A 57,671-nucleotide genomic window follows, 5' to 3' on the forward strand; every position below is an offset into this window, starting at 1 on the left:
AAACTGATTATAGACAGCAGTGTAACGCAATTGGTGGATTTATCCAAAATCCCTAAAAAAGGGGTGAACTACATTGGCTCAAAGGCACAAAACATGGCTTACTTAATTGCTGCTTCAAAAGAATTTTCGTTTAAAACACCCGAAGACGCACATGCAATTCCATTTTATTTCTACAGAAAACACATTCAAAAGAAAAATATTGCACCTCTGATAAAAGAACTTTTAGCGTATCCGCATAAAGATTCTGTACAATGGATTAATCTCCAGTTAAAAAAGATAAGAGATGCTGTTAAAAAAGAACCAATCGATCCAAATTTGATTGCGAAGCTAAATACAGCCTTTCAAAATGCGGCTTTCAAAAATTTCAGGTTTCGGTCTTCTACTAATGCAGAAGATCTCGATGATTTTAACGGTGCCGGTTTATACGATTCGAAAACCGGTATTTTGGGTGACAGTATCAAAACATTCGAAAAAGCCATTAAACAGGTTTGGGCAAGTGTATGGAATGAAGCCTCCTATAACGAAAGAGAGCTTTTTGGCATTGACCAGCAAAACATTGCAATGGGCGTTTTGTTGCATAGGTCTTTTCCTGATGAATTGGCTAATGGCGTTGTGATAACAAAAAATATATTCAGAACCAATTTCTCCGGAATTACGGTTAACGTGCAAAAAGGAGAAAATTCGGTTGTTAAACCTGAAAAAGGAGAAGTTTGCGAACAGTTTGTTATTTATCATTTTAATACCGGAACTAAGGATACAGATTTTGATGTAGATTATACTTCTAATTCAAATCTCAATAACAATGAACCCATATTGAATAGAAAAGAAATCAATAATCTTTTTGTAGTCAGTAAAAAAATTGAAGAAAAAATGTATCGCTACTGGAGAAAAAACCAATACCATCCTGTCGATATTGAATTCAAAATTGTTGGCAAAAACAGAGAGTTATACATCAAACAAGTCAGACCTTTTAATGAATAATCAGTAAAAAACTAAAACATCAATTTCGTTTACAACTGTATTAATATTGATGATTTTAAAGTCTAAATCTTTGATATTCATTTTGTCCTGAATAGCTTTCCTGATAGTTTCATTATTTAAAGAAAAGTTAGGGGCTAATGCAATTTTAACATTGACAGTATTCAAATATCTGGATGCTTTTCTGTTCACTATTATGGAAGCAGCAATATAAAAACCTATTATAATGAATTGAAAAAACAGCAGAATTTCTATTTTCTCATATGGATACATGATGTCTAAAATAGAAAGTGTGATGGTGGCAAAAAGAAAAATGATGGCGTTTACTGTAAAAGATTGTGTACGAAATCTTAAAATTGAAAAAATAGCAAACAAGCCAAATCCGATCCCTACTCCAATCTCAATTTTTGTAAACAAATAACAAAGCGAAAAAGTACAAAGTCCTACAATGACCATCAGTGGATTTATGGTTTCGTTATCTTTTCGGTTGGAAAAAAAATACAAAACCAAAATTGAAAAGAACAACAAAAAAAATCTTCCGGTAAGTTCGTTTAAATCCATTTAGTCAAAAAGTATTAGCAAAGCAAATTTAACTCAATTATCCTTTTAAAATATTGCGTCAGAATGATTACTTTCACGGAATATTTATTATTTTTTCCAATTATATCCCGTAGACCATGTATAAAATTTCTCAAGTTCTGCCTGATTTTGTTTAAGCCATTTAGAAACATCTTCCTTTCCGGAACTTGCAAATGCTATGTAAGCAAAAGGTTCAATCAATTTTTTCTCTTTCATTTCGATAAAATAAGGTGCTAAGTTTTGCCAATAAAAACCTGAATTTCCTTTTTTTGTTTCGTCAAGTGAGGCACAGATTGTTTCAAATTTTCCTATAAATTTTTCAACATCTGTCTTGGCTGTATTCTTTTTATCAAAATCTAAGCCCGCCGCCATTGATAAGATCAAATCTGTCTGAGAGAAATCATTTTCTTTCTTTTTGCCTTTTGGATCAGCCAACATATCCGAATTAATACTTATCGTAATTTTTTCGTCCGACTGCTTCACTCCCTGCATCAGCAAATTTTGTAAACTCTCAAGATTCTTTTTAGCTCTGGACGTTTGTGGTTCTACTATTAAAAATCTTGAAAAAGCTAAAATAGCAGGAATTCTGTTGCTGCTCATTTCCATGATTCCAATCGCATTTAATGAACCTGCATGATTAGGGTTTACCAAAAGTGCTTTTTGCAAGCAATCTACAGCTTCGCCATATTTATTTGAGTTAGCATAGCATACTCCTTTATTAAAATACAACTGATGATAATCCGGAAATTTTTTAATTCCTTCATCATATATCTTCAGTGCTTCATCAAGTTTGTGAAGATGATCTAATGAGTTTGCATAACTTACATAAACGGTACTAAGATCTTCTTTAGGGTGGGTAGAAATCGTGTGTTTAGCAACCTGTATGGACTCATCATATTTACCGGACGTATTTAAAGACATTGCTTTTTCTGTCAATGCCAATAAGTTGTCTTTATCGATTTCTAAAGCCTTACTATACTTGGCAATTGCACCGTCGTAATCTCCTTTGTCATGAAGTTCTATCCCTTCATCAACAAGTTTTTCAGCTTCGGCTTTGTTTTGTGCATACGTCGCTGAGAAAAACAAAAATAATAGTAGCGTTTTAACTTTCATAGATTATCGATTTAGGCAGTAAACTTACTATTATTTTAAATTAAAACAGCCTTTTATAACGAAAAAACCTATTCCATTTTAGGTTTTGAATCTGCACGATAGTTGCTTTTAGGATCGCTCATATTGACTTCTTTTGTCAATTTCCCTTTCAAATAAAATTGCCACTTCCCAACTTTTTTTCCGTTTAAAAATTTACCTTTTGAGGCTACTACTCCATCTGAATCATAAAAAATTGCATCACCATTATATTGGTTATTAGCATATGTAGTTTGCTCTAAAATGATACCGTTTTGCCCAAATTTTTTATAAATGCCTTCTTTCAGACCATTTTTATACGTTATTTCTTCAGCCACTTTTTCGTTTGGATAATAAACGGTTCTTTTACCTTCCAGCTTACCATTTTTATAGTTTTCAAGCGTCATGATTATTTTTGAAGACTTGTGATAATATTTCCATTCGCCTTCATAATTTTTTCCAATCACTTTTCCTTCACTTACCTTGTTATTTTTCTGGTCATAAAAAATAGTATAGGCGCTTCCGTCATTAGCTGTAAAATCACGGGTTGCTATTACATCTCCTTTTTTAGTATCATCAAAAAACTTAAAGACTCCAACTTCTTTTCCATGGCTGAAAGTACCCTCATAACGAGGTCTTTTTGACACTTCATAAGTACCTTTCCAAACACCGTCTTTTTTACCGTTGGTATCCAGTTTATTAAAATCCTGCGCAAAACCTATAGCGCTTATTAAAAACAAAATCCAAAAATTTTTCATATAACTTTTTCTATATAACAACAAATATTGCTTTTTAGTATTGCAAATGTATAACCATTTAGACAGAAACATATTTATTTTTCGATAAAAAAATCGTTGAAAGTTAAAGACAAAAACACTTCTGATTCTTTTATTCCAGTAAATAAAAACTCAGCAAAATCCTACATTAGGGAGGTTTAGGGGCTATAACACATGAACTTTTAAAGTTTTTTTTAAAGAAAATAAAATTTTAAAAAAGCTTTTTACAATTAATTGAATAACTTTTCCAATTTAAACTATATTCGCAAAAAAAATATCGCAAAAAAAAATACGAATAAAAAACTAAATCCCAATCCTGATGAAATCCTTAAAACTACTCTTTCTTGCCCTTTTTATAGGTATATCACAATTACATTCGCAAGCTAAAGTTACCTCTATTACCTACAAATTTCACGAACATTTTATGACTACAGACATAGGTCAGCCTGTTGCCGGTATTTATTTAATTGAAGGAAAACAAAAACCCATTATCCAGATTAATGCTGATGGTACAGGTATTTTTCAATTAGAAAATCTGTCTAAAAAAGAGATGGTATGGGGAATAAAATGCAGTGATGAAGGAATTCCTATCTACAAAGAAGGATTCGACAGTTCTTCCTATACATTTTGGTACAAAATAAAAGGAAGTGGTGAATGGCTATACACGCAATTTTTGATTATTCCAGGCAAGAAAAAAATGTATCTTATGGGAGATCGTGTAAAATATTATGGTGATAACACCGAGGTAAAGGATACGGAATCTAATTAACGTTTGTTTTTTATTGGAAGTTACAGCAAAAAATAAAAACGTTTGCTGGATTTACAAACCCATTTAAAAATTTCGGCTTTTATTTTATAAAATTAAAAATCATACCTTATTTTTATTTAATTTGCAATAAAATTCAATATATCATATAAATGGTTACAATCACACGCCTTTTTGATTTTCCTTATTACCAACAAGAAACTTACAATCTTGAAGTTGCATTAGCTACCAAAAAAAACGGGGCTTGGGAAAAAACATCCAGCAATGACTATATTGCTAAAGCCAATACTGTTTCAAGGGCATTATTGCGACTAGGTGTTCAAAAAGATGATAAAATTGCCTTAATCACTTCTAACAATCGCACAGAGTGGAATATCATGGATATTGGTATCCTGCAGACAGGAGCCCAAAACGTTCCTGTTTATCCAACTATTGCGGAAGAAGATTATGAATATATCTTAAACCACAGTGGCAGTATTTATTGTTTTGTTTCTGATGAAGAAGTACTTCAGAAGGTCAATGCGATAAAAGCAAATGTTCCTACTTTAAAAGAGGTTTATTCGTTTAACGAAATTGCTGGCTGCAAACACTGGTCAGAATTATTGACTTTGGGTGCTGATGAAAGTAATCAGACAGAAGTTGAAGCAAGAAAGAACAGTATAAACACAGAAGATTTAGCTACTATAATTTATACTTCGGGAACTACCGGAAGACCAAAAGGCGTTATGCTTTCCCATAAAAACATTGTTTCAAATGTTTTGGACAGTGCGCCGAGAATTCCATTTGACGCAGGAAAAAGTACAGCATTAAGTTTTCTTCCTATCTGCCATATTTTCGAAAGAATGATTTTGTATATCTATCAATATTATGGCGTTTCGGTTTACTTTGGAGAGTCTATTGAAAAAATCAGCGACAATCTAAAAGAAGTTTCTCCTACTGTAATCACTGCCGTACCAAGGCTTTTAGAAAAAGTTTACGATAAAATTTACGCAAAAGGATCTGAATTAACCGGCATTAAGAAAAAACTGTTTTTCTGGGCGATTGATTTAGGTCTGAAATATGAACCCTACGGTGCCAATGGTTTCTGGTATGAATTTCAGTTGAAAATTGCCAGAAAATTGATTTTCAGTAAATGGAAAGAAGGTTTAGGAGGTAAACTGGATTTAATGGTTTCGGGAAGTGCCGCATTACAGCCACGCTTATCAAGAGTTTTTGCTGCTGCACAAATTCCGGTTATGGAAGGTTACGGTTTATCTGAAACTTCTCCTGTAATTGCCGTAAACGATCAAAGAAACAAAGGTTTTAAAATTGGAACTGTTGGGAAAGTGATTCGCAACGTCGAAGTAAAAATTGCCGGAGACGGTGAAATTCTTTGCAAAGGACCAAACGTAATGTTGGGCTACTACAAAGATCCTGAAAAAACAGCAGAAGCTTTACAGGATGGATATTTCCACACAGGAGATATTGGCGAAATTGACAGCGAAGGTTTCCTGAAAATTACAGATCGTAAAAAAGAAATGTTCAAGACTTCCGGCGGAAAATACATTGCTCCCCAATTGATTGAAAATGCCATGAAGCAATCCCGTTTTATTGAGCAAATCATGGTAATTGGAGATGGAGAGAAAATGCCGGCAGCTTTTATTCAGCCAAATTTTGAATTTGTAAAAGAATGGGCAAAAATCCATAAAATCAATTTAGGAAATTCTAGTGCTGAAATTTCTTCAAACCCTGATGTGATTAAACGAATAGATGAAGAAATTGAAGGCATCAACAAAAAATTCGGACACTGGGAACAAATCAAGCGCTTTGAACTTACTCCTGATGTTTGGTCTATCGATGGCGGACAGCTTACTCCAACCTTAAAATTAAAACGTAAAGTGATAAGAGAAATCTACAAAGATCTTTATGATAAAATATACGGTCCCAATTAAATCAAAATAATATAACCAAACGAAAACGGCTGTTCTAAAAGACAGCCGTTTTATTTTTCACAAAAGAATTTGTCTTGAAATATCAAAATTCATTTGTAAAAGCATCCGTTACAGATGCTTAAAAAAAAGAAAAATCTTATTTCAATTTTAGGGGTATTCAATTAAAAGTTTTTTATTATGTTTGTCTTGAGTTTAAGAAATACCTTGCTTTTCTTGTATAAAGAAAATGATGATGTTTCGTCATCGGTGTAAGATTATTTAACATTCAGCACTACTTCTATCTTATGGATGAGAAAAGGTACTATGCGTACAGTTTCGGTTCCACCTCCTCGAGATTAACTGTACGCATAGTACCTTTTCTCGGGAGTTGATAGCCATAGTCCTTAGAAAATACGAAGGTTTTAAACTTTAAGCCCTATTCACTGCAATAGGGCTTTTTAATGTAAAATAGCGAATTTATATATATGTCTGAACAGCTTAGTAAACAACAAATTTATGATAGAATAAGAGCTACCTCAAAAGATAGCTATATATTAGAAGAAATGCAGCGTTTGGGTTTTTGGCAGTCCGGAACCGAACCTACACTTTCTGAAATTCTGATTAATCAGGAAGCTAAGATTGAACAGGAATTAAATGAGCTTTTGGCCAGGGACAGAAAGTTTAGCAACAGAGAAGTAATGGTTCTCGAAATGCGTAAAGCCCGAATGAAAGCTGCTAAAGAAAAAAGGGCCGAAACCAAATTAAACCAGGAAAAAAAACGCCTGGAAAAAGCCGAAAACTGGAAGCAATTACAAGAAAAGCAAATTTTATATTTAGGAGAAACAGTATCTAAAGGATTAAATTCTAAAGAAACTGATTCTAAAATTTTAGAAAAATACAATCTTCCGGTTTTTGAAGATCTATTAGCATTGGCAAAAAGTATGCAGCTAGAGATCAAAGCTTTACAATATCTGGCTTACAACAGAAAGGTTTCTAAAATTAGTCATTACCATACTTTTGAGGTTGAAAAAAAATCAGGCGGCAAACGAAAAATATCTGCTCCAAAATCTAAATTAAAAGAAATCCAAACCTGGATTCTAGAAAATATACTTCACAAAATACCCCATACAATCGAAGCGCATGGTTTTATCAAAGAGCGGTCTATTGTAACCAATGCACAGCCTCACATCAATAAAGACATTGTAATTAATATCGATTTAAAGGATTTCTTTCCTACTGTAACTTACAAAAGGGTTAAAGGATTATTTCATAAAATAGGTTATTCTGAACAAATCGCTACTGTTTTAGCTTTATTGTGTACCTACTCTGAGGTAAATGAAACTTCGTTAGACGGAATTACCTATTATGTACAGTCCGGTGAACGCAAATTACCGCAAGGCTCTCCTGCAAGTCCCGCCATAAGCAACATGATTGTTTATAAACTAGACAAGAAAATCAATGGGCTGGCTAAAAAATTAAATTTCAGTTATACGCGTTATGCAGACGATATGACTTTTTCTGCCAATGAAGAAAACAGTAAAAATGTTTCCCGCTTATTATATTTCACTAAAAAAATTATCGAATCAGAAGGTTTTGTAATCCATCCCGATAAGATACACATTATGCGAAAAGGGATGCAGCAAAAAGTTACCGGAGTGGTTGTGAATAAGAAACTCAATATTGACCGCAATGAGTTACGAAAATTCCGCGCCCTGCTTCATAACATTGAAAAAAACGGATGGCAGGATCAAAAATGGGGAAAAGCGATTCATGTAATCAATGCTATAGAAGGCTATATCAATTATGTATATATGGTGAATCCTGAAAAAGGAACTACTCTGAAACAAAATTTGAAAAACATCATAACAAAGCATGGTCAGCCCACCATAACCAAACTAAGTATTCCTGAACAGACAGTTCCGATACCTGCTTCTGTTCCTGAGAAAAAAAAGGAAACGATTGTACCTGATGAAAAGCCAGGAAACTGGTGGAATATTTTTTAACTAATACCCTTTTTCAATTATGAAATTAATTAAACAGATTAAACTTTTCTATAAAGAAGGGAATTCAGACAAAGTATACGAAATAGATTTATGCGCTATTGACGCAGATAATTATGTTGTAAATTTTAGATACGGAAGAAGAGGATCGGTTTTAAAAGAAGGGACCAAAACTTCTGAATATGTTTCGGCTGAAAAAGCGCAAATCATCTTTGATAAACTTGAAAATGAAAAGAAAGTTAAAGGATATGCATCAGAAATAGAAACACTTATTGATCTTCCTTCATTAGAAAGTGTTCAACCCGATTCTGTAAACGGTGTAATTTTGCAGCGTTTAGAAGATGCCGTGACAGGCAGACAAACTTTTAATACCGAATGGAAAACCAGCCGCGTCATCTGGAAAGCAGGTTTACTAAACATTCAGGAAGCCATTCCGTACATCATTAAGTTAGCTTCAAAAGGAGACGAATTACAAACTTATTCTGCAATCTGGGCTTTAATAAAACTAAAATCTGCTACAGCAGAAGAAGTTTTTAAATCATACGCTTTACAGGCAAAACAAAAAGAATACATTAGAAATCTGGCTCATGAAGGATTATTAGAAATCTTAAAAGAGACCGAATTACAAAAACATATTGCATCAATTCTGGAGACCATACCTCAGGAAGCAAGATATTACATTGACAAAAAAGATTATGATTCGTTAGTCATTTTTCTAAAAGAAGAATTAGAAAACAATGCTATTAAATATCTGACCGCTTTATATCTGGTTGCAAAATTTGATATCAAATTACACGAAATTGTCGTTTTTTTACTGGAAGCCGTTCCCTTCAGGCCTCCTTATTTCAAACATGTCAGAGCTATTTATAAACTGGCAAATTTGAGAAACGATGCTGATGCAATGGCTGTTCTTGCCTATCGTTTTGAAAATGAATCTCCAATGTTCAACAGAACTGTTCCATTAGAAAGCGAATACGACAATTCTCAGTTTATTGTCACTATAAACGAAAGAGTTAACATTGGAAAAGAACTTAGAGGAAAAGACAGTAAAATTGCATTCTCTAATTTTACCAAACTCTATTTTCAAAAAAATAGTCTTCGATTTCTGAAAGAACTGAATTCTGAAATGGAGGCCAAAAAATACCTAAAATTTGCGGTATCTATTTTATTAAAATATACCGAAGATAATTATACCAAGGCTGAGAAACGTCCCTATGATACTTATGGACAATACAATTACACAGACAAAAAATATTATTTTACAGTAATAGACTACCCTGAATGTTCTGATTTATTATTGCTCTCAACCATTTTATTTGGTAATGACAAAAACCGAATTTTGACTTCAAAAATGAAATTCATTTTAGGTCAGGAAATTTTCTCAAGTTCAAATTATTATTTCAATCCCAGCCAGGTAACCAAAGTTCAGGATAAAACAGCTGGGAGAAAAAACAATTCAGATACTGCAACGGGTCAAAGTTCAACCTCTGTGCTGGATGCTGCCAAAAAAGTATTCTCCACTTTTTTTGGTAAAAAAGAAACAGAAAAAAAACCTCAGAGTCTTATCGTTCAGGAAGAAGAAAAAATTGTTGTAGATAATACCTTATCAAATCGTTTAGAATTATTTCCAGAACATTGGGACGCTTTTCCCCAAGCTTATATTCAGCTTTTGATGGAGGCTCAAATGAATGTAATCCATGAATTTGCTTATCGAAATCTAAAAGCAAGAAATGATTTTAATACATTCCTTAATCGTTTTGACGAGGCAAACATTTTAAATTTACTAAATAGTGATTTCAATATCCCAAACAATTTAGGGTTTGAAACAATACTGCTAAAAAATGCAACACTTTCTTCTCAGGTTAGTTTTATTACGGATGTACTGAACTCCAAAACTGAATCTGCACGAAATTGGTCAAAAAACCACATTGCATCAAACACAGCATTATTTCTTAATGATATTGAAAGTGTTGTAAAACTGATCTTTAATGACGTTCCTGATTTAAAAAACTGGATCACAAATACTTTGGAAAGCTTTGCATTTACTGAAGATAAAGCTAAAGTAATTACAGGAAAAATCATTCTCGAACTTCTTTCATTTGAAGAATCTGAAGCAAATAATACTTTAGCCATTTTAGCTATAGACCGACTAAAAAAGATTGCTTCATCGCAGCTGGAGCAATTAAGCTGGGATATTATTGCACGCTTAATTTCTTCCGATTTAAAAACAAACAACCTTCTCGCCAGCAGTGTTTTAATTTTAAAATCTAAAAAAGTAGCATCAAAAGAAATTCCGTTCTCACTAATCGCCTTGTTTTTGCAAGATGAAAGTTTTGAGATTAGAAAAAATGGTATTCAGCTATTAAATAACTATCAGGAAGATTATTTACTGACCAATCGTGAATCTTTATTAGATTTATTAAACACTGAATATCAGGATGTCCTGGAATCTGTTATCGAACGCATCAAACAATTGGGCAAATCAAATGCTGACCTTTTTCCAATTGCGCTTCGCAACACGGTTTATGCCATGATTCGAAAAGAAAAATTTGAAGGAGCACATCAAATATTCAAAAGATTTATACTTGAAGAAACAACAGAGTATTGGAATACAGCATTAGAACCCCGGGATGTTATCAAATTAACTCATGCGCACTACAGAGAAAGCCAGCTGACCGGGTATGAAATCTTAAAAAAATACATCCGTAAAGATGATTTTACAATCCGTCAGATTATCTCATTAGGAAACCATGAAATCCTTGCCATAAGACAATGGTGCTGGAATTATTTTATGGATAAAAAAGAGCGCATCCGTGCGGAAAGAAATAATGCGCTGGGCATCTTAGACACTTCCTGGGATGACACAAGAGCCTTTGCATTTTATTTTTTTAAAACTGAATTTGATGAAACCGACTGGGATTTAGAGTGTCTCATCAGCATAGTCGATTCTGTATTGCCTGCCGTTGAACAATTTGGAAAAGAAATGATTACCCGCTATTTCAATCCTGATGATGGTGTAACTTATTTAACAAAATTAAGCCAGCATCCAAGTGCCAATATTCAGTTTTTTGTCACGAATTATCTCAGCACCTATGCAACAGATAATTTATCCAAAATCAAAGAACTTGATTTTTATTTCCGATCTGTGTTAACACGTGTGCATAAATCCCGAATTGCAAAACAGCGCATTTTTCAATTCCTGGATCAGGAAGGAAAGAAAAATGAAGAAGCAGCTATTTTTGTAACCGAAATTATTGATTCTGTTTCTGCTACGGCATCCATACAGGACAAAGCGGCTTGTATCGAAATTTTGACCGATTTAAAAACACTTTTCCCGCAATTGCATACCCATTTAATCCTTAAAAACTAAGTTATGTTATTTGACTATAAATACAGCGGCAGCACCATTGTAAATAACACCTCAACGAGTACAGGCATGAGTTTTTCTCCTGATACTTTACGGGAACCTACTTTTTTTGTTGGAAAACTAAACCAGAAAATAGCTTTTAGAGAAGCTATCTCTGCACTACATGATGTTGTGATTTCGGATCTGCGTTTTTTTCCAAAGGATAAAGAACAGTATAAATTATGGGCTGCTGAACAGGAAAAATTATGGCTTAGCGAATATATGGCCGATTTTCAGATTGAAACTGTCCGCGCACGCATTCAGGAATTAAAAGAAGAATTAAGCGTCGTGCAGAAAGAAAAAGGAAGGGTTCTGGGACCTTTTAACAAAGCCAAATCTGCTTATTTTGATTATTTGTATAAAAATGATAAAGACGCCTGGTTTGTATTAGATCCTGTAATTACGGTACATCCCGATGAAGTTTTCTTTGAATGTTTCAGTAAGGATGAATCTTCTTATGGAAAACTGAGCTGTAACTATAATATCTTTACAGAAATCAGTGATTTTAAATGTGGCACTACCAATATTGATTATTCGGAAGGATTGTACAATGAATTTCAGAAAATAAGAAATTACAAAGAAACCGAATTCAAAATTGATCCGTCAGGTTTTGAAGCCAAAACAACTAATGAACAAGTTTATAAAGAAGTAAAAATAGATCTGCCGGATTCATGGGTTAGAGGATTTTTACAGGTAAGCTCAGCTATGACTTTGCCTGCAACTGTACTGGATTTACATCCTATGGATATTTTTAGTTTGTGCCAGTATTTACGACGTTTTAAAGAAAAAAAAGGACCAAGGGCTTTGCGATTTGTACTCGAACCGGACAAACCTATAAAAGCTGTATTTGAACCCTCATACGATGAAATTACCTTTCACCGATCTCTTTTTCAGGGAAATGAATCTAAAACCATTCGTATTTGGGGACGACGACGTTTATTAATTTTAGAAAGGCTGATTCCGGTTGCCCGAAATTTTAAAGTCGTTTTACTGGGATCTGGTTTACCTTCTTTTTTTATTGCTGATTTAGGAGACATGTCTTATACACTGGGGCTTTCCGGCTGGACAAAAAATGACTGGAGTACTGCCGGAAATTTTGATCTAATGGCGCCAAGAAGCAATGTCGATTTATTTACTCAGGAAAAAGTTTTCAATGCTTTAAAAGAAAACTGGTTCGATACCTCTGCTAATTTAGCCAAAAAACTAAATCTTGATCCGTCTGTAGTTTCGGCATCTTTAACAGCCTATACACAGGCCGGAAGAGTAATCTACGATTTAAATTTAGGCCTTTACCGTGTAAGAGAACTAACTCAGGAACCTTTAAATATGAAAACCTTACGTTTTGCCAGTCCACAGGAAGAAGCCGCAAATCGTTATATAAGTGAAAATCGTATAAAAATTGATTCAACTGTCAAAGCAGATACCTTACAGATTAAAGGAAAAATAAACGATAAAAATCTCAAATACAATACTCTTGCCGTATTAGACAAAGACAATCGTCTGATTGAAGGAAATTGCGAATGTTCTTTTTACAGATCAAATCAATTGCGAAAGGGACCTTGTGAGCATATTCTTGCTACCAGAATGGCATTGCAGACAAAAGTAACTACATAACTAGCATAAGCCGGCTTCTTTATTTTGTATTATGTGAATTTACTTTTTCATTTTAAGTTTATACTTCATCACATCCTTAAGCAGCAATTTATTACCTTTATTAAAATGTACTAATTCTGAAGCAACATCTGGATTTACATCAATTCGGTCTGCTGCAATTTCATAAGCGATATTTCTGATCGATTCTTCAAGTTCTTCATGTTTGGTAAATTCGTGTTTCAATAAATGAAGAAATACCGCAGCATTTACTTCTGACACTTCTCCCTTATAAACATTAGTAATTGCAAGAGATAACTCTTCTGCTGACTTGCAATTTGCAAAATAATTATTGAGGCATTTTCCGGCATCCTTATTCGTTTTCCAGCCTTGCAAAAGTAATTCCTGAGCTTCTGTTATGTCTCCAATTTTATTTTTATAAACTAAAGACGCTTTTACATATTGAAAATTAGTTTTATACTCTTCAATTACTATATTAAAATACGTATTGGCTTCTGATTTGTTTCTTAAAATCAAATACAAATCCCCTACTTTTTCATTTTCGTTGAGTTCTTTATACAATACAATTGCTTCACTATATGCATGCCCTTTTTCATAACATTCTGCGGCTTTGTTTTTATTTTGAAGATACTTTAAATAGATCGCTCCGGCTTCACGATATAATTTTCCATCTTCTAAAACCGATGCGGCTTTATGATTGTTTTTTAAAAGTTTTAAATAAATATGAGAAGCTTTTTCATATTGTCCTCGGACAATATAATCCTCTGCCAGTTTCTCATATCTGCTTTGCAGGGTATTAAATCTTTTTGAATCAATCAAAAATGAACCTCCGCCCGAAGAACGTGAAGAACCTGATTGTGATCCTGCCAACAACGAAATCATAAAAATCACAAAAATGATGATTCCAATAAAAACTAAAATAGACGGCAGCTCCGATTTGATTTCAGAACCTTTGCAACTTCTGGCTAAAACCACAAACAACAAGACAAAACCGTATCTAAAAAAACCTGTAGCATTATTTCCTCCGGCTGAAAGATTATCAAAAAATCTCGCAATCCATCCAAAATTAAAATAGCTGCCAATTCCGGTATTAAAAGAAAAACTGCCTCCATAACCTCCTCTTCCTGTTCCAAGAGTATCCAGCGGAATTGCCAATTTCATTGCCATTTCAGGGTTTTTCTCTAAATAAGCCAGAAATTTATCCATTTCACGGTTGTTGCCATTCAACAGTTTCTTCATGTTAAAAGGCAACTTTTCAATCATTTCTTCTTCGGAAACCGGATTTTCAATACCTTCCAAAATCTTTTCCTGATCAACCTCAATGCGCATTGAAGTTATAAAGCGAGGTATTAAAACTGTTTTTGAAGGGGCAGTTATTTCAATTTCTTTTGATATTGGAAGCTGAATCAAATCTGTCCAGTTAACTTCATCTTTCAGTTCAACCAATCCAATTTCCGGATGCAGTAAATGATATTCTTCTGAAAACAATGTATGCCATTCTTCCTGAGCATATTCGGGTGTTATTGATGCATATTCGGGAATAAAGAGTTTATTTTCAATCAATTGTAAAAAATTATTTCTTCCAATCTGAATAATATTGCTTTGATTACATATTATCAAACAGCCAAATAATTCATTGGCTCGCACAGATGGAACTGGAAAAACTTTTACCGCATCGGGAGTTAACCCCATGTTTTGAATTTCATGAAGCCACACTTCCACAGAGGCACTTTTAATTAAAATGCCTCCTTTTGGAAATATATTTTTCGAATTTATCTTTAGCTTAAGCTCCATGATGTAAAATGTGTAAAATAAATGGTTTAAGATATTTTTCTATGAATACTTCCTCAGTTATACTTTCTTTAGTATGCCCCTGAATAAAGTAATCATTTCCGGCATATTCCCCTGCCGTTGCCATAATTGTACGCATGTTAATTACAAATGGAATATTAAACTCTTCAATTCTTGTATCACTACTTTCAAAAACCAAAATTCCATCTCTATTTGTAATTGTACTACCATCTTTAGACTCAAAATATTGTGTTTCTATATAACAAACTGCTCCTTCTTTTTCAATTTCTTTTTTCAATTTCTCTGCAGCGTTTCTTGTTACGTTTTTCAAAATAACACTAAGTTCCTCATCGATAATATCTTTAGCTTGCTTTAAAGTTTTATCAGCATTCTCTTTTATTATTTTTACAACTGCCAAAGGTGATATTCCTTTATTTTTTAAAATAAGATTGACTATTTCTTCTAATACTATTGCGTCATCAGGTCTAAAATAAGAACTGGCTTTTTGAAATTCAAGATTCGAAATATGATAATCATTAATTTTCAAAACATTTTTTTCTATTACAACACGGTTTAATCTTTTAATTACACTGTATTTAACTTTACTGGATTTATAATTTCTAATGAAGGAAGATATTTCCTCAAGATTGCTGTTAAAAGCCTCTCTTACTCTCTGGGTTCTCATTGTTGTTAAACTAAAATCACCAGCAATCTGGTAAAAGTCTGGCAAAAGATCAATAATCCCACCGGCAAAATAAAAATCATTATTGTATTCAAACACTTTAAGTGCTCTTTGATTGATGTTTCGGTTAAAATCTTTATAGCTTCTTAACTCTTTTGTGCTAAGATTTATGGTACTTGCGTAGTGTATCAAATCATAATAATGATACCAAAGTATTTTCTCTCCCCTTACATTTGTTTTCAAAGCAAAATGACCATTTTTAAACGGAAGATTTGATGCTATTTTCACAAATCCTTTATCAAATCTATCATTAGAGAACATAAATAAACTACCATTGAGATACATATAAAACGCATTTTCATAAGAAAAAATATTTTGATAAGACTGCTCAACAGGATAAAGCAGATGAATACTTCCTTCTCCATTTTTTTTTGCTGTGCTTATTTGTTCCTTATTATTTCTTCTCCATAATTCATCCAAAGGCAGCACAATCTGCTGAAGCATTTTTCTTCCTTTATTCTGATTTTTGTAGACATTAATATTTTCCATGCCAATTGCAAAAACGTATTTAATGTCATTAAAATAGGCATTCAAAGCTCTTTGCATCGGAACTGATTTTAAACTTTCTTCTGAAGAAAAAAGAAAAACTTCCTGATTTTTGCTATTGATTTTATTGCTTTCAAAAAACAAATCCAATCCCGCTGCGCAATCCAGTTTACCACTAAGTTCACTCAAAGCCATAATAACTTCATCAACGTTTGTAACCTGAATTTCTTTAAACCCCTCGTCAACCACAAAAACCTGACATTCGATATCTGTTTTAGGATGTCTCACGATGGCAATGGCAGATGCAAAAGCCAAAACTTTTGGATTTCCCCAGTTTTTTAATGTATTATCGATTAATAAAATACGTTTAAATTTATCTGCTTCCGGCGGAACTTCCCGCTGAATATAGAGTGCTTCGTTATTCGCAATTCTCGACATGAAAACATCATCATCATACGCAAACTCAGAGATCACAAGCTTATCAAAATCACCTTTATTGGTTAAATCCGAAATTCCTCCCAATGGCTGTTCACTAGGATGGCTGTGGTGAAGCGGAATATTTAATCCCGACCAAAGCCGCTTAATCAGACTTCCAGTATGAAATGTTTTATCTTCCTGTATAAGCTGATCAACAAAATCGGTTGTATTCCCGGATAAATTATTCTCTTCTAGAACTTCCTCACTCAATTTTTCATTTAAATCCTGATGCGGAATGTTTTCCATTGCATGTAAAACAGACTGCACTGTAGGAAACCTAACTTTCAGTAAAGCAAGTGTCCTTAAATCTTTTCTGAAATTCGCTTCATTAAATTCTTCTTTTACAGCCGCACGAACTAAATGATGTCTATGATTTTTATATTCTTCAATGATTTTTTTTGCTTTATCAGATGAAACCCTGTTGTGGCATTCATGAAAAATAGTCTGGAATAATTTCTTTCTGTTTTCACCCGTTTTATACGCAACAGGCAAACAAGAAAGTATTTTTAAAAAATCAATACTGGCACCAATTCGAAAGGACTGAGACTGTGGAAAAGCACTTACTATATTCTTGCTTTTTACCAAATTATGAACCATTTCGATTGCCTGTTCGTTTTCCGGATTTGTAGCCAATATTGCCAATAGTAAACTTCCGAATGGCGGAATACTGTCATCTGAAAGAAATTCTAAGATTTCAAAAACAAATTTTTCGTACCCAATCGTCTGGCCATTCGGAATTGTGATCGACTCAAATACGCTCTCTTCAGAAAATATCTGATTGTCCCATTCCCAGAAATAGTCCTTATACGATTGAAAATACTTTTGAAATTCCATTTTATTTTATGAAAAAGTTAAGCGAAATGAGCTGATTGAAAGTGGTTTTATGGTTTCTTTTGGAATTACTGAATAGCTGTTGTCTTCGTTCCAGAGTATTAGGTTTTCTTTTGATGGATTCAATTTTTCCTGAAATGTTCCGGTTAGAGAAAACCATTCAAAATCATATCCTGTTGGCAGTAAAAAATCATGATTCATCCAAAATGTACTGCCTTTTACAGGTAATAACGGAAACCCAAACAAGAGTATTCTTTTATCAATTACTACCCATTTTAAAGGTTCGAGTCTGTACTTTGGTGCCGATTCGATGTATAATTTCAATTCCTCAAAGCTGACCAACATAGCGAAAGCTAGTTTTACATTTTCAGACGGCTTTAAATTCATTTCCAGTCTTTGGTCAATGCCAAAATAATTATGATTGAATTTAGGCAATGAAACCGGTAAAGCACGCAAAATTGGACTCCACAATAATCCTGAAGGCAGTTTTTTAGACGGCAAAAGTTTGTCTTTTTCAAACAATAAATTCTCTTTCCATTCATATACAATTTTGTATGGAATCTGTTGAATTTCTGCCGAATTTATCTGCTCTGATGAAAAATCTCTGATCCAGACAGTATCAGTTTCAAAAGCAACTTTTAGATTATCCCAATGCCGAATTCCGCCCAAAAAATCTTTGTGCTCTATTTTTATTTCTAAAAAATACATATTAAATAGTTTGAAGTATCTTTTGCCACAAAGATTCTATATGGTCCTGAATATATTTTCTCTGTTCTGTATCTTTAATCCAGTCGCAACGGGTTTGAATGTATCTCAATTTATCTTTGATTACATTTTGCTCCTCAAATGAAAGATTCTCATCCTGCCATTTTTCGATTAGAAAATTCACTTCTTTCATCACACTTTCTGCGTCCGGAGTTTTGTTGTACAATGCCTGAGGATGTGCCTCTTCAGAAGCGTCTTTCTCAATAATCTGATTGATGATTCCTTCCAGTATTTCGATCTGCTCTTCATTGTCCCAAATGTATTTTAAAACCCATAAATCAGATAAAACCGCCTTATTTCTTCCGCACATCAAAGCACTTGCCGCAATCAGATTTTGAAGTTTTACGGCACGTCTGTCTGATACTTTTATTCCGGTATTTCTAAGACTATGAATGATATCCACATATTCTTTACGAACAGGCGTTAAATCGATTTTTCGGCAAAGCTGCTGCAATTCCCTTATTTCATCTGCCGTAATAGTTGGAACTTCTTTGGTCAATGCGCTTTCTAATTTCCATCCGGCCAATAAGACCTCGTGCAATAAATCCGGTTCTACATAATCACATTTTATACGAATCAGGAAACGGTCAAGCAAAGCATTTAGCGCTTCATCTTCAGGCAAAACGTTACTGGCACCCACAAACATAAGTGCCGGTAGTTTTTTTGTTTCTTTACCACGACGAAATATCTTTTCGTTAAGTGCCATCAGTAAACTGTTCAAAATAGCTGAGTTTGCGTTAAAAATTTCATCCAAAAACACCATCGAAGCTTCGGGCATCATTCCTTCGGTATTGGTAATCAACTCCCCTTCTTTTAATTTACGAATATCGAACGGACCAAAAATTTCATTAGGTTCTGTAAATCGGGTTAAAAGATATTCGAAGTTTTTTCCGCCTTCAATTCCGTTAGACAAAGCCCTGATGATGGCACTTTTTGCTGTTCCCGGAGGTCCTAACAAAAATGCATTTTCCCTGGCCAGCAAACCAATTCCTAACAGGTCTATAATTTCATTTTTTCCAACAAAAGTTTCTTTGATGTGCTTTAAAACACTATTTAATTTATCGGTAGCTTTCATTTATCTGCTTCTAATTTTTATTCGTTTGATAATTTATAGTTGAGTCCAGAATATCTTTTTATAATCTCCAAATCCTATTTCTAATTGCTTTTTTATGAAATCAGATTCGGTAAATTTTATTGCTTTTCTTAGGACAATCCGGTCGATGTACAGCTGAAGCAGACAATCGTTTGAAGCAACGGTATCAAAATCTATTTTTTCAATCTCAATTTCAAACCCAATTGCTGAATAATGAAATTGATATAAATGTCTTTCGAGAATTGGAATCACAGGATCATCTGCATCAATTCGTTTCATTTCTTCTAAAATCTGAGGTAAAAAACGCAGACAAAGATCTGCAGAAAGCGCAGCAGACGCATTTTCTTTTCCTGAAAAATCAGGTAAAAGTACATTCAAATCACTAATTGTATGCTCTCGATATAATAAAAGCTGTGCTGCAAAATATACTGTTTTTGCTGCCCATAATCCCACATCTGCATTAAACCTGGGTGCAACGCCAGGATATTCTAAAATCTCTCTTTCATATTCAGTTTCCAAAAATGAAACCGTATCATTCTCTTCTGTTTTAGAAATACTGGTCAGTTTATCAGTCAAAATAATCTGTTCGATTGTTCTGAGGTGATAAATGGTATCCAAAAAAGGAGTTTCTGTCTTATTCATATTGCTAAATTGCATGATTTTTAATCAATTATGAAGGTTAAAAAATCCCACAAAACTGTATATTCACAAATATATCATTAAATCCGAACTTTGTTAAAACTATTATTTATTCTCAAAAATGATCCGGATTTGATTTCTCCTTTCACAAAAGAGAAACTGCAAATAAAAAATATCTGCAGTTTCCTTCTGTAGCTATCACTTAGTAAACAACAGCTGTCAATAACAAAACAAATTCTAATTCTTCAGACACCAATGCAAAATTTTAGCAATGTTTTTGGCATCGTCAATACCTCTGTGATGTGTTCCTTCCAAAGGAATATTAAGCAAATGCAACGCGCCGTTCATTCCGGTTGGCTTCACCAGCCCAAACTTTTCGGCAAAATGTTCTTTAACATTAATGTGCTCCTCTCCCATTGGATACTGGACGCCAAACGATTTACACTGTTTTTTAAGCATATTGAGATCGTACTGACCGTAACTTGCCCAGGTATACAAATCGGGATTGTATTCATCAATCAGCTGGTTAACTGCATCTTCAAAACTCACTCCGTTTTTATCCAGCAAATCCTGGGTAATTGTGGTCAGTTCAGTACAAAACAAGCTTACGCTGGAACGCTCTGGTTTTATCAATATTCCTTTATTTTTAGAAATTGCACCGGTTTCTGTATCCAAAACGGCCAAACCAATTTCAATAATTTCATTTTGATGCCCCTGCGGGACTGCTCCCTGCCAACATGTGGCTTCTAAATCGATAATAATAATTTTATCTGTAGTTTTCATTTTTTCTAATTTTTAAATAAACCAACAGCACTATTTACTGTTAGTTTCTCTTATTTTACGAAGATTTCCTTCAATTGACCGATAACATTTCCGCTTCCTGAAATGGTAATTTCACCGATTTTATCAGCAATTTTCTCTACATATTCCATCTCTTTCAATTTCCACAGCATTTCGTTTTCTTCCATCAGCTTTGCGGTGTTTAGCAAACTTCTTGTTGCAGCGGTTTCTTCTCTTCTCATAATGCTGTTGGCCTGCGCTTTTTTCTCTGCAACCAAAACCTGATTCATGATTTCTTTCATATCACCTGGCAAGATCACGTCTCTAATTCCGGCATCAGAAATTGTTAAACCTAAATCTTTGATTTTAGTTTTTGTGTCTTCTAAAATAGCATCGGCAATAGCATCTTTTCTACTCAATAATTCGTCTAAAGTCAAACCTCCGATAAAAGCTCTTAAAACCAATTGCATCGTAACATATAATTGTTTTTCGAAGTCTTTATTTTCCACAAGGGCTTTGATGATATCCACAACCTGGTATCTCACAAAAAAGTTGATTCTTAATCCTGCTTTATCTTTGGTTAACAATTCCTGACCGGAAATTTCTACTTGCTGCTGTCTGATATCAACAGTTTTAACCTCAATTGTAATTGCGTTATTCCAGAAATAATGTGTTCCTGATTTTAATTCTTTCACGAAAGTGCCGTTTACAAACAACAAAGCTTTGTCATTGCTTGCTACGATAAACTTTCTTGTAAAGAATTTTATCTTAACATTTTCCAATAAGTTTACCGGAATGTTTTCTGTGATTTCGATTTTAGACAAATCTGCTTTAACGAATTCGTTTTTTACAACTCCTTTCCAAAAAGCATATTTTCCTGGCATTAAAACTTCTTTGAAATTTCCTTTCACAAATTGCAAAACAATTTCATTATCGGCAACCTCAACAACTTCTAAAAGTGAAGCCAATACTTCATTCTGCAATAAAATTTCCAATTCAAAAGGAGCCTGAAAAGATCCGTTTAGATCGTAAATCATTATATTCTTGTTTCCAAAAATCCAGTGTAATCCTTCTTCAATTACTTTTACCAATTTTCTGTTTTCGAACACCAAGCCCACTTGGAAAGTTTCGATATTAATTCTCTTAATCACAATATTTTTATTTTTTGTTTCAGGTTTTCTCTGTTTCAGGTTTGAAATCGAAGAAAATCTCTTTTATTTATTTCTAAAGTCAAACGCCTAACTTTTACATTTAACTTATAACTTACTTTTAATAAAAAACTTCATTGTCTTTCTCCTCCGGAAAAAACGGACGAATAGTTTGTCTCATGTCTGGCTGAATTGTTGACGATTCTATTTTGTTGAGATAATCCCCAAATTATCCTAACAATCAAACCGAAAAGAAGACAAGCTTTTCAAAATACATTTCTGTTCGCACTGGCTTTATCAGAGTGCGAAACTTCGGATTTTAAAATCCTGATTTCACTGACAAAGACAAATCAGTTTTTTTCTGGTCATCTTTTTAAGAGTGATGTTCTCCGGAAATACAGATTTTCAGTCTGTTGACTTACCATTCGTCCAACTAATCCCTATGATTAGTGCAGGAATCGAACCTGCTGATTTCTATTGCTCTAACCTGACTAAGCTATCGCATTGCTGCGAATGGGAATCGAACCCATGACCTATAGATTGGTGAGATAATTTTATGGAAAACCATCCAAAACCTTCAAACCAGGCTGTATAGAAAAACATAATTCGCTTTCGCGAAAAGTATCCTACAATGGTGCTATACAGAAACACCCAACAAGGCTTGTTTGATATTTTTAATCAAAGTTTCCTTTGATGTTATTTCATTTTATAAAAAAACTTATATTTCTCTTGAACAAATATTCAAATTACACTGCGCAATTATTTTGCGCAGTGTAAAAAATTAATTTATCCATTCCATAACAGTCGATAAGTAAACTTGTCTTACGTCTTCAAATCTCGTGATATTCGGAATATGATTTACTTCCAGTAAGTATTTAGAACCGTCTTTTGCAACGATATAATCATTTCCAATCATATCCATTTTCAAAGCTTCTTTTATATGAAGCGTATCAGCGAGCAAATCATCATCAACAGGCATAAAACCTGCGCTATCAGGATGAATAGACTTTAACCAATCGTCTCCTTCTAATTTGATCTGCCAATACGTATCGCCAATCATCATAATCCGAACGGCTTGTCCTTCATAATACGGTTCAATAGTAGCGGTAAATTCGCTTTCCCATTCACCGGTAAAACGATGCTTATTTTCACCACAATGCCAGTTTCCCCATTTTGCAACTGTATCGTTTGTTGTATTTACAGAACTTCCTGCACTTACAAAACCTCTTGGAGTACTAAATCTCGAAAGAGACAAAGCTTTTACCAGACAAGGAATCTTAAATCGGCAGTCCAGCATTGCTGCTGCATTCGGATAACAATTTCCTCTCCAGATGGCAAGACCCGCAATAAAATCGAAATCATTATCGTAAATTCCGTAATAGACTACTTTATCTACAGGCAACATCCCAATTCCGTTCGATTTTTCCATATACAAAACGGTATCTTTAACCACAATTTTTGGTATGGACTGGTGCCAAATAATATGTCCTGAATATTGGGCTTTTATACTATCGTATTCTTCCTGTTCAATACCCACAAGGGCAATTCGGTTGTATTTTTGTTTCATCGTTTTTAATTTTAAATGTTACTTGTTTTTGCTTCTAAACGGCTTCCAGTTTCAGGCGTTTAATTCCAAAATCTGTTTTTCTCAATTTGCACATTCTTTCATCTGAAATGTGGTGGAAAACAATTCCTTCAATATCATTTTCCGACAAGAAATTTTCTAAATCATCGAAATTGAGACTTACAAAATCTACTATTTCTGCACCGTGTTTTACCAAAGTATGTTTCTCAAACTTTTCAGGATTTCCTTGTACTTTCGGGCCGCATAATTCGTATGTTCCGTCAACTTTGTTTTCTAATTGATCGAAAGCTTCGAAAAAATGTTTATCCTCAGATTTTGATCTGTCGCATTTCAGCCAGTGTGGGTGATGTCCTGAAATTGGATCGGCTTCCTGACACGGAATTGCTCCTTCCGGAATTGTTCGTCCTTTTTTGGCATCGAATCTTTTGAACAATTCTCCGCCTATAATGGCTGCAGATGTACCGTCGAATTTTCTGGTTGCAATAGCTTTTCCATCAAAAACCCATTTATTTTCGATATTAATTTTATTAATTACCCTTCCTAAATCAGCAGGGTTTTTAGCAAATAATGTGGTTATCTTTTTCATTGTTTCTTTTTTAATTAAACGTTTCTTTTTGTACAGGAAGAGAGACTCGAACTCTCAAAATACAGATCCTAAGTCTGCCGCGTCTACCATTTCGCCATTCCTGCTTTTATTAATCCTCAGTATTTCAAAACTGAAATTGGTGGAAATAGTAAGATTCGAACCTACTCAGTCAAAGACAACGGTGTTTAGCTCATCATTTTTATTGTTTTTTTGGTTTCGCTGAATGAAAAATTTCATTTCAGACCGCCCTAACTCTCCAGCTTTAGCGTATTTCCATTTTGTCTGGGAAGCAGGATTCGAACCTGCGACCTCCCGCGTCCAAGGCGGGTAAACAACCACCGTTATCTTCCCAGTTTTTTTTAAAGGCTCTAAGATGCTAAGGTTCTGAGGGGCTAAGTTTTTAAATCTTTGCGCCTCTGCATCTTTGTACCTCTGCACCTTCCTCAGTACCTTAGTCCCTAAGAACCTCAACACCTTCAAAACTCGCGGCTCATACGGGAGTCGAACCCGTTTCTCCCGAGAGACAGTCGGGAAGGTTAGCCAGTAACCCCAATGAGCCAGTTCCTTCTAGAGAACAAGTGGTTTTGGAAGGGCTCGAACCTTCAACCTCCAGCAAACTCGCTGACTATCTACCAATTGCTATACAAAACCATTATTTTTTGGGCATAAAAAAAGCACCCGGTAAAGGTGCTTCAAGATTTATAAGATATACGTATCCTATTGTCCATGTTCATACACCTGTATTGTTTTACATCCAAGATCGCGTCCCGGGTGTAGTTGTTCTAAGCTGTATATTTTTAAATCAAAAATCATTTTATAAGTTGTATTATATTTTGAAATCATTTTTATCTGAAAATCTTTGTTCTGATTTTCTTCGGCAAAGATAAAGTCGAAAAAATCAATTATCCAAATTATTTTTCGAATTACTTTATTGACTATCAGTAATTTACGATTTAATTTTGAAAATAAAAATCCTGTCCGCATACTGGTGCAGATTTCTTTTTGTATCAAATGACTGTCTCTCATCAGATTACTTTTCAAGATTATATTTCACTATTTTGATTAATCATTAAACATTTTTTGTACAATTTTTTTAAATTATTTTTGATTAAAGTCTTTTTACTCATTTTTTGATGTGCTTTTTTCAGTCTTAAACAAAAAAAGCGCCCTGCTTTGAGGACGCTTTTATATTTTATGTTGAGTTTTAACTCTAAATTTTACATTTCAATTTCATAAAAATACATATTGCATCCTGAGCTTTTAGCCGGAAGATATCCTGCTAAGCGGTCAAAATTTTGTCTTACTGAAAGTATCATATGCATTTTTTGTTTTTTATTACGGGTGCAAATGTAGAAGTTTTTTTCTATTTATATAATTCTTTCCGAATTTTTATTAAGGTTTAAATTACTTTTTTCGTTTGCATTTGATAGATGTGCGGGACTTGAACTCGCAACCTCCTGCCTGCAAAACAGGCGCTCTTCCAATTGAGCTAACATCTATATGCATAGTTTTTTATTTTACTTCCAGACAAACTATAAGTTATTTTATTATGAAGAGAAAGGGTGTGCCTGGACTCGAACCTGCATCCTCCAGTTTAGCAAACTGTTGCTCTTCCAATTGAGCTAACACCCTGGTGGATAGTTGGGACTCGAACCCAAAACTTTTCCTGTGAGGGGAATATTTTTCCAATTAAACTACTATCCTAACTTTTACCAATTGGAAACTTTGTAGTTTTTCAATAATACACCAAATATACTTTTTCCTTTTATACCCTGTACTATCGGATCAAAAATTCTGCTGGCTCCATCTACAGAATCTAGTGGCGGAATATAGCCTTCTTCAAATTGCTTTTTTCTCAGGCTTTCTTTTGCACCTGTCGAAATCCAGCCCACATCTACACTGGTCATAAAAATAGAATCTTCTGCAAATTCTTTGGCCGAAGTCAGTGTCATCATATTCAGCGCTGCTTTAGTCATGTTGGTATGAGGATGAAAAATCGTTTTGTTATTATAACTAAATATCCCTTCTGAGGATGTCACATTCACAATAAAACGTTCATCGAATGTTGAATTTAAAAATAATGGTTTTAGTTCTTTTATCAGGAAATAAGGCGCTATCTGATTAATTAAGTTAACCTCAACAAGCTCATACATGCTGATTTCTTCTAAAGTAGAATTCCAACTTGTCTTATCCCGATTATCAACAGGTTGACCAAAACGCGAAAGCGCTATTTCGGTTTGTTCTTCAAAACCATATTCTAAAGCTTTTACTTCTGAAGTTACCTGAGTTTTATTAGCAATCAGATTAACATTTCCCGAAAATGCTCCAAGCAGGTTTTCTTCTTTCCTTATTAAAGGACTATAATATTCATCAGGATATTTTATCGTTTGTGCCGCATTGTTTATTAAAATATCCAGACTATCAAATTTGGATTTATAAAATGATACAAACTCATTAATAGCATTTAGATTTCTTAAATCAAGACCATAAATAATCATATTATCTTTCCATTGCTCAAAATCTTCCTCGAATTTAAACTGTTCTAACGCAAGCGCAGGAAAACGGGTAGTAATTACAATATTGGCATTACTTCGCAATAATTTTAACGCTGTTGCAAAACCAACTTTTACTCGTCCACCGGTTAAAATTACATTTCGTCCTTTCAGGTCTAAATGCTGAAAACGTTTTTGATAATTTTCTTCGGCGCATTCCGGGCAAAGTCTGGTGTAAAAACTATGTGCCAGTTTATAAGACTGATTGCAGGCATAACAATTTTTAGGCAGGTTTAATTCGGTAAATTGTTGTTCATCCGGTGTTTCTTTTTCTGTAAATAATGTTTCTCCATTTAAAGCTTTTGAAACTATCGTCGCATTCTTGCTAACCTGCAAATCTTCTTTTTTTTTTGAAGTATAACTGGCGTTACGAATATTCTTTTTGGCATTTTTATGAATTTTGGTAATCAAACCAGCAAACAAATCATTGTCAGGATTCTCAAACGGATTGTCTTTTAAAGCCTTTAAAACCTTTATACAGCTTTGCCATTCCTGATCATCAAAAATATAGGTATTGTTATTGTTTTCTTTCATTATTTTTAAAGAATTACAGTCCTGACTTTATTAAAAAAGGACATTCTTTTTCTATTTTACTCAATGCTAATTATAGTCTCCGTTATATCGAGATGAGTCAAAACATGTTTCATCAAATTAAAATTTGCCACAGCATGATCTAAAATCCATGCATCAGATGTTACAGCAATCTGATTGCTTTCTGCCATAACTTTATCCGGATTATTGACCAGTTCTACTTTCCAGTCTAAACCATTTTGCAAAGCGACTTCTTCAATTATTTGTTTTAATTTTCCGCTATTAGAAACCGGTTTATCAAACAGCCAATGTGCCGTTTTTACCTTTTCATTTCTAAAAAAATCAATTATAATGTCAATAGCCTGCGATGTTTGGTTTACTTTTCTGTAAGTTCCGTAAACACTTGACAAATCTCTTATATAACCATCCAATCCCCTGAACACATAAGCTTTTGACAAGATACTTTCCAGCAAAATTAAGACATTAAAACCATCAATAACAATTTCTTTTCCTTCCAGATCCTGACTTTGAATTTCTTTTGATTTTCGGTCTTCAATTTGATTTTGAGAAGCGCTTATTCCTCGAACCGCCTGTTGCTGACGCGAATTTAAACGATAGCGGTTTCCGACCAAAACTAATGTTGCTTTTTCGCCATAATCTCTGCTCAGAAAGTAATGCATATCAGTAACAGCTTCTTTTAGCTTTTGTTGCATTTTTAAAGTTCCAAAGAGTGTATCGTCACTGGCTTCTTTTCCTCGGTTTTTCAGATTTGTCATTTTTTTTGAAGTTAAAGCTTCGATAAAGTAATGTTCTTTTTTTGTTTCTGACTACAACTTAGTCTTTTTTATCTTAAAGTGAAAAACAGGATTGTGTTTTTCAAAAACAGATTAAAAAAAGCTGTTCTATTATTGAACAGCCTTTTCTCTATTATTAATCTTAAGCATAGGTTTTATCAATCTGACTTAAAATAGTTGGGTCCTGAATTTCATTATCTTTGGCAAATAATAAAACTTTAGACATTACTTCAGCCGATTTCGGATCATCATCTGCAAATGGAAGGAACAAACGTCCTCTGTGCTGCGAATGAATCGGCAGAACCGATAAATATTTACCCGGAAGCTGATGCACCACCGCACTGCCTAAATGTACGCTGTAATCCGCCAGTTGCCCCTTTATAATAGCATGATTTTCTTTGATTTCAACATTTTTAACTTTAAATAATCGCAATGTTTCTCTCAATAAAACGCCTCTCATTTCGATAGAAGAATGACTTGCTTCCGGATCTACTCCGCCAACATGGGCAACACTTACAACCAAATCAATATCACGCATAACTTCTGAGAAAATCCTCGGATTGATATCTTCAAAGGCAATGTTTTTATACTCTTTTAAAGAATGAAATTCAATCGTTTCTAAAGTTGGACTTTCAACATCTGCTGGCGAAAACCAATCTGCCATCGCATACATTTTTACCTGATAACCTTCTTTATGGAAAACTTTCTGCAATCCTTCTTCATAATCTACTTTCCAGCCCCTTGTTTTCAATAAAGCTAAAGTTTGATTCGGCTGAACCTGATGTCCGGCGTAACGTCTCGAAATTGATTTTTCTTTCAATTCATCTGGCGTTGGAACATACAATTCTCTGAAAACCTGTTTAAACGGCTGTTGTAATTTAGTATCAAAACAATATTTCTGATAATCAACCCAAACATTATTTTTGTGTAAATCAAAACAGTGCGCGATTCTAAAAGTCTGCTTTTCATTTAATGAAATCATTTCTCCTAAACCCGTTACCAAACTTCCATCGACATAAAAACCAATCTGATCGTCGTTTGAGATAAAAACTAATTTTTCTAAATGTTTCGAAATAATGGGATGTTCAAAAAGATTCTGCATTTCTGCGAATAAAAACTCGTCTCCGCGAATCATGCTTTCTTCCAGACCTTTTCTTGAACGCGTCCATTGCTCGCGCATAGTTTTTCTGCAATTTGTCAATTCCAGAATGCCTTTGTCTTTTTTGTATTTTGGCGGAATCGATTTTAATTCTTTCCCTGCTTTATAAGTAACCAAATCAGCATTTCCTTCTTTGTTAATGACCAAACTAATCGTAACATCATCTAAAACCACTTCGGTTTCTTTTGATAAGATATTCTGAACTTGCTTCGTTTCCATTGCCCAGGTCAGACGAACGGGATCCGGATAACCGGCATTTCTCGCTAAATTTTCTAAAGCCACACGAATGGCCAAAGCTTCACTCGCCTGTTTCATCGAACCAAATTCTTTGCTTTCTTTTTTGAACTGTTGTAAATATTCGTAACGTGCCAAAATATCTTTTTCCGGACTTGCCTTACTCAAAGGAACTAATCCGTACACCCTTAAATAATCCTGATCGCGTTTGTCTTTTACTTTGGCGGTAACTTCTCTAATTTTTAAATCTCCCGTAATCGTGTCGGCGTACAATCTCGCACGTCTGTGACCGTTTCCGTCTGTTACATATTTGGCAGATTCGTATAAAAGTTCCCATTTTGCTTTTCCTAATTTTTTGTAAGCCGATGTAAACCAGTCTTTATCTACAGCGCCATCTTTAAAATCCTGCAAATCTAAAGTCGAAAATCTTGCCGCTTCACTTTCCAGTTCTGAATTAGTAGCACTGTAAGTAGCCGTTTTGGTGTGCGCATGAAACCACCAGATTCCTTCATCCAGACCCTTCCAGTCTAAATAACTGCTGATAAACTTTTGCCATTGCGGTGCATAAATAGCCGTCTGAATCAATCTTTCTTCTGAGATTTTGGCTTTTTTAATTAATGCATCAAAACTTTCCTGTGTATCGGTTTCCAACGGATAACATCTTTTCAATAAGAAACTGAATAATTTCTGTTTCGTTAAATCGGTATACCCCCACGAATAGATATAACCTTTGTACAAACTTGCTTTTCCGAGAGCTGTAATTAGTTCGACCAAACGGTTGGCGCCAAAAATCTTCTGGAAACTCTGCACCAAATGTGTTACCGAAGTATTAGAATCGCCTCTTTTGACCTCAACATCCAAAAATGTTTCCCTGATTTTATCGATCATCTGAACCAGAAACGGAAATCTTTTAATTAAATCCTCACTACCAAAATTTCTGTAATGTTTGGTTTCGCTAGTTAAAACAGAAATTCTTTCACTTTCTAAAATACCTTCATACAATTCGCCTTCAGTAATTAATTTTTGCTCAAATGCAACACAATACAAATGAATTGGCGGTTTGGCAAAAGATCTGTTTTTTTCTAAACCGTTTAGTTGTCTCCACCTGTACAGATTCCATACTTTTGCATTTTGTTCTTTTGTTAAATCAAGCAATCCGATTTTGTTCAGGTAGATATCAAAAAAGCCCTGACTCTGCCAGCCATTCCCGTTGTTATTATTGTAATAATACTCGTCTTTAGCAGGTTTGTATTCAAACTCGATTACCGATTTCGGAAGATCAGCATACAAATTGCTGCAGGCGTCGATTAGGAAATCGGCTTTTTCTTCAAAGGAATATTTTAATTGTAAAGCATTTAAAATCTGCAAAATAGCATTATCCCAATCGTAGCCTCTTTTGTTTTGGTGCGGCAATAATTCTTTATAATAAAAAACATGCTTTTCCAGAAAATCCCTCCAGATTTTTCGGTCACAATTGCTTACCAGTGTCATTAAAAACAAATCTCTTTCGGCTAAACCTGATTTTTCAAACCATTCTGCCCAAACCTCATACAACGGATAATTGGTTGCTGCTAATTCTGAGTCTTTTTCGTCTTTTAGATTTTTTAATGTTCTAAACGTATTGCCAAGCAAAACAGTCGATTTGCTGTTGTCGTAGTTCTCAATTTCGTATTCGTAGTTTCTGTTCGCTTCATACAATTTATAAAGCTTCTCGATCTCAGTTTTAATATGCGACATCGATTTGGAGAAACCGTATTGTTCTGCTTTTACCGCTTTTGCATACAAAGAATCTGCTTTTGGTTTTGGCAGTTCGTAAGGCGAAAATTCATTTGGCGTAAAAAACCCATAACCGTTTTCTGCACTTAAAAGATCTTTCTTTTTAGAAGGCTCTAACTGCTCGATAAATTTGGTTTCTTTTTCGGTAATTTTCGGTCTTTGCTGATATTCTTTTACCCAGTCATTTACTTTATCTGTCAGTTTGTTATTTTTCTGAAGCTGGAGCATCAAATCCAAAACCGACATACGCTGTTCTAAATCGCCTTTTTCTAAAGTCTGATGAACAAAATTGATCACTTTTTGGTCTTCTTGTTTTATCAGAATTGCCGTTAAATTCTTCTTTAAATTCGAATTTTTACGTTTAAACAATTCCTGAAAACCGGCTAATTCCTCTTCGGTTAAACTCAGATTATTCAAAACATTAACCGCCGAAGCCACAAGAGATTCCCCTCTATCCTTTAGAATTCGCAGCGCAAAACTCCTCTGAAAATCGGTTGGTTCTTTTTTATCATTATTGTTTTGATGACTGTTGAAAGAATAACTGTAAAAACTGCCTAATAAATTTCGGGTCAGTTTTTCCCTTAAGTGAATCGAAAAGCCTTCAAAATGATTTAAAACCGTTTTTAATCTTTCGTTGTTATCGCCCACCAAATTAATAGCTGAAGAGAAAAGCGTATCTCTTTCGAACTTGATATTCAGCCACGAAAAAACTTTCCCTTCAAACGTTTTTTCTTTTTCGGTAATAGTTTGCGCGAGATGATACACTTTATCAAAGAAATTCGGATAATCCGTATTTTCGATATAAAACTTCGATTTTGTGTTCGCTTCCAGCAAAGCATTCATTCTTGGAACTGCAAATGCCAAAACCTGTAGATTATCATCTTCTAATGCTTTAAAATACAGCGGCATTTCGATATAGGGGTCGTTCGTTTCCCCGGCAAATTTCAGTGCCAGCGATTTCTTTTCAACCGTACCGTTTTGTAGTAATTCATTCAGATACGGAACTGTTTTCTCTACATCAAAAACGCCCTGAACCCAAAGCGCCATATAGACTTCGTTATTATTTTTGCTTTTAACACCAGTCGGAATTGTTTCCGGATTTGAAAAATAGCCTGAAGCCAATTCGATAATATTTCGAACCGTAGTTTCTTTTTCAGATTCCCAGCCCAGACCTGTCCACGTATCGATCGCTCTTACAACCGATGAAAAACGGGTCAGTTTATTATCTATCAGCACTTTAATCATGTATTGCAAAGCTCCGATACTCGTTTCGTCTAAAGCTTCTAAAACCGTCTGTCGCAAGCCTTCCTGACGCTGAGCCGCAAGAAGCAGTTTTTCTACCAACTCCCAGTTTTCTTGTTTTTCGCTGTTTAAAAGCGCTTTAATGATATTTCTGGACACTTTTCCGTGTGGCTCTTTATTGAAGATTATGTCTTCGAATAATTGAAAAAAACCTTCTTTACCAGCATCCAGCGCTGCCGACCAAACCATGAACTTATTAACCGAATTTGAAATTTCGGTATCATAACGAATTTCGTCTTCGATACTCAAATCATAGTAAAAAGTAGTGCTGTCCTGATAATTGTATTTACTCGGTCCGTTTAATAAAGAGCGTAGAAAATTGACCTGATTAACCAACAAATAATTTTTATGGTTTGGCGCCCTAAAAGAACGTCTTGTATACCCATCCTGATACATTTTTTGAGGTAGTCTGTTCCAGGCTTCTTTTACATAAGCCGCGTTTTCTTCTCCGAAAAAATAAAGCAGCAAATCGTAGTAATTTTTGTCTTCCCACAAATTCTCTTGTATCAAAGCAGCAAACTTTTCGGCTTCTTTTGATCCTAAAGAAATATAATTACTGTAATAATTGTCCTTAAGTTTCAGCAGTTCGAGACCAAACTCCGCCACTTCTTTTTTCAGTTTTGTTTTTAATAATAATTTAGAAACCAGATTACTGTTTACAATTTCTTCCAGTTCTTTTTTAAATCTCTTAATTGGATTTTCAATTACTTTACTTTTTAAAAGATCTTCTATCGTCATGATTTTGAAGTTATGGATTATAAGTTATGAGTTTAGGCTGTGGGCTTTGAGTTATCGTTGTTACGTATTTTATTGAACTAAATGTCACTTACTATAATAACTGACTTAATTTATTTTTGAAATTGACATTTAAATTATTTTTTTGAAATTGATATTGCCATTGATATTGACTACCAGTAGCTTCCCGCCAAAAAGGTCAGCCTGATAAACGTAATCGCTTTATTTTGAGACAAATCAATTTGTTTCGTTAGCGTTTCCAATTGATCGTCACCATAGAAAACAACATATAAACCGTCTTCGAAAGCCTGAATAGCTGTTTCCTGTGCTTTTGCCAGATTGACTTTGTTGTGGTTGTAAATTGCCCCGAAACCTGCTTTTCCCGTATCGGTTAAGATGGGAAGGTAATTTTCTTTTGGAAAATGGATTTTGTCTTCGTCTTCAAACTCAAATGAAGATGCATTGAATAACTGTACCTGATGATCTACAATCGATTCTATGAGTTGTTGCGTGGTAATTACAGAATTTTCTATAGCCAGCGCTATACTTTTTTCCTGCAGGAGCGGATGTTTTTTTCCTAATTGTTTAACAGAGATGCTTATATTCATTAATACCGGCTTTTATTTTGAAAGATGTAAAATACTAAATTAAAAAATAGGATTATACTGAGATAACCTTATTTTAATGTTAAAAATAATGCTTACAACCTGACTATAAAAGTAGTTTTTGATTTCAAAAAAATACCCTGCCAATTGGTATTGGCAGGGTTTGGGTTTTTATTGGTAACTATTTTTCGGTTAGTTAATCCTGGCTAGACTTATTTTTTCGAGTGTTACTTTTGCATCTCCTGTTCCGGTCTTTTTTATGATGATTTCGAAATCACTGGCTGAATTTGATAAATCATCTGAAATATAATAGGCAAAATTAAGTTTTACCCCATTTTCGCTTATGCCGTGATTCTCTTCCATTCCGTGATCGTGTGCTACGCCAAAGAAAGTCATTACCCCGACATATTGATCTTTTTTTCCGGGATAACGAAGATAAACGGTATAATAATCTTTTGGCTCTTTGTAAACCACAACATCCAGATTTAGCACTATTTTAGCATTCGGTTCGGCTCTAAAAACTTTGTTTGTATTCTTTGCAGGCTGACTCGTCACTTTGTGAGCAAAAGCAGTGCTGTTAAGTGTTTTTCCTATTTTTTGCTCCCATATAATTTTTTCATTTGAGTCCTGAAAAGCAATTACTTTTTTCGGTTTTGCCGTATTAGCTGCCAAAACCGGAACTTTAGACCCATAAAGCAAATTATCATATTTATAATCTAAATTAAAAACGATATCATACACTTCATCCATTGTATAACTTACGTGACCGCCGCTTGGAGTTATAAATTCATAAGGCCACGGATTGGCTTTGAGGTCTTCACGTGTCGGGCGCTGACCGTAACCCGAGACATCCCAGGATTCCCAAATTCGGTCAATCATACTGTGGTGCAGCCAGAAAACCGGATCAAATCCTGCCGAAGGAACATTTGCCATCAATCCAGAAAAATTATCCTTCTGATAAATTTCGTTGTAAAAAGTTTCTGCCGGATCAGCATACTCTGCTCCAATAAGATCATGCATATAACCATGAGGCGCTTTTTCTAAACTTTTACTAAATCCTGCCGATCCTGAAAACGACGGGTTTGTTTTTAACTCATTAAGAGCTAACTGAATGGATTCTACCTGATCTGCAAGAATTGGTTTTCCGTTATTAAGAATACTGTATCGGGATTGTATATAAAGTGCCCCCGATTTATCCCTTATTTTTTCCGGCATAATATTGTCAACCGTTTCCGTGCTTCCGTAATTCCAATACGGCAGAGCAAAATCTTTCTTTCCCGATAAATCGCGTACAATTTGTTCTAAATGCCAAATGTACATTCTGTGCCATAAAAGAAAATTCAGATCTGAACTTGGTGATTCTCTTTTATGCGTACAATCACTCCACGCCCATAATTTGTCTTTGAAAGTCTGATACTCCGGACAAAGTTTATTTTTTCCCTCAATTTCATTCGGAATATTATGTATTGCGCCCTGATAATACCAGGAAAGTCCTTTCTCACAGCCCAATTCGCGCATTTTTTTAAAAGCCACATTCATGGCCTCAAGATCTGCTTTTCCTTCGGGCGTATTGGCATTGTGCCGAACGTATTGTATTTTATTTTTATTCTGACCATGGCTTAGGCCCGTTATCAGAATAATAAGGAGTACTGTAATTTTCTTTTTCATTTTGCTGATTTTTTAAGGTTACTGTTGATTTGTTTATTTAGGTTAAAGTGCTTCTACTTCAAAGGTTAAAACTTTGGCATATTCGGGATTGGCTTTATCATAGATTCTAAATTTTACCGTACCGCTTCCTGTTTTGTTGGCAGGAATTACATGAATGGCAATAAATCCCTGCTGATCGGCATTGAGCTTTCTAAAAGCAGAACCTTTCGGAATTCCGATCTGGCAGGCTCCGTGCTGGCACATCGAGCAGTCCCATTCTTTTGGAAATGAATTGTATATCGTTTCCCAAACGAGGTAAATTGGTCCATCCGAAATATTTTCGACTTTGATTTTAGAAATATCCAGTCTTTTGCTTTTTTGCACGCTTTCTTTGTTTACTGAACTTCCTACAACAGAAAAAGTAGGTTTGGTTTGTGCAAAAGCGAACGAAAACGAAAGAAGAAGAATAAAGCAAAGTAGTCTTATTTTCATGATAAATGGGTTTAAATTATTAATAAAAGACAGGAATTGCCGCTTTGTAATTTGTCTTCTTTGAAGCGGAATTTATAAAACGATATTTGATTTTTTCTGTTTCTGCTGTATCGCCTAAATAAGCCAGCAGTTCGAAACATTCGCCCGGGTGCAGCTTTAGCTGATATCCTTTTGATACTGTTTTGATATTGAAGTCTTTACCGTACAGTAAATGAAGTTTTGTCCGGGACGGAAACACGATTTCGTGCTCATATAAACCTGCATTTACTAACCGAAGCAAAAGCGTATCTTTTTTGTGCGCCAAGGACTGTAAGCCTTTATTTTTATCTAAAGTTTCGCCATTGATTAAGAAATAATTCGGTTTGTATTTTGGTAGAATGACAGCCTTATTTGAAGGATCATATTCGGTTCCCATAATGGCATCAGTGTGCCATTGTGTATCTAATTCGTTACTGCACCACATTACTTCTTTCGAAGGTTTGACAGACGAATACTCATTTTCTTTAGGCCGAATAACAATCACGCCAAACATTCCGGCCTGAAGATTGAAAGGATAATTTTCGGGACTGTAATACAAATAGGTTCCTGATTTTTTTGCCTGAAACGAATAAAATCCGTGTTCCATATGATGAATCGCTTCTTTTTCTTTCATGATCTCGTTTTCCTTATCATGTTGTACAAAGTCAATTTCTCTGCAGTATAATGAAACCGGATTTCCCTGCGAGATATTCCAAAAATCGATAAGGATACTATTACCTTCTTTTATATCGATATAAGATCCCGGAAAAGTAATCTGTCCCGAAAGCGAATCAGCAAAACCAAAAGTTCGGATAACAGTATTATCCAGTTCCAGTTTTCCTGTTGTTCTTCCAATAATTAATCTTTCGTTTTGAGAAAACAACAAGGCACTAAAGAATAAAAAAGAACAGACCCATATGATTTTATTGCAGTTTTTCATTTCTAAACCAAAATTATTGTTCAATACCAGCTTTGATATTACAATTCAAATTTAGAGCTATAAAAAATGAAAAGACTGCGTACAAACACCTGTTTTTGCAGTATAAATCTTAAAATATCTGATATTGTTCCGGTTTTGGCCCTGAAATAAAATGAGGATTTACTGAAACTGAATTTTGCAGTAACAAAAAAATCGCCCTGAAACCGGAGCGATTTGTTATGTTGTTTAGGAATATAATTCTTGTTTGATTTAGAAAATTCTTTTAAATTCTTTTCTTCTTTTCTTTTGATTTACTCATTTCGCTAAGCCTTTTTGCCTGTGCCCTTGCTTGTTCTAAAGTTACAGGTTTCTGTTTTTCTAACTGTTTCATGGCTATCTCGGCTCTTTCTTTAAAAGTTAATTTGTAGTTCATGTTACATGGATTTGGATGTTAAATATAGAATTATTTTACAGATACAACTCTTCCCTAATTTTGATCAAAGTCTGAATAGCTTTTGCCTCATCCGGTTTTTCTGGAAGCGTTGATGTTGTATAATAACTTTCGATTGAAGCAATTAGATTATCCGCCATTTCCAGTAAATCATCGTATTCTCTGTTTCCGGCTTTAATATCTAAAAGTTCTTCACGATTGGAAACCCTGATATTTAATTTTCCTGTTGAAAGAATCTGCTCGGCGGTTTGCAAAAGTCTGATGGTGTGCATCATGTTTTTGCTGTCGTAATTTTTTCCGTGCTGCTGGTTGGTGTTGTAGCGGTCTTCATTGCGTTTTTCGATCCAGTTCCAGTATTCGGTGTATTCTTTACAGTATTTTGAATACCCGTCCTGATTGCAGGATAAATAACCGATTAGTTTTTCACCTTTTGGAATCGATGAAAGCGAAACTTCATTTGAGTTTTCTTTCTGAATAATGCCTTTATAACCCAATGTTCTCCCGGAATCGTAAAACATCGCAAACATTCCTTTTGAATTGGGAAGATCGACCAAACCAATTTGTTCCTGCTTTAAATCATTTTCCGTCAGAAATTCTAATACCGAAACGGTTTTATAACCTTCTAAAACATAACAAAAATCCAAAAGGCTTTTCTTTTCCTTTGGCATTGGGTTTACGATTTTCTTGTTTAAACCTCTCGCCTTTTTGATTTGTGTTACGGCATAACCCGCAAAAGAATCTTTGCAGAGTTTAGATAGAAAATTTTTTAGTTGTAAATGCTCCATTAACGGATGTCTGTACAAAATACAATCGTCCGGCGAAGCCAGAATTTCCAGAATATTAGGATTGTTTTTAAGCAGCAATTCTACAAAACGACCAATCTCGTAATACACCTCATCATTGGTTTCATTACTGATCTGCGGAATATAATCTAACCCAAAGAACTTATCTTTAGGCAGATAATAAACGCCTTTGATATCCGTATCTGATGTTGGAGTATTTAACCCGAAAGATTTACTTCCCGAAATGACTTCGAAAAGGATTAGGGTTTGGGATTTTAGGGTTTGGATGGTCATAGATTTATGATTTTATTCAGGTAAGCTCAAAATATAAAAAATAGATTTTGGCAAATCATCATAGGTTTTCAAAACAACGTAGTACCATTTGTTTTCAGGAATATCAATTTGAAACAGGTCATTTTTTTTATGCTTTTTAATTGCATCTTCAAATGTTTTATGCATAACACCTTCATTAAACCATCCTAAATCACCTTTATTGACATTACCATCCATATTATAAATAGAAGCTAATTCTTCAAAGGATTTATTTTTTTTATATAATTTGATAATCTCTTCTCTTTTTTTATTAATGTCATTTATAGTTAACTTACTACCATCCAAATAAATATAACTAACTCTCATAGATACAATAGATTCCGTTTTTACAATTCTATCCTTATCTACCATATCTTTCTCAAGAAATCTATTTTTATAATAATTGAGACTATCATTACTAATTTCTAAAGTTGTAATTTCAGCTTTTGGATTCAATTTAATAAAGTTCTCAGCTTCTTCAAGAGAGTTTATTTCTTTTAAGTTTTGTGAAGAAACAATAGTTAAATAGAAGAAGTTAACGGCTAATAGTAAGTATTTAAGCATAATGTAAATATATTATTGATGGTCATTATTTTTGCGTAATGAAATTATAAATTTCAATTGTTAAGTTTTCTATCTCTTTGTTTTTTGATAAGACTTCCCATGAAAATTTCTTATTAAAAACTAACTCACTTAATTCTCTTTTGTTAATTATAGTTCCGAATGAACCATCTGACTTTACTTCATAAGCAGATTGATTAAGTATAAACGTTGAAGCAATCTTTCCCATTTTATTTCTTATTGCTTCCAGAAACTCTCCAACGTATTTTTTTACAAAATTTGAAGAATCAATTTCAGATAATGCTTCATCAATTTTTAATAAAATCTCATCTTCATGTGACTTAACCAACGTTTTATTGCAAAGCTCAATTAAAATTTCTTCCCACATTTCATTTGTTAAAAGATTCTCTATCTCTCTTATGTTCCAAATAATTTTAGGAATGAAATTATCTGCTTTGGCTTCTTCTAGCTTTTTTAATCTCAATTCTTTTTTACTATTTGACTCAGAAGCATCAGAATCTGCTAAAAGGAATATTCTATTACTAATTGCTAAAGATTTTATGTCTTGTAAAACAACCTCAGCATCATCTTTTTCTACTTTCTCATCAAAAACATAATGATCAATATTTGAGCCTGCATATTCAAAAAAAGCAAAATCAATATCCTCTTTTATATTAACATATTTCTTTTTATCATTTTTTAAAATGTAATTAGTGTAAGATTTCAAAAATGCTTTAATATAATTACGATCAGAAATTCCTTCAACCCAAATACTACAATTAGCCATAAAAACAGAAGAGTTATTTACACCTAATTCTTTTAGCAATGAATTATCTCCCCTATTTACATTTTTTATCGTAAATTGTTTATCATTTAATTCATTACTTCTTGGAGAAAACGAATAAATAGAAACATTATCTTTTTCGATTGTTAAATCTAAAAAATGATTTGAATGTGTCGAAATGATATATTTTAAATTTTTTTTTATCAAATCTTGATTAGAGGAAATTTGATCTAAAAAAAGTCTTTGCATACCGGGATGCAAATTTAATTCAGGTTCATCAATAAATATAAAAGAATTAGATTCAGCCATAAAAATTTTATACATCAAAACGATTAATGCTTGAATTCCATCTCCTAAATCATATAACTTTCTAGTCTCTTTTTCTCCATCAACATGAATTAGAATTAGTTCAGATTCATTAATTCCTTTTTCATTATCACTTTTATCAAATTTTGCTACAATGTCAATTTGTTTACCGTCAAAAAAATTTATACTCAAAAATTTTTCGAATTTTTCAAACTGATTTCTTATCGATTTTTCTGAATTCCTAGAATTTAATATTTCTCTATATAAATGTAACCCCGTAAAAACATCAATACTTTTATCAATTTTATAATTTTTTAAATAAGTATGAAGAAAAATATCTTTCTCAATTTTTTCATAATCATTTACACCTGGCTCATCTAATTTCTTTTCTGATCCATATTTTGCTATTTGAAATAATGAATGAGCACTTCTTAAAGTTGGAATATAATATCTTTTAATTTTTTTAAATTCTTTTCTAAAATTTATTTCAATTTTAGAATAATCTTTTATAAAATCTTCTTGCATTCCATCGTAACCAAATAATGTATTAAGTCTTTTTTTATTGTCTTCAATAACCTTAATCATATTTCCAAAATCATCTATCCTTATCTCACCAAGTCTATTTTTTCGAAATACCTCGGCTTTCTGCTCTGCTGAATCGACGCCTCCTATAATTTGTCTGTAAGATCGCTTGTTATGATTATCCAAAAAAGCTTGTATTTTAGTACTATTAAAATTATTAACATGCTCATTATATTCTAAAATCAGTTCTCGATTTAGTAATAAGTCATTGATAGCTATTAGCGAATCTATAGACATCAATTGTCTCATAAATCTACTTTTTCCCGAATTATTAGCTCCAACTATTATATTAATGGAATTAAATTTTGGAAAAAATTTGATATTTTCCTCTTCGTCATCTAAAAAATAATCTTTAAATTTTTCTGTTCTATCTATTATTAAATCGTAAACTTCTTTCATATTAATTCTTTTCTATTAAATCCCTAAAAAACAAATCCAACTCCTCATTCATCTTCTTCCCACTCCCCAACTTACTTGCATTTTCCTGATTAAATTTTACGGTTTCCAGTAAAAAATCAGTTATCAAAACTTCTTTTGGATGCAGGTATTTTTCGTTCTGATGGGCTTTTATATTTTGTAATTCTACTATTTTGTCTTGAATATTTTGTGGTGCAATTAGCAATACATCAGCAAAAGCAACGGGTGGAAACGTATTGTTTTCTATAATCCATTTTCCGGCTAATGCGGTGCGTAAGGCGTAGAAATAACTTTTTAGTTTTACTTCTTCCATTTCGCAGACTTCCATGAAATTTTTTGTCGTTCCTAAATAATGGTGCAAAACCGCTATTGGCGAAAAACATTTTACGGCTATCTCCTGCATTTGTTTTGCGAAATCATCATTTGCATAATATACTATTGGCGAAAACAACCACTCAATCAAAGGTGCGTTGGATTTTGCTAATAATTTTATGGCTTTCCGTAAATCCCAGCCGGAACCGTCAAGATCGTCTTCGGTCATGAATTCAATTACGTCGGGTTGTTCCCAAAGCGACAAATAATACTCGGGTTTGTGTTTGTAGATAAATCGAATATCGTAGTCGCTGTCGGGAGAAGCAAATCCCCAGGCACGGCTTCCGGATTCTACGGCAAAGAGTATTTCTACGTCTTTTTGCAGTTCTATTTCTTTTAATTTTTGGAGTATTTTTTCTTTCATGGCTGGTTTCAAATGTAAATAAACAACAAAGCTTTAAAGCAGGTAATAATACGGGATTTTTTAAAAGGTACTGAGATTCTAAGTTGCTAAGGTTTTTTCTTCCCTCTATTTGAATTAATCTCGCGAAGACGCAGAGTCGCAAAGTTTTTATTCTGCAGGATGTTTTAAGTTTTATACTTTGACACTCACACCGCAGAGTTACATAAAATCAAACTTAAACCAAAAAATCCGAAACCAAACGCTGTCTGAATCGGTCAATGGGTTTTAAATCTACATTGGTATCTCCGTTGAAAATATCAAAAGGATCGTCGAGACCGCTAATCAATAAGTACAAATAGCAAAACAGATACGTTATGGCAGAAGTTACCAGATAATCGGCTGAGGGGCTTTTGAATTTGGTAATCAGTAAAAGCGACATTACAATAAACAAAATACTGTGGAGCAAGGTATAAGCCGGCTTGATGAAGTTGTTTCTCGAAATTGAATAGGCACGCGTAAGCTGTTTCCGCATCGCATTGGTGTTTTCCTGTATGCCTTTTATGGCTTCTTTATCGACACCTCTTTCGGCAAAATAATAGGCAATCTCATTTGATTTCCGAATCAACGGAAAGATAACATTAGAATCTTTTCCGTTGGAATTGATCCATTCCACAATGCCATCGGTAATCGCAATCATTTCCTGACGCAAAAAAGCGGGGTTTAATTCTTCCCGGCACAAATCAGAAGTTCCTGTTCTGGGCGCTTTGAAAGCCAGATAAATCCAATCTTTGATGGCTTCGAGGTTAGAAGCTATTTCGCCGGGGATTTTTTCACTTTCTTTAAAATCGGTCATCGTTGCTGCCAATAGTAATCCGAAAACAAAAAAAGCACCGGTAAAAATAATCGAAATATCAGCCAGTTCAATCAAATCGTGAAAGTCCTGTCCGTAAAGCGAGAGGTGTTTAAAGATAAAGTTTTTAATTCCTAATACGGCTATTGCCGCAATAAATGATTTTAGAATTATGGTTCTGTTGGTTATAAATTTCATTCAATATTTTTTAGGCAAATTAAACAAATATTACATTTCCTAAACTCATTTACTACAAATAATAAAATGCTATTGCGATTCATCCTGCCGTTGGGACAGCTGTATTCTATTTCAAAAGCTATTAGAAAAATCTTAAATCCCAAAAAAGACTTTAGCATTTCTAGTCGTTTCCTCCGCCACCTTATCCAAAGGAATTCCTTTAAACTGTGCCACTGTTCCGGCAACAAAAGGCAAAAAAGCAGGTTCACAACGGCGTTCGTGGTATTTTTTCAAAAGACTGTTCGGCACATTTTTTGGCAGCATAAACGGCGCATCGGTTTCGATCATCATTCGGTCAAGCGGTACGTACTGAATCACTTCTTTTAAATGGCTGAAACGTTTGGCGTCTGAAATGGCTCCCGTAAAACCGAGATAAAATCCGTTATCGAGATACGTTTTGGCTTCTTGCAGTGTTCCTGTAAAACAATGCACAACACCTTTTGGCAGTTTCGGCAGATAATCTTTTGTGATGTCCATAAATCGGGTAAAAGCAGCTCTTTCGTGCAAAAACAACGGTTTCTGGACTTCAATCGCTAATTCTAACTGAGCTTTATAACATTCTTCCTGTTTGTTTCGGGGCGAAAAATCCCGATCAAAATCGAGTCCGCATTCGCCAACGGAAACCACCTGTTTCTGCTGTAATACATTCTTTAATTTCGAAATACTCTGCGTATCAAAACTTTTCGCATCATGCGGGTGAATTCCTGCTGTCGCATACAACACCCCCGGATACTGTTTTGCAATTTTAGCAGATTCTTCACTGTTTCGTACGCTCGTGCCAGTGAGAATCATCTGAGATACGTCGGCGTCGACTGCGTCTTGTACGACATCGTCTATGTCGTTTTGGAATTGTTTGTTGGTTAGGTTGATTCCTATGTCTATGTATGTTTTCATATTTTTTTTAAAAGTTGCTAAGGTTCTGAGAGGCTGAGATGCTAAGTTTTTTTTTCCTCTCTTTTACCGTTAATTATTATTTTGTTTTTTTTGTCATTAAGGCGCTGAGTTTTTGTTTCACGCAGATTTAAAAAAGATTTAAGCAGACGCTCGCAGATTATTTTTAAAAATCATTTTAAATCTGCTGGAATCTGCCGAATCTGCGTGAAATTTTTTTATGCCTTTGTAGTAAAAAAAATCTCGCAAAGTCGCGGAGTCGCAAAGTTTTTTTTCGTAACGTTTGTCATTTCGAAGAACGAGAAATCTCCGTAAGAAGCTCGACAAAGCTTGAACTTTCGTTGCGGAGTTACTTGTGGAGATTTCTCGTTCCTCGAAATGACATAAAATGAGGATATGTTGTGTTAGACGCACTGCAGTGCGCCTCTACATTGAATACTAAAAATCCCCGTAATACACCTGAAAACACGGCAGTTTCAAATCATTTCGCCAGGTATCTACTACTTGGTTTCTATCGTCTAAAACAAATTCTACGAAGTATTTATCTTTTATAAATTCGTTATAGATTTCGGTTTTAATGATCGAATCTTTTCGGCTGTCTTTGGTTTTACGCATGATTAGTTCATCGTATTCGATTTCGTGTTTTTGAAGGAAACGCAATGTTGGTTCTTTGTATCGGTCTTCTCTTCCGGAAACCAGCAATATTTCGTATCCAAGTTTCTTGTAGTTTCTCAACACATTGGCCACCGGATTATTGATTTCATCTTCGTCACATTTGCTTGCATCAAAAGGATTCCGCCCATTCATCAAAGCCAGTGTTCCGTCTAGATCACAGATAATTGCTTTTGGCAGGTTTAGGTTTTGATCGCAGTATTCCAGATTCTTTTCGACTTTTCTGATGGATTTAAAATCAAATTTTTGTTTGGTTTTCTGCAATTGGTGATACATGTTTTCGATTACCTTTTTTGGCACCTTTCGGTCTCTTTTATCATTTCGGCTAAAAAGTTCTTCGAGTGGTAAATCAAAAACTTTAAATTCGATATTGGCCATTTCTGAGAAATCAGCAATAGGTTGTTTAATGTATTCCAGATTTACATTGCAGGTATCCAAAAGTACATTCCATCCATTTGAAAGCAACGTTTTAATCTGCACATTGATAATCTTCGTAATCATGCTTTCTACCGATTGGTCCATTACTTCCTGAAATTGCGAAAACCTGATTTCATCACGACTGATTCGCATGGTTTTGGCTTCAGTTCTCACTTTCCATTCGGCAAACGTACTTTTTCCTGATGCCGGACAGCCGACTAATATCGTTAATGTAGGTATCTTTTTCATTTTATTTTTTTTTTGTCATAAAGTCCAAAGCCTAAAGTCATAAAGTCTGGTAAAAAACAGTACAAAGTTAATATTGACAATGTCTTTCGACTTGCAACTTTATGACTTTAAACTTTTGACTTACTTACAATCTTGGGTCTAATGTTTTTTCTATTTCTTCATTATTGATTCTTTTCAAAAGGAGTAAACGCATTAAATAATTTTCGTCGCCTAAATCTTTGTACGGAATCTGAAGCATCTTCTGATTGATTTCCCAGCCGTTTATCGATTGTTCCAGTTTCTTTTTTACGTTTCTCTTATCGATATAATGCTCAAAATCCTGATGAAAATTCACTCCATAAATCATCGTGAGATAATTGTTGTTTCTGACTTTAAAACATGGCGGCAGGTTTTTAATGTAATTCTGAGTCGGTTTTATCATGATTCCTTCTTCATTGGCTTCAGTCAGTTTTTCAAAAAAAGCGTAAATCTCTTTTAGCTTTTCTTCTTTATTAGAAGCCGTAATTTCTAAATGCAGAAACGCATCATCATTTACCAGTTCATACGTTAAATTACTGTTTGGCAATACTTCTTCACCCGAAATTTTGACTTCTTTTAAAATCGTGAAAGGCTTAAAATGTATTTCGCCTTCAGTGCCAAACGTATCGATCTGATTTTTAAATACAGTTAAAGATTCCTGCTGCTTATCTAAATCCGGAATTTTTACTGCCTCCAAAGCTTCATACTGACGAACAATATGCGTTTTGTATTTACTGCCAAATTCTTTTCTGGTCAATTGCTTTTTATCCGAAACATAAGCTGTAAAGGATTCCTCATTTTTTACAGCAGTCAGTTTTTCAAGCAATCCTGAAGTTTTCAAATACAAATTGTGCGTTTGTAAAGCATCATAATAACCTGTGAATTCTTTTTCGATTAATCCCGCTCCTAAAACTTTCCACGGCAACAATTCTGAAGCAATCAAAAGTGTTTCGAAATCAGGAAAAGCAAGCAGCATTTTGGCATGTAACGCTTTCAGACTGTTTATCGCCTGTTCTAAATTGATGTGATCTAATTTGAAACCATTTCGTGAAACAAAATAGGTTTCATCGAGATTTCTTTTTAGATAAATCGTGCAGTAGGAACCCATATATTTTTTCTGAACTACGAAATCAGTCACACCATTTTTCAAATAATAATTTACCGCTTCTTCGATGCTTTCGATTTCGTTTTTGTCTTTGCTTTTTGGCGCTGGGGAAATGGTTGGCGAAAAATCATTGATCTTATTTGAGCAGAACCACTCTATTCTATTTCTTACTTTAAAATCTAACATCTCTTTACTTTTTTTGAATGATTACCGCACTTGTCGGGTAAACTCCTTTTACACAATCTCCTACACCATAAAATGTTTTAGGATTTGGAAAAATCACCTCAATTAACTTTACAAATTCTTCATTCGATAATTCGAAATCATGATCATCGTGTCTGAACTCTTCTGTCAATTCATAATTTACGTTGAAATCTTTATCCGGTGTTGTTACAAATAATCGCGTAAAATTGGTATTATCCCGAATCCAGATCAACAATGATTTTGCTTCTTCTAACGAATTGTGTTCAATCACTTCGCTTAAAATAATCTGGCCTTGAAAATCTTTAAGCTCATCTAATTTTTCAATCCAAACCAAATGATCTGCTCTTTCAATAGCCTGAATTTTATCTGCAACGTGTTTAAAATCGACCTCATCGTAAGCGTAATATTCCTGCGTAAATCCTCTTTTATTTAATAATTTGAAATATTGTAATTCTCCACAGCCGAAATCCAGAACAGTTTCATCAAAATCAATTTTACTGCAAATGAATTCTTTTCTCGACTGATGCGTATCTGTAAAAACAAACTGAACTTCATTATCAAAATAAGATTCTAACTGCGGTTTAAACTTCTCAAACTGCACCGGCGAACGCATGATTCTTTTTATAAAAAGATAAAATACGAAATACGGAATTCCGGCAAGATTGATAAACATCGTAATATGCTTCTGAATGAAAAAATCATCAATAAAAGTGTATACTGCGTACCTGTTTGTGAAATGTGTAAATAATGCTACCAACGAGAATTTCTGAATTGCTTCCCTTACCGTTGCTCCTTCAATCCTTAATTCGAAATTATTTCCAATTTTGTGTTGAAGCGATATACCATCAATATATTTCGACAAAAGATATTTTTCGTTTTTATACCAGTTTGAATCTATAAAGAATGTAGGAACTTCGATTGTACATTTTCCGGTATCTACTTCATCGTAACTTTTCTCTAACCAAGAAATCAACGTTTCACTTAAAACTTTGTTTTCTTTGTATAAATGATTAAAAAACTCCGTCATGATGTTTAATGCCAGCAACGGACTGCAGTAACTTTGAAAATCGATTTGATTTCCTTCTTCCGGCAGATAACTGTTCTTGCCGTCTAAAAAGACACAGTGATATTCGTTTTCGGCAATTACATTTCCAATTAAAATCCCGTTTTTCAATTCTTTCAGATAAAGTCCCTGATCGGTGTTCGGGTTCTTGTAAAGAATGTCTAAAAAGTATTTATTTTCCGATTTAAGTTTTATAATCATGACCTTTATTTTTGTTTGACAAATATAGCTTTGTCACTGCGCAATTATTTTGCGCAGTTTAAATTAAATTTTATTCTTCTTCTCTATTAAACGGTTTTTCAAATTTTGGCCGAATCATTTTCCAGATTGTTTCTGAATACTCTTTTCCGTCCAGCATCCAAAACAAAACACCTGGATATTTACACGTTTGAAAATACAAAGCGGTTTCCTTACGGGATTCTAATGTTTTAAAATCAGCTTTACATTGCGCTTCGATTGCTTTATACTCATTTTCCAGATTTGTTTTAGTCAACTTTACCCAGTTAAAAAATTCATCAGGAACACGCTCTAAAATTTCTTCGAATGACTGATTGTTTTTTAAATATTCCCAGATATTCAAATTAGAAACCTGAGTAACAATTCGGTGTAAACGAAGGTATTCTTCGAATTTAATTTTTACCCGAAAATTATCTGCGTATTTAATTACAAAGCCTTCTTTGTTTTCCTGGTTTAATACTGATAAAGTTCTGACTTCTTTTATTCCGTCAAATTTCTGAACTATTGGAAAACCAATATCTTCAAGAGGAAATTCTGCTCCGGACTGCGTATCGATAACAGCCAGTAAAACCAGTTCTTCTGATGTTCCGTAATCTAAAACGATTCGGTTTTCCGGATAGATAATTTCAAACAAATACGTTTTGGTTTTATCCAGTAATGACCATGAATCTTTATATTTTCCATGAAGCATTTCATTTGCTTTATCCGACTGATCGCTGGCGAACGAACCCCGGCTAGCCATAAATGGCACATCGTTTATCCAGTACAATATGCCAAGCGAACCGTCCATTTTATCAAACACTTCAAAAGTTGTATTGGGAAGCATTTGATTTTCCATTTCACCCAAATTAAAAAACTTAGGAAAAGGTCGTGCAATTACATTATCATTTCCATCTAAAATCAAGCCCCGACAGGCTAAAGTAATTTCATTCCAGACTCTCTCAAATTGGGCATTTTGAGTATAATTATAAATATACAAATCATGCTCAGGATGTTTGTTTACCCTGATATAATTTTGCGAGATCATTTCTTTTAAAAGCGTTGTATTCATTAGTTCTAATCTTTGAACAAATATTCAAAATTGAGTGCGCAGTTATTTTGCGTAGTCAATTTTGTTTTCATCTTCATATTTATACTCTGTCTTATTTTTCATTTCAAAGCTTCTGATTTTGAGTATAATGATAAAATTGAAAACCCATTGCTGCAAGTTTTCAAAATCGGTATTTTCTTCTCTAAAAAGATATTTTCGCAAATCAGGAAACTGAAGTGCAATCTCGTTTTTTGTATAAAGTTCTTTTCCTTGATGAAGCGAAATCGCCTGCCCTAACTGAAATGCAATTGATTTCATAATATCCAGGTTGTTTTTATCTTTTCCGAAAGAATCAATATGGTTTAAATCTATTTTTTCTAATGCCTGAATCTTTTCTTCCAAATCGCCTTTCAAAGCGTTTTTGATTAACGACCGATATGCTGTTTTACTTAAAAAAGACAAAATCATTCGGGTGCTTCTCAAAAATTTCAAATCGATATCTCTAATCAAAAGTTTTGTTATTTGATTATCGAATTTCTGACTATGATTTGGATACGTGTAGAATAATGCATTGTTCAATTCGTCTGTTGTGCCTTTGTAAACCTCGATTAAATGACCATTTTTTTGAACGGCAAGATTGGCATTGATTTTCTTTTCAGGGTAAAATAATTTTATCGGTTCACTGAGTTTTTTGGAGAGTGAAAGTTTTTCTAAAATCGTTTCCGGCATTTCTTCAATGAAGAAAACCAAATCGAGATCTAGAGAATTTTCAGAACCGAATATTTGATAGACTGGTGGTTTCATTTTTAAAATCGTAAAAGTTCATTTTTTAAATATTCTCGCAGATTATTTCCATATACAATAATATCAGCACCACAAGCAGAAATAACGGGTGAAAGATATTTATCTTCGAAAACTACAAGAACACGATAACCATGCATTGGAATATACCCTACTATTTTTGAAATATCAAAACCTGCTTCAGTCAGAACCAATTCTGCTTCAGATTTGTTTTCATCAATATCATTGATAATCCATCTTGACTTTTCATAATCTTCCGGATATTGATGAAAAAAGTTTCTTCGTTCATACTCAATATCTGTTTTGTCTTCTGGATTAATTGAAATCCAATGCGCATCTATATTTGAAAAAATCAACAGCATTTCTCTATATTCCCAAGGAAAATCAAATCCAAACAATATTTGCAGTTCATCAATTTCTTTTCTACTGATTCCTTTTAAAAATTTAGCAATTTGTATCTGAAATCCCCAAACATCATCACTAATTTCTATTCTTTTGAAATTCTTTTCGGCTTTGTATTTTATATCTTTGATTGTTAACATATTCCAATTTAAAAAGTAAAAAACCACGAACCTATTTAAAATCCGTGGTCTAAATTTAATCAATTAATAATTGCGTCACAACCGCCGGATTCATCGCCCATTGCGCTGTGTACACCTCATCAGCAATATCATTTTCGGTAATTGTTAAGCCTTGAGCTTCCGCTTTAAGCTGTAATAAATTACCAATATTCAGTTTGCTGGTCAATTTTGCCAATAAAGCCTGAACTCCTTTAAAATCCAAACCTCCAACAACCTGACCTCCGAAAGTCATCTCTAACCAAACGATTTCTCTTTTGGCTACATCCAACACTCCAAAAACCAAACCCTTGGCAACATTCTGTGTCACACGAACCTGATGATCGACACACGACGGATCGTAGGCAACACCAGTTCGTTCTGAAATTTTCATCGGATATTTACTATTCATCCAACCTACAACCAAATTTGGAGTTATACTTCCGTTGCTGTACGCATTGCAGGTAAAAGTTACAAATTTTGCCTTGGCTTTCGCCAATTGGTCAATATTAATGTTGATATATTCAGCCGTTCCAATTTTATTCGGAATACTTCTGATATCACCACTATGCTGACAGCCCGTTGTTGTCAATCTGCTGAAAGAACAAATATCTGAACGGTCTTCGTACGCGATATGACAGCTTAAATCCATATCTAAATGCTGCGCTGGCAAATCTTTACCCCATTGCATAAACAATCGCACTTCATTTCCTTCGATTGGAAAACGTGTTCCCATTAAAGCAACCGGCAGATCCTGAATGGTTTCGCTTCTATCACCAATCGAAACTGGCATATTGTACAATTGCGGATCAATATAGATCGTTTTGTTTGGGTTTGAAACCGACGCAAATCGTTTTTTCATCGCCAAAATAGTCAGGTCTTCAATTTGAGTTTTCATTGTATTCAACTGAGCATCATCATACAACTTCAACAACTGATTTGGCGCAATTCTTTTGTTTGTTCCGCCCAAAGGTTTCACACTTCTCTGCATGTTTACATCAAAGTAATTCTGCGCATACATGTTTAATGTAAACACCAGTCTTGCCGGAACTTTATCGATGATTTCTTCGAAATGGACAATAGTTTCTTCTGCTCCAAACCATAGCATGTTCGAAAATAACGAACGTGCAAATAATCCTGGACGTTGTTTTAACAAGGCAAATGTTTTATCGGCATCAAATTTCAATCTTGACGAATTCACTTTGCTTTGCCAAACATCGTACACTTGGTTGTAGAATACATCCATTAAAAAATTCAATTTCTCAAATCCTTTTCTTTTGCTGTATTCTGCCAAACGAAGCGCGCGGATAAAACGAACCCACATTCCTCTTTTTGGATGCATGATCTCGCACATTGCTTCTACATCCAAATTCATATTATTTAACCAATTTGCGACCATTAAACATTCTTTTCGGGAATATTTTAGTTTCAAATCTTGTTGTGATGTAATTCTTGCCGGAACACTTGTATATAAAACATTGTAAAAATGATATGCATTTTTTGATGTTTTTTTGATAATCGTTTTTGGCTCCATAATCTGAAGTATTCCTGTATTTTTATACCATAAATAACGTAAGATATCTGTTGGCGTTTTCAAAAACTGCGAAGCCATATCTTCAGTGCCATTTTCAATCAAAAGATCGACAACCAGCATTAAAGTTTCCTTCATTGCAACATCTGCTTTTGGCAAAGGCAAATATTGCATCGCCATTTTTAAACTATCTACCTGAGTAGCGTCTAATGCAGTTTTAGATTGCAATAATGAGATATAGAAATTATTTAAATCTTTTTCTGTCCACAATTCTAGCATTTTTAATTTGCTTCCCTGACCGATATTTTCCAGTTTTCCGAATTCAAACGGAGTTCCGCAAAACGGACAACCGTTGTATCTTTCTAATGGAAAAGTATTATCCGGGATAATATGTCCACATTGTAAAGTTGTTCCGTTTTTAGTTTTAAAAACGTTTCCGAAATACGTGATAATATGATCTAAAACAGATTCTCCAGTTGGAATATTCCATTCTTTAACCAATGGCGTCCAGTCTTTATCAGTTCCTAAAACTTCTCTCAAAACTTCTAAAACCTCAATTTTATAGTTTGGACTCACGTTGTTTAAAGCGTGAAGCAATGACTCAGAAAATGTAAATCCAAGTTTTGAAACATTGGCTAACAAAACGGATGTTGTTCCTGATAAATTTTTAACGTCATTCGTAATCATTTCTGACGGAATGAAAATAGCATTTTGACGTAAACTGATTTTTAATAATTCTCTTGTTTTCATTTTTTTTAATTTTTAAAATTTAGATAATGGTGCTTCTGAGTTCTACCTAAAAGAGTGTTTGAAGTAAGAAGCACTTGACCTTAAATTTGAAGATAATTGAGTAACTGAACTAAAATGGTGAGCGGGTTTCCCCAAAGAAGTAAGTTAATCCTGATCTTCGTTTTTTATTAATGATAATTTTAAAACTTTAATGCCAACTTCCTTTCGGAAGATGGGAAATTAACCTGTAAGAAGTAAGTTTTAATTGACCATTAATAGTGAAGCAGATGGGATTCGAACCCACGACCCGGACATTAGAAGTGTACGAAGTAAGTTTGGATTGACCCTTTAAGGATGATTTCAAAACTACCTGCTCTACCGCTGAGCTACTGCTTCATGAGAATTGAATAAAAAGGTAATGGTGTAAGTGTGTACATTGGAAAGTGTTTTCGAAGTAACTCAAACTTGACCTGTTTTATTCTTTATCTATTTCTATGAACGTTTGTTTTTATTTCTGAACAAAGATTTCTAAACTAGTACGCAATTATTCTGCGTAATGAAATTTTTGTTTTATTTTTTAGAAATACTATTTGTTTTATTTCCTGAGCAAAGATTTGAAAACTACTACGCAATTATTTTGCGCAGTAAAAAAAGAATTTTAAATTTGAGTAAAAAACAAGATGAATTTAAAAGAAATTTATTCTGATTTACTCTCGAATATTGGCTTTTCAGCGAATGAAATTCAGCAAAACTGGTTGAATTTAGAAAAGGCATATTCCAAGAAATCAAGGCATTATCATAATCTCACGCATTTAAAAGAAATGATAGAGGGTTTTGAAACATATCGTGATAAACTTGAAAACCCAAACGAAATATTATTTTCTATTTTTTATCACGATTTTGTGTATTCGGCTTCCAAAAAAGATAACGAACTCAAAAGTGCTGAGTATGCTTTGTCGATTTTACCTGAAAATGTCAATCTAAATAAACAATTAGTTTTTGATGCCATCTGCGCAACACAACAGCATCAGCAAAACGCAATTGAAGATATAAACTGGTTAATTGATTTTGATTTGAAAATTCTGGCTAAAGACTGGGAGGATTATAAAATCTATTTTGAACAAATTCGAAAAGAATATCGCATTTATCCTGATTTTCTTTATAAACCGGGACGGGCAAAAGCTTTGAAACATTTTCTGGAGAATGAATTTATTTTTCAAACGGAACACTTTAGAAGTTTATATGAAGAGAAAGCCAGAACTAATATTGAAAAAGAGATAAGCATTTTAGAAGGTAAAAAATAATCTCGCGAAGTCGCAAAGTTTTTATTAAAGTAAAAACGTATTATTTGTCATTTCGACGAAGAAGAAATCTCCACGAGAAGCTCCATAAAGATTGGACTCTCGTTGCGGAGTTACTTGCGAAGATTTCTCCTTCGTCGAAATGACACAAAATGAGCAAAATCATTTTAATCGTTTTAATCTGTGGCTAAAAAAAACTTTGCGGCTTAGCGACTTTGCGAGCAAAAACACACAACCATGTCACAAAACAAAAACGCCTTAATTCGTTACAAAACGATCGATAAATGCCTACAGAATAAATACAGGCAATGGACCTTGGAGGATTTAATCGAATGCTGCTCCCAGGCTTTGGAAGAATATGAAGGCCGCCAAATTCCAATCAGTAAAAGAACCATTCAGATGGATATTCAGCTGATGCGGAGTGAAAAATTGGGTTATAATGCGCCAATTGTGGTGTATGATAAAAAGTATTATAAATATGAAGACGAGGATTTTTCGATAACTGATATCCCGCTGACAGAAACGGATATGAATGTCTTGACAGAAACGGTTTCGATGCTGAAACAATTTAAAGATTTCTCTTTGTTTAATGACGTATCGGATATTTTACAGCGACTGGAGGATAAAATCTATGCCGAAAAATCACACACCAAACCGGTTATTTATCTGGATAAAAATGAAAAACTCAAAGGCCTTCATTATTTAGATGAAATATATCAGGCGATTATCAAGAAAATGGTTCTGATTATTACCTATAAATCTTTTAAATCGCGAGACGAAACCAAATTTCATTTTCATCCTTTCATTTTGAAGGAATTTAATAATCGCTGGTTTTTAATTGGGAAGAAGAAAAAATCACAGCCTATTACCAACTTAGCTCTGGACAGAATCATTTCGATTGATTATGATTTTAACCTTCCGTATTTGGAAGAAGATTTTGATGCCGAATCGTATTATAAAAATGTGATTGGCGTTACAGTAAATTCAGGTTTGCAGCCCAGACGCATTGAGCTTTGGATTGATGCTGAAAATGCTCCTTATGTCCTGACAAAACCTTTGCATCCTACTCAAAGGCTTATTCAGGAAAATGAGGACAAGAGTATTATTATTCATTTGTTTATTATTCCGAATTACGAAATGGAGCGTTTACTATTAGGATTCGGCTGCGGAATTGAAATTTTGCGTCCGGAAGGTTTTAGAAAACGAATGAAGGAAATACTTCAAAAAGCATTGACTAAATATGATGACCAAGATTCAATGCCCTAAAGCAGGATTTTATCTACATAATAATATTGCTTTGTATTCATTTTATCATAATGCTATTTTTTGAAGCGGTAAATTCTTTAAAACATAAAAAAAGAATAGTATATTTCAATTAAAAAGAATCCAAAAAACACACTAATTCAAAGACATTTTCTAATTAACCTAAAATTTATTAAAAAATAATATGCATGCATAGTATTTTTTGATTATATTTGAAATCGATATCGTTATTTATGAAAGATAAAACAATAGATTATATTTTAAGAGCCACCTGGCAGGCCGTTTCACGAATGTATAATGAGGAAGCTGCTAAATATGACGCTACAATGGCAACGGGTTTTGCACTTTTAAGTATAGATAAAGAAGAAGGAACTCCATCAACAGCTTTGGGACCAAGAATGGGCATGGAAGCTACCAGCCTGACCAGAACATTAAAATCTATGGAAGACAAGGGTTTGATTGTTCGAAAGAAAAATCCAAGTGACGGAAGAGGAGTTTTGATTTACCTGACCGAATTTGGAAAAGAAAAAAGAGAGTTATCTAAAAATACAGTTCTGAAATTTAATGAAACGGTTCGAAAGCATGTTTCAGATGAGAAGCTTAAGCATTTTATAGAAGTTTCGGAAATCATCAACGAATTGATTCAGGACAAAAACATATTTAATCACACGAGCGCCAGCGAACTGGCGAAAAAAACAGAAAATACAGAAAAAGAATAACCTTAATTATTGAGGAAATTCAAAATAAAAAAACAAAATATCAAATATGAAACGCACAATTAAAAAAGTCGCTGTAATCGGATCCGGAATTATGGGTTCAGGAATAGCTTGTCATTTTGCCAACATTGGTGTTGAAGTTTTACTGCTTGACATCGTACCCCGCGAATTGACAGAAGCTGAAACTAAAAAAGGATTAACGCTTGAAAGTAAAGCCGTTCGCAACCGTGTGGTAAACGAGCATTTGGCGAATTCATTAAAATCAAAACCCTCTCCTATTTACAGTCAGAAATTCGCAAACCGAATCACGACTGGAAATACAACTGATGATATGGCAAAAATTGCCAATGTTGACTGGATTATCGAGGTTGTTGTAGAGCGTTTAGACATTAAGAAATTAGTTTTTGAACAAATCGAGAAATTCCGTAAACCGGGAACTTTAGTTACTTCAAACACTTCTGGTATTCCAATTCACTTTATGAGTGAAGGAAGAAGCGAAGATTTTCAGCAACACTTCTGCGGAACTCACTTTTTTAACCCTGCGCGTTACTTAAAATTATTTGAAATTATTCCTGGTACAAAAACGGCAACTGAAGTATTGGATTTCTTAAACGAATACGGTTCTAAATTTTTAGGAAAAACATCTGTTGTTGCTAAAGATACTCCGGCGTTTATTGGAAACAGAATTGGTATTTACGGAATCCAGAGTTTGTTCCACTTAGTAAAAGAAATGGGATTAACAATCGAAGAAGTGGATAAATTGACTGGTCCTGTAATCGGGCGTCCAAAATCAGCTACTTTCCGTACCGTTGACGTTGTTGGATTAGATACTTTGGTACACGTTGCCAATGGTATTTATGAAAACTGCCCGAACGACGAGCAACACGAATTGTTTAAACTTCCTGATTTCGTCAACAAAATGATGGAAAATAAATGGTTAGGAAGCAAAACAGGTCAGGGTTTTTATAAAAAAGTAGATAAAGATATTCTTTCTTTAGACTTAGATACATTAGAATACCGCGCTGCTAAAAAAGCAAATTTTGCAACGCTTGAACTAACAAAAACTATTGATAAACCAATCAATCGTTTTAAAGTTTTAGTAAAAGGAAAAGACAAAGCGGGTGAATTCTACCGCAAGAGTTTCTCTGGAATGTTTGCGTATGTATCCAACAGAATTCCTGAAATCTCAGACGAATTATACAAAATTGATGATGCGATGAAAGCCGGTTTTGGATGGGAAAATGGTCCATTCGAAATTTGGGACGCTATTGGCGTTGCCAACGGAATCGAAATCATGAAAGCAGAAGGTTTAGAGCCAGCTGCGTGGGTTACTGAAATGTTAGCTTCCGGAAGTGACAGTTTCTATACTGTAAAAGAAGGTGCTTCTTATTTCTATAATATCCCAACAAAATCTCAAGTTAAAGTTCCTGGACAAGATTCCTTTATTATTCTGAACAACATTCGCGAAAGCAAAAAAGTTTGGAGTAATAGCGGTGCAATCATCCAGGATTTAGGAGACGGAATTTTGAACTTAGAATTCCAATCTAAAATGAACACCATTGGTGGCGATGTACTTCAGGCTATCAATAAAGCAATTGACTTATCTGAAAAAGAATATCAAGGTTTAGTTATTGGAAACCAGGCAGCGAACTTCTCTGTTGGAGCTAATATTGGTATGATTTTCATGATGGCAGTTGAGCAGGAATATGACGAATTAAACATGGCAATCAAATTGTTCCAGGACACCATGATGCGCGTTCGTTATTCTTCTATTCCAGTTGTAGTTGCTCCTCACGGAATGACTTTTGGAGGTGGATGCGAAATGAGTTTACACGCTGATAAAGTAGTAGCTGCTGCAGAAACCTACATGGGATTAGTTGAATTTGGTGTTGGTGTACTTCCTGGTGGTGGTGGTTCTAAAGAAATGGCTTTAAGAGCTTCTGATTTATTCCGCAAAAATGATGTGGAACTGAATGTTCTTCAGGAATATTTTTTAACAATCGCAATGGCAAAAGTATCCACTTCTGGTTATGAAGCTTTTGATACTGG

Annotated in this window: 44 protein-coding genes and 8 tRNA genes (2 of these 52 cut by a window edge); 10 read left to right on the forward strand and 42 right to left on the reverse strand. The window is 34.1% G+C overall.

Translation table 11 applies throughout. The annotated features are described in order from the left end of the window. On the forward strand, nt 1-981 hold the 3' portion of the coding sequence (locus FLACHUCJ7_RS10595) for a PEP/pyruvate-binding domain-containing protein (RefSeq protein WP_180908889.1). 897 nt of this gene lie to the left of the window's left edge; only the last 981 of its 1,878 coding nucleotides appear in the window; the start codon falls outside the window, past its left edge; the stop codon is at nt 979-981. Here the strand turns inward: FLACHUCJ7_RS10595 and FLACHUCJ7_RS10600 are convergent, their stop codons facing one another. From FLACHUCJ7_RS10600 to FLACHUCJ7_RS10610, 3 genes are all read right to left on the reverse strand, one after another. Beyond that, on the reverse strand, nt 982-1,539 hold the full coding sequence (locus FLACHUCJ7_RS10600) for a DUF4956 domain-containing protein (protein ID WP_180908890.1): 558 nt from the start codon (nt 1,537-1,539) through the stop codon (nt 982-984). It abuts the gene before it with no gap. Nucleotides 1,540-1,626: 87 nt separating this feature from the next. Beyond that, nucleotides 1,627-2,670 carry a tetratricopeptide repeat protein gene (locus tag FLACHUCJ7_RS10605; RefSeq protein ID WP_180908891.1) on the reverse strand — a complete coding sequence of 348 codons (1,044 nt, stop codon included), beginning with the start codon at nt 2,668-2,670 and terminating at the stop codon, nt 1,627-1,629. 68 nt (nt 2,671-2,738) lie between these two features. Beyond that, entirely contained in the window at nt 2,739-3,443 is a 705-nt protein-coding gene (locus tag FLACHUCJ7_RS10610; protein WP_078226317.1) for a toxin-antitoxin system YwqK family antitoxin, read from the reverse strand. A gap of 337 nt (nt 3,444-3,780) precedes the next feature. Here FLACHUCJ7_RS10610 and FLACHUCJ7_RS10615 point away from each other — a divergent pair, with 337 nt between their 5' ends. The 5 genes from FLACHUCJ7_RS10615 (at nt 3,781) to FLACHUCJ7_RS10635 (ending at nt 13,157) form a co-directional block, all read left to right on the forward strand. After that, nucleotides 3,781-4,230, forward strand: a complete 450-nt coding sequence (locus tag FLACHUCJ7_RS10615; RefSeq protein WP_180908892.1) for a hypothetical protein — start codon at nt 3,781-3,783, stop codon at nt 4,228-4,230. A gap of 149 nt (nt 4,231-4,379) precedes the next feature. Further along, nucleotides 4,380-6,158 (forward strand): AMP-dependent synthetase/ligase, encoded by a 1,779-nt coding sequence (locus FLACHUCJ7_RS10620; RefSeq protein WP_180908893.1) that lies wholly within the window; start codon nt 4,380-4,382, stop codon nt 6,156-6,158. A gap of 464 nt (nt 6,159-6,622) precedes the next feature. After that, a complete protein-coding gene (locus tag FLACHUCJ7_RS10625) occupies nt 6,623-8,140 on the forward strand; it encodes a reverse transcriptase domain-containing protein (protein WP_180908894.1) in 1,518 nt (505 codons plus the stop codon). A gap of 19 nt (nt 8,141-8,159) precedes the next feature. Then, nucleotides 8,160-11,507 (forward strand): WGR domain-containing protein, encoded by a 3,348-nt coding sequence (locus FLACHUCJ7_RS10630; protein ID WP_180908895.1) that lies wholly within the window; start codon nt 8,160-8,162, stop codon nt 11,505-11,507. Between the two features lie 3 nt (nt 11,508-11,510). After that, nucleotides 11,511-13,157: an SWIM zinc finger family protein gene (locus FLACHUCJ7_RS10635; protein WP_180908896.1), complete on the forward strand. Its 1,647-nt coding sequence runs from the start codon at nt 11,511-11,513 to the stop codon at nt 13,155-13,157. A 39-nt stretch (nt 13,158-13,196) separates the two neighbouring features. Here FLACHUCJ7_RS10635 and FLACHUCJ7_RS10640 read toward each other — a convergent pair whose 3' ends face one another. The 39 genes from FLACHUCJ7_RS10640 to FLACHUCJ7_RS10830 form a co-directional block, all read right to left on the reverse strand. Beyond that, nucleotides 13,197-14,948, reverse strand: a complete 1,752-nt coding sequence (locus tag FLACHUCJ7_RS10640) for a histidine kinase N-terminal domain-containing protein (RefSeq protein WP_180908897.1) — start codon at nt 14,946-14,948, stop codon at nt 13,197-13,199. Beyond that, nucleotides 14,938-17,484, reverse strand: a complete 2,547-nt coding sequence (locus FLACHUCJ7_RS10645) for a ribosomal protein L7/L12 (RefSeq protein ID WP_180908898.1) — start codon at nt 17,482-17,484, stop codon at nt 14,938-14,940. Before FLACHUCJ7_RS10645 ends, FLACHUCJ7_RS10640 begins: the two co-directional genes overlap by 11 nt. A 6-nt stretch (nt 17,485-17,490) precedes the next feature. Then, nucleotides 17,491-18,189 carry a hypothetical protein gene (locus FLACHUCJ7_RS10650; protein ID WP_180908899.1) on the reverse strand — a complete coding sequence of 233 codons (699 nt, stop codon included), beginning with the start codon at nt 18,187-18,189 and terminating at the stop codon, nt 17,491-17,493. A gap of 1 nt (nt 18,190) precedes the next feature. Then, a complete protein-coding gene (locus FLACHUCJ7_RS10655) occupies nt 18,191-19,321 on the reverse strand; it encodes an AAA family ATPase (RefSeq protein WP_180908900.1) in 1,131 nt (376 codons plus the stop codon). Nucleotides 19,322-19,354: 33 nt separating this feature from the next. Continuing rightward, nucleotides 19,355-19,981, reverse strand: a complete 627-nt coding sequence (locus FLACHUCJ7_RS10660; RefSeq protein WP_219634082.1) for a hypothetical protein — start codon at nt 19,979-19,981, stop codon at nt 19,355-19,357. A gap of 234 nt (nt 19,982-20,215) precedes the next feature. Further along, nucleotides 20,216-20,761 (reverse strand): 3'-5' exonuclease, encoded by a 546-nt coding sequence (locus tag FLACHUCJ7_RS10665; RefSeq protein ID WP_180908902.1) that lies wholly within the window; start codon nt 20,759-20,761, stop codon nt 20,216-20,218. 50 nt (nt 20,762-20,811) lie between these two features. Continuing rightward, nucleotides 20,812-21,909 carry a slipin family protein gene (locus tag FLACHUCJ7_RS10670; RefSeq protein WP_180908903.1) on the reverse strand — a complete coding sequence of 366 codons (1,098 nt, stop codon included), beginning with the start codon at nt 21,907-21,909 and terminating at the stop codon, nt 20,812-20,814. Between the two features lie 778 nt (nt 21,910-22,687). Further along, on the reverse strand, nt 22,688-23,473 hold the full coding sequence (locus tag FLACHUCJ7_RS10675) for an ATP-grasp domain-containing protein (protein WP_180908904.1): 786 nt from the start codon (nt 23,471-23,473) through the stop codon (nt 22,688-22,690). Nucleotides 23,474-23,507: 34 nt separating this feature from the next. After that, on the reverse strand, nt 23,508-24,077 hold the full coding sequence (locus tag FLACHUCJ7_RS10680) for an RNA ligase 1 family protein (RefSeq protein ID WP_078226298.1): 570 nt from the start codon (nt 24,075-24,077) through the stop codon (nt 23,508-23,510). 31 nt (nt 24,078-24,108) lie between these two features. After that, nucleotides 24,109-24,181, reverse strand: a tRNA-Leu gene (locus FLACHUCJ7_RS10685). 177 nt (nt 24,182-24,358) lie between these two features. Next, a tRNA-Pro gene (locus tag FLACHUCJ7_RS10690) sits at nt 24,359-24,430 on the reverse strand. Nucleotides 24,431-24,563: 133 nt separating this feature from the next. Then, nucleotides 24,564-24,636, reverse strand: a tRNA-Asp gene (locus FLACHUCJ7_RS10695). A gap of 20 nt (nt 24,637-24,656) precedes the next feature. Continuing rightward, a tRNA-OTHER gene (locus FLACHUCJ7_RS10700) sits at nt 24,657-24,728 on the reverse strand. A gap of 66 nt (nt 24,729-24,794) precedes the next feature. Further along, complete coding sequence (locus FLACHUCJ7_RS10705; protein WP_180908905.1) at nt 24,795-25,103, reverse strand: hypothetical protein; 309 nt, start codon at nt 25,101-25,103, stop codon at nt 24,795-24,797. A gap of 400 nt (nt 25,104-25,503) precedes the next feature. Further along, nucleotides 25,504-25,576: transfer RNA gene (locus FLACHUCJ7_RS10710), tRNA-Ala, on the reverse strand. Nucleotides 25,577-25,635: 59 nt separating this feature from the next. Further along, nucleotides 25,636-25,709, reverse strand: a tRNA-Ser gene (locus FLACHUCJ7_RS10715). Continuing rightward, nucleotides 25,709-25,780 (reverse strand) — tRNA-OTHER (locus tag FLACHUCJ7_RS10720). The genes FLACHUCJ7_RS10715 and FLACHUCJ7_RS10720 overlap by 1 nt, the downstream gene beginning before the upstream one ends. A 6-nt stretch (nt 25,781-25,786) precedes the next feature. Next, a complete protein-coding gene (locus FLACHUCJ7_RS10725; protein WP_180908906.1) occupies nt 25,787-27,163 on the reverse strand; it encodes an SDR family NAD(P)-dependent oxidoreductase in 1,377 nt (458 codons plus the stop codon). 56 nt (nt 27,164-27,219) lie between these two features. Then, nucleotides 27,220-27,936 (reverse strand): DUF434 domain-containing protein, encoded by a 717-nt coding sequence (locus FLACHUCJ7_RS10730; RefSeq protein ID WP_180908907.1) that lies wholly within the window; start codon nt 27,934-27,936, stop codon nt 27,220-27,222. Nucleotides 27,937-28,096: 160 nt separating this feature from the next. Further along, on the reverse strand, nt 28,097-33,163 hold the full coding sequence (locus FLACHUCJ7_RS10735) for a DUF4132 domain-containing protein (RefSeq protein WP_180908908.1): 5,067 nt from the start codon (nt 33,161-33,163) through the stop codon (nt 28,097-28,099). 170 nt (nt 33,164-33,333) lie between these two features. Further along, nucleotides 33,334-33,768, reverse strand: a complete 435-nt coding sequence (locus FLACHUCJ7_RS10740; protein WP_180908909.1) for a hypothetical protein — start codon at nt 33,766-33,768, stop codon at nt 33,334-33,336. A 189-nt stretch (nt 33,769-33,957) separates the two neighbouring features. Further along, nucleotides 33,958-35,433: a tyrosinase family protein gene (locus FLACHUCJ7_RS10745; RefSeq protein WP_078226295.1), complete on the reverse strand. Its 1,476-nt coding sequence runs from the start codon at nt 35,431-35,433 to the stop codon at nt 33,958-33,960. A 42-nt stretch (nt 35,434-35,475) separates the two neighbouring features. Next, complete coding sequence (locus FLACHUCJ7_RS10750; protein WP_180908910.1) at nt 35,476-35,904, reverse strand: hypothetical protein; 429 nt, start codon at nt 35,902-35,904, stop codon at nt 35,476-35,478. 19 nt (nt 35,905-35,923) lie between these two features. Then, on the reverse strand, nt 35,924-36,862 hold the full coding sequence (locus tag FLACHUCJ7_RS10755; protein WP_230408811.1) for a multicopper oxidase domain-containing protein: 939 nt from the start codon (nt 36,860-36,862) through the stop codon (nt 35,924-35,926). A gap of 262 nt (nt 36,863-37,124) precedes the next feature. Further along, nucleotides 37,125-37,274, reverse strand: coding sequence for a hypothetical protein (locus FLACHUCJ7_RS10760; protein ID WP_180908911.1), 150 nt, complete (start codon nt 37,272-37,274; stop codon nt 37,125-37,127). A 35-nt stretch (nt 37,275-37,309) separates the two neighbouring features. Continuing rightward, nucleotides 37,310-38,368: a nucleotidyltransferase domain-containing protein gene (locus FLACHUCJ7_RS10765; protein ID WP_180908912.1), complete on the reverse strand. Its 1,059-nt coding sequence runs from the start codon at nt 38,366-38,368 to the stop codon at nt 37,310-37,312. 12 nt (nt 38,369-38,380) lie between these two features. Then, complete coding sequence (locus tag FLACHUCJ7_RS10770) at nt 38,381-38,950, reverse strand: peptidylprolyl isomerase (protein ID WP_180908913.1); 570 nt, start codon at nt 38,948-38,950, stop codon at nt 38,381-38,383. Nucleotides 38,951-38,975: 25 nt separating this feature from the next. After that, a complete protein-coding gene (locus FLACHUCJ7_RS10775) occupies nt 38,976-41,018 on the reverse strand; it encodes an AAA family ATPase (RefSeq protein ID WP_180908914.1) in 2,043 nt (680 codons plus the stop codon). A 1-nt stretch (nt 41,019) separates the two neighbouring features. Continuing rightward, nucleotides 41,020-41,772: a nucleotidyltransferase domain-containing protein gene (locus tag FLACHUCJ7_RS10780; protein ID WP_180908915.1), complete on the reverse strand. Its 753-nt coding sequence runs from the start codon at nt 41,770-41,772 to the stop codon at nt 41,020-41,022. Between the two features lie 214 nt (nt 41,773-41,986). Further along, a complete protein-coding gene (locus tag FLACHUCJ7_RS10785; protein ID WP_180908916.1) occupies nt 41,987-42,799 on the reverse strand; it encodes a hypothetical protein in 813 nt (270 codons plus the stop codon). A gap of 132 nt (nt 42,800-42,931) precedes the next feature. Further along, entirely contained in the window at nt 42,932-43,732 is an 801-nt protein-coding gene (locus tag FLACHUCJ7_RS10790) for a TatD family hydrolase (protein ID WP_180908917.1), read from the reverse strand. A 435-nt stretch (nt 43,733-44,167) separates the two neighbouring features. After that, a complete protein-coding gene (locus tag FLACHUCJ7_RS10795) occupies nt 44,168-45,067 on the reverse strand; it encodes a phosphatase domain-containing protein (RefSeq protein WP_078226288.1) in 900 nt (299 codons plus the stop codon). 124 nt (nt 45,068-45,191) lie between these two features. Continuing rightward, nucleotides 45,192-46,376 (reverse strand): DNA ligase-like domain-containing protein, encoded by a 1,185-nt coding sequence (locus tag FLACHUCJ7_RS10800; RefSeq protein ID WP_180908918.1) that lies wholly within the window; start codon nt 46,374-46,376, stop codon nt 45,192-45,194. 4 nt (nt 46,377-46,380) lie between these two features. Continuing rightward, entirely contained in the window at nt 46,381-47,658 is a 1,278-nt protein-coding gene (locus FLACHUCJ7_RS10805) for a class I SAM-dependent methyltransferase (RefSeq protein WP_180908919.1), read from the reverse strand. 70 nt (nt 47,659-47,728) lie between these two features. Continuing rightward, a complete protein-coding gene (locus FLACHUCJ7_RS10810) occupies nt 47,729-48,745 on the reverse strand; it encodes an RNA ligase (RefSeq protein WP_180908920.1) in 1,017 nt (338 codons plus the stop codon). 42 nt (nt 48,746-48,787) lie between these two features. Beyond that, nucleotides 48,788-49,528: a hypothetical protein gene (locus FLACHUCJ7_RS10815; protein WP_180908921.1), complete on the reverse strand. Its 741-nt coding sequence runs from the start codon at nt 49,526-49,528 to the stop codon at nt 48,788-48,790. Between the two features lie 2 nt (nt 49,529-49,530). Continuing rightward, nucleotides 49,531-50,067 (reverse strand): hypothetical protein, encoded by a 537-nt coding sequence (locus FLACHUCJ7_RS10820; protein ID WP_180908922.1) that lies wholly within the window; start codon nt 50,065-50,067, stop codon nt 49,531-49,533. Nucleotides 50,068-50,122: 55 nt separating this feature from the next. Beyond that, the gene (locus FLACHUCJ7_RS10825) at nt 50,123-52,363 is read right to left on the reverse strand and encodes a hypothetical protein (RefSeq protein ID WP_180908923.1); all 2,241 of its coding nucleotides are present in this window, start codon (nt 52,361-52,363) and stop codon (nt 50,123-50,125) included. Between the two features lie 258 nt (nt 52,364-52,621). After that, nucleotides 52,622-52,738: transfer RNA gene (locus FLACHUCJ7_RS10830), tRNA-OTHER, on the reverse strand. A 284-nt stretch (nt 52,739-53,022) separates the two neighbouring features. Between FLACHUCJ7_RS10830 and FLACHUCJ7_RS10835 the strand changes: the two genes are divergently transcribed. From FLACHUCJ7_RS10835 to FLACHUCJ7_RS10850, 4 genes are all read left to right on the forward strand, one after another. Next, complete coding sequence (locus FLACHUCJ7_RS10835; RefSeq protein ID WP_180908924.1) at nt 53,023-53,646, forward strand: HD domain-containing protein; 624 nt, start codon at nt 53,023-53,025, stop codon at nt 53,644-53,646. A gap of 234 nt (nt 53,647-53,880) precedes the next feature. Beyond that, complete coding sequence (locus FLACHUCJ7_RS10840) at nt 53,881-54,909, forward strand: helix-turn-helix transcriptional regulator (RefSeq protein WP_180908925.1); 1,029 nt, start codon at nt 53,881-53,883, stop codon at nt 54,907-54,909. Nucleotides 54,910-55,139: 230 nt separating this feature from the next. Next, the gene (locus FLACHUCJ7_RS10845; protein ID WP_180908926.1) at nt 55,140-55,625 is read left to right on the forward strand and encodes a MarR family winged helix-turn-helix transcriptional regulator; all 486 of its coding nucleotides are present in this window, start codon (nt 55,140-55,142) and stop codon (nt 55,623-55,625) included. Nucleotides 55,626-55,671: 46 nt separating this feature from the next. Then, a protein-coding gene (locus FLACHUCJ7_RS10850) for a 3-hydroxyacyl-CoA dehydrogenase/enoyl-CoA hydratase family protein (RefSeq protein ID WP_180908927.1) crosses the window boundary here: on the forward strand, nt 55,672-57,671 show its 5' portion. It continues 391 nt past the right edge of the window; only the first 2,000 of its 2,391 coding nucleotides appear in the window; it begins with the start codon at nt 55,672-55,674; the stop codon falls past the right edge of the window.

The sequence above is a fragment of the Flavobacterium salmonis genome, assembly GCF_903819435.1.
GTDB lineage: Bacteria > Bacteroidota > Bacteroidia > Flavobacteriales > Flavobacteriaceae > Flavobacterium > Flavobacterium chungangense.

Bases quoted from the DNA above. Each gene is read 5' to 3' on its own strand.
- FLACHUCJ7_RS10600 (WP_180908890.1), bottom strand. From the start codon at position 1,539: ATGGATTTAAACGAACTTACCGGAAGATTTTTTTTGTTGTTCTTTTCA.
- FLACHUCJ7_RS10605 (WP_180908891.1), bottom strand. From the start codon at position 2,670: ATGAAAGTTAAAACGCTACTATTATTTTTGTTTTTCTCAGCGACGTAT.
- FLACHUCJ7_RS10610 (WP_078226317.1), bottom strand. From the start codon at position 3,443: ATGAAAAATTTTTGGATTTTGTTTTTAATAAGCGCTATAGGTTTTGCG.
- FLACHUCJ7_RS10615 (WP_180908892.1), top strand. From the start codon at position 3,781: ATGAAATCCTTAAAACTACTCTTTCTTGCCCTTTTTATAGGTATATCA.
- FLACHUCJ7_RS10620 (WP_180908893.1), top strand. From the start codon at position 4,380: ATGGTTACAATCACACGCCTTTTTGATTTTCCTTATTACCAACAAGAA.
- FLACHUCJ7_RS10625 (WP_180908894.1), top strand. From the start codon at position 6,623: ATGTCTGAACAGCTTAGTAAACAACAAATTTATGATAGAATAAGAGCT.
- FLACHUCJ7_RS10630 (WP_180908895.1), top strand. From the start codon at position 8,160: ATGAAATTAATTAAACAGATTAAACTTTTCTATAAAGAAGGGAATTCA.
- FLACHUCJ7_RS10635 (WP_180908896.1), top strand. From the start codon at position 11,511: ATGTTATTTGACTATAAATACAGCGGCAGCACCATTGTAAATAACACC.
- FLACHUCJ7_RS10640 (WP_180908897.1), bottom strand. From the start codon at position 14,948: ATGGAGCTTAAGCTAAAGATAAATTCGAAAAATATATTTCCAAAAGGA.
- FLACHUCJ7_RS10645 (WP_180908898.1), bottom strand. From the start codon at position 17,484: ATGGAATTTCAAAAGTATTTTCAATCGTATAAGGACTATTTCTGGGAA.
- FLACHUCJ7_RS10650 (WP_180908899.1), bottom strand. From the start codon at position 18,189: ATGTATTTTTTAGAAATAAAAATAGAGCACAAAGATTTTTTGGGCGGA.
- FLACHUCJ7_RS10655 (WP_180908900.1), bottom strand. From the start codon at position 19,321: ATGAAAGCTACCGATAAATTAAATAGTGTTTTAAAGCACATCAAAGAA.
- FLACHUCJ7_RS10660 (WP_219634082.1), bottom strand. From the start codon at position 19,981: ATGAATAAGACAGAAACTCCTTTTTTGGATACCATTTATCACCTCAGA.
- FLACHUCJ7_RS10665 (WP_180908902.1), bottom strand. From the start codon at position 20,761: ATGAAAACTACAGATAAAATTATTATTATCGATTTAGAAGCCACATGT.
- FLACHUCJ7_RS10675 (WP_180908904.1), bottom strand. From the start codon at position 23,473: ATGAAACAAAAATACAACCGAATTGCCCTTGTGGGTATTGAACAGGAA.
- FLACHUCJ7_RS10680 (WP_078226298.1), bottom strand. From the start codon at position 24,077: ATGAAAAAGATAACCACATTATTTGCTAAAAACCCTGCTGATTTAGGA.
- FLACHUCJ7_RS10705 (WP_180908905.1), bottom strand. From the start codon at position 25,103: ATGAGAGACAGTCATTTGATACAAAAAGAAATCTGCACCAGTATGCGG.
- FLACHUCJ7_RS10725 (WP_180908906.1), bottom strand. From the start codon at position 27,163: ATGAAAGAAAACAATAACAATACCTATATTTTTGATGATCAGGAATGG.
- FLACHUCJ7_RS10730 (WP_180908907.1), bottom strand. From the start codon at position 27,936: ATGACAAATCTGAAAAACCGAGGAAAAGAAGCCAGTGACGATACACTC.
- FLACHUCJ7_RS10735 (WP_180908908.1), bottom strand. From the start codon at position 33,163: ATGACGATAGAAGATCTTTTAAAAAGTAAAGTAATTGAAAATCCAATT.
- FLACHUCJ7_RS10740 (WP_180908909.1), bottom strand. From the start codon at position 33,768: ATGAATATAAGCATCTCTGTTAAACAATTAGGAAAAAAACATCCGCTC.
- FLACHUCJ7_RS10745 (WP_078226295.1), bottom strand. From the start codon at position 35,433: ATGAAAAAGAAAATTACAGTACTCCTTATTATTCTGATAACGGGCCTA.
- FLACHUCJ7_RS10750 (WP_180908910.1), bottom strand. From the start codon at position 35,904: ATGAAAATAAGACTACTTTGCTTTATTCTTCTTCTTTCGTTTTCGTTC.
- FLACHUCJ7_RS10755 (WP_230408811.1), bottom strand. From the start codon at position 36,862: ATGAAAAACTGCAATAAAATCATATGGGTCTGTTCTTTTTTATTCTTT.
- FLACHUCJ7_RS10760 (WP_180908911.1), bottom strand. From the start codon at position 37,274: ATGAACTACAAATTAACTTTTAAAGAAAGAGCCGAGATAGCCATGAAA.
- FLACHUCJ7_RS10765 (WP_180908912.1), bottom strand. From the start codon at position 38,368: ATGACCATCCAAACCCTAAAATCCCAAACCCTAATCCTTTTCGAAGTC.
- FLACHUCJ7_RS10770 (WP_180908913.1), bottom strand. From the start codon at position 38,950: ATGCTTAAATACTTACTATTAGCCGTTAACTTCTTCTATTTAACTATT.
- FLACHUCJ7_RS10775 (WP_180908914.1), bottom strand. From the start codon at position 41,018: ATGAAAGAAGTTTACGATTTAATAATAGATAGAACAGAAAAATTTAAA.
- FLACHUCJ7_RS10780 (WP_180908915.1), bottom strand. From the start codon at position 41,772: ATGAAAGAAAAAATACTCCAAAAATTAAAAGAAATAGAACTGCAAAAA.
- FLACHUCJ7_RS10785 (WP_180908916.1), bottom strand. From the start codon at position 42,799: ATGAAATTTATAACCAACAGAACCATAATTCTAAAATCATTTATTGCG.
- FLACHUCJ7_RS10790 (WP_180908917.1), bottom strand. From the start codon at position 43,732: ATGAAAACATACATAGACATAGGAATCAACCTAACCAACAAACAATTC.
- FLACHUCJ7_RS10795 (WP_078226288.1), bottom strand. From the start codon at position 45,067: ATGAAAAAGATACCTACATTAACGATATTAGTCGGCTGTCCGGCATCA.
- FLACHUCJ7_RS10800 (WP_180908918.1), bottom strand. From the start codon at position 46,376: ATGTTAGATTTTAAAGTAAGAAATAGAATAGAGTGGTTCTGCTCAAAT.
- FLACHUCJ7_RS10805 (WP_180908919.1), bottom strand. From the start codon at position 47,658: ATGATTATAAAACTTAAATCGGAAAATAAATACTTTTTAGACATTCTT.
- FLACHUCJ7_RS10810 (WP_180908920.1), bottom strand. From the start codon at position 48,745: ATGAATACAACGCTTTTAAAAGAAATGATCTCGCAAAATTATATCAGG.
- FLACHUCJ7_RS10815 (WP_180908921.1), bottom strand. From the start codon at position 49,528: ATGAAACCACCAGTCTATCAAATATTCGGTTCTGAAAATTCTCTAGAT.
- FLACHUCJ7_RS10820 (WP_180908922.1), bottom strand. From the start codon at position 50,067: ATGTTAACAATCAAAGATATAAAATACAAAGCCGAAAAGAATTTCAAA.
- FLACHUCJ7_RS10825 (WP_180908923.1), bottom strand. From the start codon at position 52,363: ATGAAAACAAGAGAATTATTAAAAATCAGTTTACGTCAAAATGCTATT.
- FLACHUCJ7_RS10835 (WP_180908924.1), top strand. From the start codon at position 53,023: ATGAATTTAAAAGAAATTTATTCTGATTTACTCTCGAATATTGGCTTT.
- FLACHUCJ7_RS10840 (WP_180908925.1), top strand. From the start codon at position 53,881: ATGTCACAAAACAAAAACGCCTTAATTCGTTACAAAACGATCGATAAA.
- FLACHUCJ7_RS10845 (WP_180908926.1), top strand. From the start codon at position 55,140: ATGAAAGATAAAACAATAGATTATATTTTAAGAGCCACCTGGCAGGCC.